41 protein-coding genes (1 of these 41 running past the window's edge) are annotated in these 57671 nt (G+C 40.5%); 28 read left to right on the plus strand and 13 right to left on the minus strand.

Going from position 1 to position 57671, the window contains the following annotated elements; translation table 11 throughout:
- From AB5542_RS02110 to AB5542_RS02120, 3 genes are all read right to left on the minus strand, one after another.
- Positions 1-354: adenylyltransferase/cytidyltransferase family protein (locus AB5542_RS02110; RefSeq protein WP_368242972.1), on the minus strand; the 354-nt coding region annotated here is incomplete at its 3' end.
- Between the two features lie 133 nt (positions 355-487).
- A complete protein-coding gene (locus tag AB5542_RS02115; RefSeq protein WP_279039900.1) occupies positions 488-1552 on the minus strand; it encodes a glycosyltransferase family 9 protein in 1065 nt (354 codons plus the stop codon).
- Positions 1549-2163, minus strand: a complete 615-nt coding sequence (locus AB5542_RS02120; protein WP_279039902.1) for a DUF4254 domain-containing protein — start codon at positions 2161-2163, stop codon at positions 1549-1551. Before AB5542_RS02120 ends, AB5542_RS02115 begins: the two co-directional genes overlap by 4 nt.
- A 188-nt stretch (positions 2164-2351) precedes the next feature.
- Between AB5542_RS02120 and AB5542_RS02125 the strand changes: the two genes are divergently transcribed.
- Positions 2352-3407: a CDP-glycerol glycerophosphotransferase family protein gene (locus AB5542_RS02125; protein ID WP_279039903.1), complete on the plus strand. Its 1056-nt coding sequence runs from the start codon at positions 2352-2354 to the stop codon at positions 3405-3407.
- A gap of 587 nt (positions 3408-3994) precedes the next feature.
- Here AB5542_RS02125 and ppdK read toward each other — a convergent pair.
- Positions 3995-6727, minus strand: coding sequence for a pyruvate, phosphate dikinase (gene ppdK, locus AB5542_RS02130; RefSeq protein ID WP_279039905.1), 2733 nt, complete (start codon positions 6725-6727; stop codon positions 3995-3997).
- 267 nt (positions 6728-6994) lie between these two features.
- Between ppdK and AB5542_RS02135 the strand changes: the two genes are divergently transcribed.
- From AB5542_RS02135 to AB5542_RS02160, 6 genes are all read left to right on the plus strand, one after another.
- Entirely contained in the window at positions 6995-7933 is a 939-nt protein-coding gene (locus AB5542_RS02135; RefSeq protein ID WP_279039907.1) for a TIGR01212 family radical SAM protein, read from the plus strand.
- A gap of 240 nt (positions 7934-8173) precedes the next feature.
- Positions 8174-8665, plus strand: a complete 492-nt coding sequence (locus tag AB5542_RS02140; RefSeq protein ID WP_087421068.1) for a prolyl-tRNA synthetase associated domain-containing protein — start codon at positions 8174-8176, stop codon at positions 8663-8665.
- A 48-nt stretch (positions 8666-8713) separates the two neighbouring features.
- Entirely contained in the window at positions 8714-9373 is a 660-nt protein-coding gene (locus AB5542_RS02145; RefSeq protein WP_087421069.1) for an aspartate kinase, read from the plus strand.
- Positions 9374-9535: 162 nt separating this feature from the next.
- Positions 9536-10861: a signal recognition particle protein gene (gene ffh / locus AB5542_RS02150; RefSeq protein WP_087421070.1), complete on the plus strand. Its 1326-nt coding sequence runs from the start codon at positions 9536-9538 to the stop codon at positions 10859-10861.
- 163 nt (positions 10862-11024) lie between these two features.
- On the plus strand, positions 11025-11900 hold the full coding sequence (gene folD, locus AB5542_RS02155) for a bifunctional methylenetetrahydrofolate dehydrogenase/methenyltetrahydrofolate cyclohydrolase FolD (RefSeq protein ID WP_279039910.1): 876 nt from the start codon (positions 11025-11027) through the stop codon (positions 11898-11900).
- Positions 11901-11990: 90 nt separating this feature from the next.
- Entirely contained in the window at positions 11991-13223 is a 1233-nt protein-coding gene (locus AB5542_RS02160) for a nucleoside recognition domain-containing protein (protein ID WP_279039912.1), read from the plus strand.
- On the opposite strand, the gene AB5542_RS02165 is transcribed toward AB5542_RS02160, so the two are convergent.
- A complete protein-coding gene (locus AB5542_RS02165; RefSeq protein WP_118304348.1) occupies positions 13183-13749 on the minus strand; it encodes a DUF4251 domain-containing protein in 567 nt (188 codons plus the stop codon). The two genes, AB5542_RS02160 and AB5542_RS02165, sit on opposite strands and share 41 nt — an antisense overlap.
- Positions 13750-13874: 125 nt before the next feature.
- On the opposite strand from AB5542_RS02165, the gene AB5542_RS02170 reads away from it, so the two are divergent.
- From AB5542_RS02170 to AB5542_RS02180, 3 genes are all read left to right on the plus strand, one after another.
- On the plus strand, positions 13875-14231 hold the full coding sequence (locus AB5542_RS02170; protein WP_087421074.1) for a BlaI/MecI/CopY family transcriptional regulator: 357 nt from the start codon (positions 13875-13877) through the stop codon (positions 14229-14231).
- A gap of 12 nt (positions 14232-14243) precedes the next feature.
- Positions 14244-15782, plus strand: coding sequence for a M56 family metallopeptidase (locus tag AB5542_RS02175; RefSeq protein ID WP_279039915.1), 1539 nt, complete (start codon positions 14244-14246; stop codon positions 15780-15782).
- A gap of 189 nt (positions 15783-15971) precedes the next feature.
- Positions 15972-16634 (plus strand): energy transducer TonB, encoded by a 663-nt coding sequence (locus tag AB5542_RS02180; RefSeq protein WP_279039916.1) that lies wholly within the window; start codon positions 15972-15974, stop codon positions 16632-16634.
- 51 nt (positions 16635-16685) lie between these two features.
- On the opposite strand, the gene AB5542_RS02185 is transcribed toward AB5542_RS02180, so the two are convergent.
- The 3 genes from AB5542_RS02185 to AB5542_RS02195 are packed head-to-tail and all read right to left on the minus strand — an operon-like array spanning position 16686 to position 20174.
- Positions 16686-17957, minus strand: a complete 1272-nt coding sequence (locus AB5542_RS02185) for a M16 family metallopeptidase (protein ID WP_279039918.1) — start codon at positions 17955-17957, stop codon at positions 16686-16688.
- An 11-nt stretch (positions 17958-17968) separates the two neighbouring features.
- Positions 17969-19210 (minus strand): M16 family metallopeptidase, encoded by a 1242-nt coding sequence (locus AB5542_RS02190; protein ID WP_279039920.1) that lies wholly within the window; start codon positions 19208-19210, stop codon positions 17969-17971.
- Positions 19211-19226: 16 nt separating this feature from the next.
- On the minus strand, positions 19227-20174 hold the full coding sequence (locus tag AB5542_RS02195; protein ID WP_279039922.1) for an NAD(P)H-dependent flavin oxidoreductase: 948 nt from the start codon (positions 20172-20174) through the stop codon (positions 19227-19229).
- 438 nt (positions 20175-20612) lie between these two features.
- Here AB5542_RS02195 and AB5542_RS02200 point away from each other — a divergent pair, with 438 nt between their 5' ends.
- Complete coding sequence (locus AB5542_RS02200) at positions 20613-22265, plus strand: MFS transporter (protein WP_087421080.1); 1653 nt, start codon at positions 20613-20615, stop codon at positions 22263-22265.
- An 81-nt stretch (positions 22266-22346) separates the two neighbouring features.
- On the opposite strand, the gene AB5542_RS02205 is transcribed toward AB5542_RS02200, so the two are convergent.
- Genes AB5542_RS02205 through AB5542_RS02215 form a run of 3 tightly spaced genes read right to left on the minus strand, consistent with a single transcriptional unit; the run spans position 22347 to position 24765 of the window.
- Positions 22347-23294, minus strand: a complete 948-nt coding sequence (locus AB5542_RS02205) for a glycosyltransferase family 2 protein (protein ID WP_087421081.1) — start codon at positions 23292-23294, stop codon at positions 22347-22349.
- A 2-nt stretch (positions 23295-23296) separates the two neighbouring features.
- Entirely contained in the window at positions 23297-23833 is a 537-nt protein-coding gene (locus AB5542_RS02210; protein ID WP_087421082.1) for a DUF4199 domain-containing protein, read from the minus strand.
- A gap of 14 nt (positions 23834-23847) precedes the next feature.
- On the minus strand, positions 23848-24765 hold the full coding sequence (locus AB5542_RS02215) for a glucosaminidase domain-containing protein (protein WP_270544620.1): 918 nt from the start codon (positions 24763-24765) through the stop codon (positions 23848-23850).
- Positions 24766-24815: 50 nt separating this feature from the next.
- Here AB5542_RS02215 and AB5542_RS02220 point away from each other — a divergent pair, with 50 nt between their 5' ends.
- The 12 genes from AB5542_RS02220 (at position 24816) to AB5542_RS02275 (ending at position 44683) form a co-directional block, all read left to right on the plus strand.
- Positions 24816-25280 (plus strand): cytidine deaminase, encoded by a 465-nt coding sequence (locus tag AB5542_RS02220; protein ID WP_279039924.1) that lies wholly within the window; start codon positions 24816-24818, stop codon positions 25278-25280.
- A 601-nt stretch (positions 25281-25881) separates the two neighbouring features.
- Positions 25882-26442: an RNA polymerase sigma factor gene (locus AB5542_RS02225; protein WP_279039925.1), complete on the plus strand. Its 561-nt coding sequence runs from the start codon at positions 25882-25884 to the stop codon at positions 26440-26442.
- Positions 26443-26489: 47 nt separating this feature from the next.
- A complete protein-coding gene (locus AB5542_RS02230; RefSeq protein ID WP_279039927.1) occupies positions 26490-27638 on the plus strand; it encodes a FecR family protein in 1149 nt (382 codons plus the stop codon).
- 105 nt (positions 27639-27743) lie between these two features.
- Positions 27744-31127 (plus strand): SusC/RagA family TonB-linked outer membrane protein, encoded by a 3384-nt coding sequence (locus AB5542_RS02235; protein WP_279039928.1) that lies wholly within the window; start codon positions 27744-27746, stop codon positions 31125-31127.
- A 10-nt stretch (positions 31128-31137) separates the two neighbouring features.
- Positions 31138-32595: a RagB/SusD family nutrient uptake outer membrane protein gene (locus AB5542_RS02240; protein ID WP_279039930.1), complete on the plus strand. Its 1458-nt coding sequence runs from the start codon at positions 31138-31140 to the stop codon at positions 32593-32595.
- Positions 32596-32626: 31 nt separating this feature from the next.
- Positions 32627-33334, plus strand: a complete 708-nt coding sequence (locus tag AB5542_RS02245; protein WP_270544624.1) for a DUF4843 domain-containing protein — start codon at positions 32627-32629, stop codon at positions 33332-33334.
- A gap of 11 nt (positions 33335-33345) precedes the next feature.
- A complete protein-coding gene (locus tag AB5542_RS02250) occupies positions 33346-34869 on the plus strand; it encodes a PKD-like family lipoprotein (protein ID WP_270544625.1) in 1524 nt (507 codons plus the stop codon).
- Between the two features lies 1 nt (position 34870).
- Positions 34871-36847, plus strand: a complete 1977-nt coding sequence (locus AB5542_RS02255) for an MGH1-like glycoside hydrolase domain-containing protein (RefSeq protein ID WP_279039932.1) — start codon at positions 34871-34873, stop codon at positions 36845-36847.
- 6 nt (positions 36848-36853) lie between these two features.
- A complete protein-coding gene (locus tag AB5542_RS02260; protein WP_279039934.1) occupies positions 36854-39946 on the plus strand; it encodes a glycoside hydrolase family 2 TIM barrel-domain containing protein in 3093 nt (1030 codons plus the stop codon).
- Between the two features lie 11 nt (positions 39947-39957).
- The gene (locus AB5542_RS02265) at positions 39958-41424 is read left to right on the plus strand and encodes a M20/M25/M40 family metallo-hydrolase (RefSeq protein WP_279039936.1); all 1467 of its coding nucleotides are present in this window, start codon (positions 39958-39960) and stop codon (positions 41422-41424) included.
- Between the two features lie 26 nt (positions 41425-41450).
- Positions 41451-42380: an ABC transporter ATP-binding protein gene (locus AB5542_RS02270; RefSeq protein ID WP_118304331.1), complete on the plus strand. Its 930-nt coding sequence runs from the start codon at positions 41451-41453 to the stop codon at positions 42378-42380.
- Positions 42381-42391: 11 nt separating this feature from the next.
- Positions 42392-44683 carry a Gldg family protein gene (locus AB5542_RS02275; protein ID WP_118304330.1) on the plus strand — a complete coding sequence of 764 codons (2292 nt, stop codon included), beginning with the start codon at positions 42392-42394 and terminating at the stop codon, positions 44681-44683.
- 40 nt (positions 44684-44723) lie between these two features.
- On the opposite strand, the gene AB5542_RS02280 is transcribed toward AB5542_RS02275, so the two are convergent.
- Entirely contained in the window at positions 44724-45773 is a 1050-nt protein-coding gene (locus AB5542_RS02280) for an alcohol dehydrogenase (RefSeq protein ID WP_279039940.1), read from the minus strand.
- Positions 45774-45912: 139 nt separating this feature from the next.
- On the minus strand, positions 45913-47403 hold the full coding sequence (locus AB5542_RS02285; RefSeq protein ID WP_279039941.1) for an RNA-binding domain-containing protein: 1491 nt from the start codon (positions 47401-47403) through the stop codon (positions 45913-45915).
- Positions 47404-47789: 386 nt separating this feature from the next.
- On the opposite strand from AB5542_RS02285, the gene AB5542_RS02290 reads away from it, so the two are divergent.
- From AB5542_RS02290 to AB5542_RS02310, 5 genes are all read left to right on the plus strand, one after another.
- A complete protein-coding gene (locus tag AB5542_RS02290; protein ID WP_279039943.1) occupies positions 47790-49535 on the plus strand; it encodes a DUF262 domain-containing protein in 1746 nt (581 codons plus the stop codon).
- A 215-nt stretch (positions 49536-49750) separates the two neighbouring features.
- Positions 49751-50587 carry a DNA adenine methylase gene (locus AB5542_RS02295; protein ID WP_279039945.1) on the plus strand — a complete coding sequence of 279 codons (837 nt, stop codon included), beginning with the start codon at positions 49751-49753 and terminating at the stop codon, positions 50585-50587.
- Positions 50584-52878, plus strand: a complete 2295-nt coding sequence (locus tag AB5542_RS02300; protein WP_279039947.1) for a DGQHR domain-containing protein — start codon at positions 50584-50586, stop codon at positions 52876-52878. The genes AB5542_RS02295 and AB5542_RS02300 overlap by 4 nt, the downstream gene beginning before the upstream one ends.
- Positions 52879-54178: 1300 nt before the next feature.
- Positions 54179-57289: a SusC/RagA family TonB-linked outer membrane protein gene (locus AB5542_RS02305; protein ID WP_340278773.1), complete on the plus strand. Its 3111-nt coding sequence runs from the start codon at positions 54179-54181 to the stop codon at positions 57287-57289.
- 12 nt (positions 57290-57301) lie between these two features.
- Positions 57302-57671 carry the start of a RagB/SusD family nutrient uptake outer membrane protein gene (locus AB5542_RS02310; protein ID WP_279039606.1) on the plus strand. The gene runs 1106 nt beyond the window's last position, so 370 of the gene's 1476 nt are visible here — the first part of the coding sequence; it begins with the start codon at positions 57302-57304; the stop codon falls past the right edge of the window.

Genomic DNA, 57671 nt, shown 5'->3' on the forward strand with positions numbered 1-57671 from the left:
CACTCCTTCCGTACGAGGCAAGTACACCACTTTACAAAATTCATTCAAATAATCGAACTTACCCACCCAGTCGGAACCGACAGTAAAAATATCTATATTATATTTTTGTATATCATCTATCTTTTGCCCCACGTAATCTTCAATAATAATCTCGTCGGCATAACCTGTTTTTCTGACGGCCTCCACGCGCTCCAAGACATTATTTTTGACATTGAGTTTACCCCGCTCCCGATCAAAACGATCAGACGTCACACCTACAATAAGATAATCACCTAGTTCTTTCGCCCGTTTCAATAAATTTATGTGACCTTGATGCAAAACATCATAAGTGCCGTATGTTATAACCTTACTCATAAAATCATCTTTAGTATTCTTTCCAATACCTGTTAAATTCTACCACTCCATCTATCGAAAACAAAATTAAAGAAATTTATCGTCTTACCGACATTTTTGCGATGAATTTATAGTATAGGTAAAAACACGTCACTCATTCAAAAGCACAATTAATGAAAGCCTCATCCATCATAGGTTGCAGACGTTCCCACACGTATTCCACGGAAAGTAGATCAAATAACTCTTTTTCCGTTCTCCCCTCAATTACCTGCCCGGGAAACATATCAAAAGGACTCACGCTCTGATAACGCGGATCATTGGACGGCAGCCATCTAGGTAGTTCAACCCAAGGCGGGTAAATAGCCAGTCCCGGCAAGTGACACGCCTGCGCAATATGCCGGGGGCCACCTTCATTTCCAAAAAAGAAATCGGCTGTTTCCAGCATGGATACCAATTTCCGTAACGAATCGGCCTCTATATTAATAAAAATATGCTCGTCTTTCCCCATATCCTCGTACAATGTCAAAGCCGCAGCCTTTTCTTCCCGAGAATAATTAAAAATCAACTGGGCATCATAACGCTGAATGATACGATATAATATCTCCTTCATTTTCGCCATATCCCAAGCCTTCCTCGCCACTCTGGTAAAAGGAGTACATACCACGATAAAGCGAGAAAAATTAATTCCCTTTTGTTCCATGTAGCTCTTGAATTCTACCGTTTCCAGTTCTGTCACGTACAACCGAAAATCAGTGGTCATTACCAACTTCCCTTCTCGCTCCAAGGGCTGTAACAATAACAGATTTCTCACGACTTCATCCAAGTCATCATTCACGTGATTACGTACCCTGTAATTATGAAAAAAATGATTATAAAATTTAGATGTTCCTATTCGGTATCTCGTTCTTAAAGAAAAGGCACTGAACCATAAGGTTTTTATCGTGGCACGAGTATCGATGATCACGTCATAACGTTCCGTTTTCATCAACTGCCGGACTTTTCGCAAGTATTTAAAGAAATGATTATTTTCTTCATCTGAAAAGGTGATAATCTTATCTATATCCGGATGATTTTCAAACAAAGGAGCAATATGATCATTCAACACGTAATGAATCTCCGCCTCCGGAAAACTTTTTCGAATAGAGCTACAGATCACGACTGACAGTACCGCATCTCCTATTCTCCTAAAGCGAATCACCAATACTTTTTTTACACTCATAATCCTTGCCCTTTTCTATATAATACGGGATTCAATTCCGGATCGTTATACATTTTCATCTGTTTGTAGACTTTCATGTATTTACGTCCCGTTTCTATATCTTCCAAAAGTTGATTGATCGCGAGTATTAAATCTCTTTTCTGTTCCAGCAACACGCTTAGCTTATCATCACACTCCTTTACATGTACTTGAGCAACCTCTCTACGCTGCACCTCCTGTTCCATGTGATAAATTTTCAAACACAAAATAGATAACCGGTCTATCGCCCATGCCGGACTCTCCGTGTTCACGGTAGCGCAAGATAAGATTCTCACGTTTTTATATTTATCCCAGAAATATCCATCCAGCAATTCGACCAAATCCGTCCGACGTTGATTCAACCGATCTATACGTCGTTTGATTTCCAACGCTTTCACGGGTTCTATATCCGGATCTCGAATGACATCCTCCAAATGCCACTGGACTGCATCTACCCAATTTTTGAGAAACAAATAATATTCTATTGATTTATACTCGTATGGATTTTCCATGTCAGCATCAACACAATCCTGCACGTGATAACATGACGTACTCTCCTCAAAAATCCGATAGCATAATTCTGCAAATAACATAATACCCTTTTTCAATCCAATTATTATTACAAAAATAGCAAAAAGTATTCCAATTATAACCTTTCCCTATGCAAATCCCCTTTAAGATCTTATAACAACTTTATTTCGGCCATAAAGCTTTATTTCGGGATATTCCTATTCGAAAAAATTATATTTTTTATCTTTGTTCCAAAATAAATCGGCAGTTTATGAAAAGGTATTTATTCTTTGTTTCGTTATCATACGCTTATCCTATTTTAAGACCCATCCAATCAGAGATTTGGCGACGAGGAGATGAGGTCGCATGGTTCTTCACCTCTCCTTGTGATCAATATTTACATGAAGGGGAAAAACAATTGAAAACAATCAAAGAAGTCATGGAATACAATCCGATTGCCGTCTTTGCCCCGGGGAATAAGGTATATGATTTCTTTCCCGGTGTTAAAGTCCAAGTTTTTCATGGGTTCTCGATAGACAAGCGTCCCGGAAGAGGTGATCATTTCCGCATCCGGGGATTATTCGATATATTCTGCACGCAAGGAAGTACTTCCACCCCTCATTTTCTGGAACTTGAAAAACAATATCGACATTTCAAGGTATATGAAACTGGTTGGAGTAAAACCGATCTGTTTTTTCCGCTCGTCCCGAAAGAAAAAAATCCGGTACCAACTATTCTATACGCCTCAACGTTTACTCCCGGCATAACTTCTACCCCCCATTTATACGATGAAATAACACGGCTGGCCAAAGAAAAAAACTGGCAATGGTTAATTACCTTCCATCCGAAAATGTCTCCGGAAATCGTGGAAAAATACAAGAATCTGGCCAATGCATTAGATAACGTCAGTTTCTACGAGGGAGATAATAACGTGGAACTTCTGCAAAAAGCGGATGTCCTCCTATGTGACAGTTCATCCATCATCATCGAATTCCTGTTCTTTGACAAACCTGTTGTAACTTACAAAAACACGTCTCCGGGGAATTATCTTATCGATGTAGATTCCCCCGAGTTGATTGAACCTGCTATCGAAAAAGCCCTAACACGTCCCAAAGAACTAATGGATAATATCCGAAAATACACCGATAATCATCAACCTTATAGAGATGGGCGCTGCTCAGCCCGTATTCTCGATGCCGTGGATGACTTTATAGCCAAGTACAAGGGGAAAATTAAAAGAAAACCGCTCAATCTTTTTCGAAAATTACAGACCCGTTGGCAGGTAAAGTATTTTCCTTTCGGACCCCGCTACACGGCCTCAAAGTGAACGATTTTAAATACCCAAATTATTATATAACAAATAGATACACTACCATTTCGTTCACAAATTCTCATCATAAATAGAGGAAAGTTTTTATCTTTGCGAAGATAATAACACCAATAATCACTATTATCTCCAAAAGATAGAAAACAGCAAATTGCTAAAATTAATAAATGATCGTTTTTTGATATTTTCAAAAATATTGCTATTATGCTGTTTTTATGTTGTTTAGCTAGCTTCTTTATGTCGATAATTTGCCTACTGTTCTCACCCGATATTATTTATTTTATATGTAAATAATATGTATAATGTTAATTTTGTTATTTAGAATGAATTTAACAAGTAGAATTGAAATGTAAATATATGTATCAATATATTTATTGTATTTTTAATCTAAAAAATGGCTCTATGCGTTAGTGGGTGATGAATTTGTGTCGTGAATGAATAACATATTTTTACCATTTACTGGAAAGAGAAATAGCTTTCGGGGGAGATCGCACGAAAAATTTAGGAGAAGAATGTGTAGAATCAAACATGAAAAAAGGAGCTGTCTCCTTAAAAAACAGCTCCTCGTTTATTTATTAAAAATTGTCTTATTTGTTGGTGTGCATGATAGCAGCCTGAGCGGCAGCCAAACGTGCGATGGGTACACGGAACGGTGAACATGAAACGTAGTCCATGCCCACTTTGTCACAGAAAATCACGGAAGAGGGTTCTCCACCATGTTCTCCACAGATTCCGAGTTTCAACTTGCTGTTGGCTGAACGTCCTTTTTGGGCTCCCATTTGAACTAATTGTCCCACGCCTTCTTGATCCAATACGGCGAACGGATCGGTTTTCAAGATACCTTTCTTGATATATTCCGGTAAGAATTTACCAGCGTCATCGCGAGAATATCCGAAAGTCATCTGGGTTAAGTCGTTCGTACCGAAAGAGAAGAATTCTGCAACTTCTGCAATCTGGTCTGCGGTTAATGCGGCACGAGGAATTTCAATCATGGTTCCTACCATGTAATCTACTTTCACGCCCTTTTCTGCAAATACCACGTCAGCAGTGCAACGGATGATGTTCGCTTGTTGTCTTAATTCTTTCACGGTACCTACTAACGGAACCATGATTTCCGGCTTCGGGTTAAAGCCTTTCAGCTTCAAGTTACAAGCAGCTTCAATGATTGCACGGGCTTGCATTTCGGTGATTTCCGGGTAAGTGATTCCTAAACGGCAACCGCGGTGACCTAACATCGGGTTGAATTCGTGTAACGCATCCACTTTTTCTTTGACAACTTCTACTGAAATACCCATTTTTTCAGCCATGTATTTTTGAGATTCCGGCTCGTTCGGGGTAAATTCATGTAATGGCGGGTCTAACAAACGGATGGTAACTCCGAATCCGTCCATAGCCTCAAGGATTCCCTCGAAGTCACTTCTTTGCATCGGGAGGATTTTTGACAAAGCGATACGGCGTTGTTCAACGGTATCAGACAGGATCATTTCACGCATGGCGTCAATACGGTCGCCTTCGAAGAACATGTGCTCCGTGCGGCAAAGACCAACACCCTTGGCTCCGAAATCACGTGCTACTTTGGCATCACGAGGTGTGTCTGCATTGGTTCTCACGTACATGCGAGTATGTTTCTCGGCCAAATCCATGATAGTTTTGAAGTCATGGTCCAGTGACGCCTCGGTGGTGGCTACTTTACCCAAGTAAACTTCTCCGGTAGAACCGTTCAAAGAAATCCAGTCGCCTTCATTGATGGTAACACCTTTCACGGTAAAGGTACGTTTGTGGTAATCAACAACGATTTCTCCGGCTCCGGAAACACAGCATTTACCCATACCGCGGGCAACAACAGCCGCGTGAGAGGTCATACCCCCGCGTGCGGTGAGGATACCTTCGGAAACGTTCATTCCGCGTAAATCTTCGGGAGAAGTTTCCAAACGAACTAATACTACTTGCTCGCCTCTGTTTTTCCATTCTTCCGCCTCGTCAGCAAAGAACACGACACGTCCGCAAGCGGCTCCCGGGGATGCCGGTAAACCTTTGGTTAATACTTTTGCTTTTGATTGTGATTCTTTGTCGAATACCGGGTGAAGTAATTCATCCAGTTTTGCTGCTTCAAGGCGAAGAATTGCTGTTTCTTCATTGATCATGCCTTGTTCGAGCATGTCAACCGCCATTTTTACCATAGCCGTACCGGTACGTTTTCCGTTACGGGTTTGCAACATCCATAATTTACCGTCTTGGATGGTAAATTCAAGGTCTTGCATGTCGTGGAAATAGTCTTCCAATTTTTGTTGAACGGCATTTAATTCTGCGTAGGCGGCTGGCATGGATTCTTCCAGTGAAGGATATTTAGCGGCACGCTCTTCTTCTGAAATATTCTGCATTTTAGCCCAGCGGCGAGATCCCTCGATGGTAATCTCCTGCGGGGTGCGGATTCCGGCAACAACATCTTCTCCTTGCGCATTGATCAGGTACTCTCCGTTGAAAATATCTTCACCGGTAGCGGCATCACGCGTGAAAGCAACTCCGGTTGCGGAATTGTTACCCATGTTTCCGTAAACCATAGCTTGAACATTCACCGCTGTTCCCCATTCTTCCGGGATTTGATTCAACTGGCGGTACAGAACGGCGCGCTCCGTCATCCATGAATCGAACACGGCGCAGATGGCTCCCCATAATTGCTCCCACGGGCAGGTCGGGAAATCTTTACCGGTTTTGGTTTTAACGACAATTTTGAAACGACGAACAAGTTCTTGCAGGTCTTCAGCCGAGAATTCTGTGTCGTTAGAAATATTTTTTTCTGCTTTTAATTTGTCGATTTCAACTTCGAACGGGTTGTGTTCGCCTTTTCCGGCTGCAACGCCCATCACGACATCTCCATACATTTGTACGAAACGACGATATGAATCCCATGCAAATCTAGCGTTACCTGATTTTTCGGCCACGATTTTAACGGCATCATCATTCATTCCCAAGTTTAACACTGTATCCATCATACCCGGCATGGACACCCTGGCTCCGGAACGCACGGAAACTAAAAGAGGGAAGGCCTCTCCTTTTGATCCGAATTTGGCATTCATTAACTTTTCTGTAGCTGCAATGCCAGCTTTAACGTCATTCTCAATTAGTTTTACGACAGCGTCTTTTCCTTCTTGATTATAAAGGGTACAAACTTCTGTTGTAATAGTAAAACCAGCAGGAACAGGAACTCCGATGAGATTCATTTCGGCAAGATTGGCGCCTTTACCGCCTAGCAGGTTTTTCATGTCTGCTTTTCCTTCTGCTTTTCCGTCACCAAAGGTGTAAACGTACTTCGTACTCATAATTCTGTTAGATTTTTGCGTTTACCTCCTGACATTCAGGAGTGATTGTTTATAGATCATTCTTTTCTCAAAATTTCATCTTAGGAATGCAAAGATAATTTTTTTTCTTGAATATATAAATAGGGAAAAATAGTTAAAATCTACGCAAACGTATGAAATAGGTAACTTTCCGGTAAAAATGAGGGTACTCATAAAAAATTAGTGATCTTTGTTAAATTCTAAACAGATAAATATTTATTTTTGCGACCTGTTAATATTTTGTTCCAGATGAAATTTAGACCCGGTAAAAAACGATATAATGACTATCCGACTTTTTTTAAAACTCTTTTCGAGGAAAGAGTACAAAAGTTGTCGATAGATGGAGGATTCACTTGTCCTAACCGGGATGGGAGTAAGGGGGTGGGGGGATGTTCGTTTTGTAATAACGAGAGTTTTAACCCCGATTATTGTCGAGCGGTGCGGGGAATTACGGAACAGATCGATGAAGGCATCCGTTTCTTTGCCCGGAAGTATAAGGGACAAAGATATTTGGCTTATTTTCAGGCGTATTCGAACACGTATGCGCCGTTAGACGTGTTGAAGTTACGTTATGAAGAGGCTTTGGCTCATCCGATGATTTCGGGATTGGTGGTCGGGACGCGACCGGATGTCGTGAGCAAGGAAATTCTGGATTATCTGGAAGAGTTGGCTCAACGATATTATGTTTGCGTGGAATACGGGGTGGAGTCCGTGAATGATACTGTTTTACGTCAGGTAAACCGGGGACATGATTTTGCCGTTGCAGAACAGGCTATCCGTGCAACAGCGGGACGTGGAATAACGATTGGTGCGCATTTGATTTTCGGGTTACCGGGGGAAAGTCATGAATCCATGTTGGAGGGGGCTATTCGTTTGTGTGAATTGCCGATTCAAGTATTGAAACTTCACCAGTTGCAAATTGTGAAAGGGACTCGATTGGCGGAACAATACTTGGAAAATCCGGCACTCTTTCGTCTTTACACGTTGGATGAATATTTGGATTTTGTCGTGGAAGTTATCGAACGTATCCGGCCCGATGTTTATTTGGAGCGTTTCGTGAATCAATCACCTCCCGAATATTTAATCGCTCCACAATGGGGAATTAAAAATTTCGAGTTCACGGCAAAATTGGATAAACGTTTGGAAGAATTGGATACGTGGCAGGGAAGGTTGAAAGATAAAAGTTAAAGGTTAAAAACTAAAAGTTTAAATGAAGTTTATGGTTTCGGGTAATGTAGAATTTAAAATTTAGAGTTTAGAATGAAAGGACTACCCCCACCGGCTCCCCCTTGCACAGGGGGAGAGACAGACGCAAGAAGGTGTTTCAATGTAGCAATGTAGCGAGTCCTCCCCCTGTGCAAGGGGGAGTTAGAGGGGGTAGTTGGAAAGGTAAAATCTAAAATCATAAAATCAAAAATTAATTAATACATGGTAGGACAGGAGAAAGTATATGAAACGTTGGCAGCTCTGGGGATAGAGTTTGAATATACGGAACATCCGGCTGCACCGACGATCGAGATCGCCAGACAATATTGGAAAAATCTGGATAGTACACATTGCAAGAACTTGTTTTTCAGAAATCACAAGGGGAATCGTCATTATTTGGTAATTCTTCAATGTGATCATGATATGGCTATCCATGATATGGAAAAAATGTTGAAGCAGGGTAAGTTAAGTTTTGCCTCTGAAGCTCGAATGGAAAAATACCTGGGATTGCATCCCGGATCTGTAAGTCCTTTCGGCTTGCTGAATGACGTGGAACACCACGTGTACGTGTTCTTGGATAAACATTTACAAGAAGCGAAAAGATTATCATTCCACCCGAATGACAATCACGCCTCGTTAGCCATAAAAACGGAAGATTTCATCCGTTATATGGATTACGTGGGAAATGCTTACGAGTGGATCGAACTATATTAATAAAGAGAGAAATAATTTTCAATTTTTAACTTTCAATTTTCAATTAACATGATCAGTGTAGCCCAGGCAGTGGAAGGAATCGTGAAGCACAAGCCTTATTTGTCGGAATCTTTGGCGGCAGGGATTATCAATATCTCGGCTTTGGCCCGACAGATACAGGAAGAAGTGGAGAAATTATTGGGAAAGCCGGTAAATGCAGGTGCAATCGTGATGGCGTTGAATCGGTTGGCTCCTTATTTACAAGTGCGGGAACAGGTACAATTAAACAAGTTGCTGAATAACATGGGGGATATTATCCTGAGGAGTAACTTGTGTGATTACACGTTTAAAAATTCGAATACTCTGATGGATTGCCATATCCGGGTACTGAAATCCATTGCACGAAGAGATGAGGTCTTCTACACGATGGTGCAGGGGGTTTTCGAGACCAACCTTGTCGTGAGTGAAATCATGGAAGGGATGGTGGATGAACATTTCAAGGAGGAACAGTGTATTTTCAAAAAGAATGGTTTGTCGTCCGTTACGTTGAAGCTCCCTAAAGGAAATATATTGCAACCCGGTTTCTATTATTGCATAATGAAGGAGTTATCTTGGGAGGGGATCAACTTGACGGAGGTTATTTCTTCCACCAACGAGTTTACCGTTGTGGTAGATAATTCGTTAATAGACAAAACGTTTGTGGTGTTGAAGAACATCAGTCGGAAATAGTAAAAAGAAGAGTGTCGCAAAATTGAAAAGTGAAAATGTATGTTTTCGGGTAAAATTATTAATTTTGCGGGGAATGAATTAATTAAGAGTTATAATAGCGAATTTTGAAGATTAGATGTGAGTGCATTGTAATTTCAATTTTCGAATTTCAATTGATAAATTATGTTTGAGAATCTATCGGAGAGGTTAGAAAAATCGTTTAAGATTTTAAAAGGACAGGGAAAGATCACCGAGATCAACGTGGCCGAAACGCTTAAAGAGGTGAGACGTTCATTGTTGGATGCCGACGTAAACTATAAGATCGCGAAAGAGTTTACCAACACGGTAAAAGAAAAGGCATTGGGAATGAACGTGCTGACGGCCGTGAAACCGGGTCAGATGATGGTGAAGATTGTTCACGATGAATTGATCCAGTTGATGGGAGGGACCCATGTCGATATTAATATAAAAGGTAATCCGGCTGTTATCTTGATGTCGGGTCTGCAAGGTTCCGGTAAAACAACATTTTCTGGTAAACTGGCTAATTTGCTGAAGACAAAGCGGGGAAAACATCCTTTGTTAGTAGCCTGTGACGTTTATCGTCCGGCAGCTATCGAGCAGTTAAAAGTGCTTGGTGAGCAGATCGGGGTACCCGTGTATAGCGAGGAAGGAAACAATGATCCTGTGAAAATTGCCTTGAATGCCGTGAAAGAGGCCCGGGCTACAGGTAAAGATGTCGTGATTGTCGATACTGCGGGACGTTTGGCTATTGACGAGCAGATGATGAATGAAATTGCTGCCATCAAGAAAGCAATCGATCCGGAAGAGACCCTTTTCGTGGTGGATGCCATGACCGGACAGGATGCCGTGAACACGGCGAAGGAATTTAACGATCGTCTGAACTTTGATGGTGTGATCCTGACCAAGCTGGATGGTGATACTCGTGGTGGAGCGGCATTGTCTATTCGTACCGTGGTGAGTAAGCCGATTAAATTTGTCGGTACGGGTGAAAAACTGGAGGCTCTTGATGTGTTCCATCCCGAACGTATGGCTGACCGTATCTTGGGTATGGGTGATATTGTTTCTTTGGTTGAAAAAGCTCAGGAGCAATTTGACGCGGAGGAGGCGAAGAAGTTACAGAAAAAGATCGCCAAGAATCAGTTTAATTTTAATGACTTCTTGAGCCAGATTCAGCAGATCAAGAAGATGGGTAACATAAAAGATCTGGCATCCATGATCCCGGGTGTGGGTAAAGCATTGAAAGATGTGGATATTGATGATGATGCGTTTAAAGGAGTTGAGGCTATCATTTACTCGATGACCCCGGAAGAGCGGGAGAATCCGGAACTAATCAACGGTTCTCGTCGTAAACGTATTGCATCCGGTAGCGGTACCACTATTCAAGATGTAAATCGCTTGTTGAAACAGTTCGATGAATCCAAAAAGATGATGCGAATGTTATCCAAGGGCGGTAAGATGATGGGGAATGCCCCGATGAAGAGACGCTAAAGATTTTAGATTTTAAATTTTAGATTTTAGATTTAATCCTTTTATCAGGTTTGAATTTGAGGTTTAAGATTTAAAATCAAATAGATAAAATTGTGATTTTAGATTTTACGTGAATGTTCATGTGAAATTTAAAATTTGAAATCTAAAATTTAAAATTGATTAGATGGAAATTATTGACGGTAAAAAAATTTCAGCACAGGTAAAGCAAGAACTTGCAGATGAAATCGCTGCTTTCGTGACAGAAGGGAAAAAGATTCCGCATTTGGTTGCTGTGCTTGTAGGAAATGACGGGGCTAGCGAAACGTACGTTGCTAGTAAAGTGAAAGCCTGTCAGGCGGTAGGGATGAAAAGTTCAGAATTGCGTTATGGTGATGACATCACTGAAGAGCAGTTGTTGGCAGTCATTGATAAGTTGAACGAGGACCCCGATGTAGATGGGTTTATTGTGCAGTTACCTCTCCCGAAACATATTTCCGAAGAGAAAGTTTTGAACCGTATTCATCCGGATAAGGATGTGGATGGTTTCCATCCTTGTAACGTGGGCCGCATGGTGTTAGGATTACCGACTTATTTACCGGCAACCCCGGCAGGTATCGTGGAACTGCTGACCCGTTATAATATTCCGACAGAAGGCAAACATTGTGTTGTTGTCGGAAGAAGTAATATCGTGGGAACACCTATGGCAGTGTTAATGTCCCGGAAAGCCAAAAATGCCAATTGTACCGTTACTTTATGTCATAGCAGAACGGCGAATTTGAAAGATATTACTCGGCAGGCGGATATTTTGATTGTGGCGATTGGTGTTCCGCACTTCCTGAAAGAAGATATGGTGAAAGAAGGTGCTGTTGTGGTGGATGTCGGGATTCATCGTATTCCTTCGGAAACAGCAAAGAATGGTTGGAAATTAGTAGGAGATGTGGATTATGACCACGTGGCTCCTAAATGTTCATATATTACTCCGGTTCCCGGTGGTGTGGGACCGATGACTATCGTGACTTTGTTGCAAAACACGATAAAAGCGTGTAAAGCAAAACATTAAATAATTGAAAGTTGAGAATTGAAAATTGAAAATGAAAGATGATTTCTTTTTTTAATTTTCAATTTTCAATTTTGCATTTTCAATTGATCTATGGTTCTCAATTATATCTGGATTTTCTTTTTTGGTGCGGCATTTATCGTGGCGCTTTGTAAATTGATCTTCATGGGTGATACAGAAGTTTTTTCTGCCATCGTGAAGGCCACCTTTGATATGTCAAAAACGGGGTTTGAAATCTCGCTAGGTTTAACGGGTGTATTAACTCTGTGGATGGGAATCATGAAAATTGGAGAGCGGGGAGGGGCTGTGAAAGTGATGTCATGGTTGATTAGTCCTTTTTTCCGGAAGTTGTTTCCGGAATTACCACCGGATAGTCCGGCATACGGTTCAATTATGATGAATATCGCGGCGAATATGCTTGGGCTGGATAATGCCGCAACTCCCGTGGGACTGAAAGCGATGCAACAAATGCAGGAGGTGAATCCTCATAAAGATCGGGCTTCCAATGCGCAGATTATGTTTCTGGTGCTGAATACTTCCGGTTTGACGATTATCCCGGTTTCCGTTATGGTGTATCGGGCTCAAATGGGGGCAGCGAATCCGGCGGATATATTTATTCCGATATTATTGGCTACTTACGTGTCCACGTTAGCCGGCCTGATTGCGGTGGCGGTGTACCAGCGCTTGAACCTGTTTAACCGGGTTGTTATGGCTTATTTGATTGGAGGAACCTTGGCCGTGGGTGGTTTAATCTGGTATTTTTCCGGGTTGGACAAGGAAACGATCACAACGATTTCCACGGTAGCTAGTAACGTTATTCTTTTCTCGATCATCACAGCTTTTATTGTCATGGGGGCTTGGCGTAAAATAAATGTGTACGATGCGTTTATTGATGGCGCAAAAGAGGGTTTTTCCATTGCAGTAAAAATCATTCCGTATTTAGTGGCGATTCTTGTGGCTGTCGGGGTGTTTCGGGCAGCGGGAGCGATGGATATGTTGATGAGTGGATTGGAACGTTTGTGTCTGGCTTGTGGATTAGATGCTGATTTTATACCGGCCTTGCCTACGGCCTTGATGAAACCGCTTAGTGGAAGTGGGGCGCGCGGGCTGATGATTGACACCATGAACACGTTCGGGGCAGACTCTTTCGCCGGGCGATTGGCGTCAACTTTCCAAGGGGCTACAGATACGACATTTTATATTATCGCCGTGTATTTTGGTGCAGTGGGGATTAAAAATACACGTTACGCAATACCTTGTGGATTGATTGCCGATTTTGCGGGTATCATTGCTGCTTTGGTGATGGCTTATATCTTTTTTGCATAGTAGAATCTAAGGGTGTTATTTGCCCGACATAACTGATCGGAGCTCGCTTACGGTCACTAAAATATAAATAGCAAGTTCCGTCATATTGAATATCCATGTTCAGATAACAAATATCTTGGTTGGAGCGAACGGTTATTTGATAGGCAATAGCTTTCTTTTTTCCGTCTTGATAAATTTTTACCGTGCGACTGAATAATACCGTGTTGAAAGAAACTGAATCTAAGTGTGAATTTGATGTCCATGTAGCTCTGCCGAAATAAGGAAGTTGTGTCGTTACCAGGGAGTCATTTATGCTTAGATAACAATTTTGTGGGTTAATGTCAATGTTGGCACCCGCCCCCGGTGGTGTGAAAAGTGTTTGTACGGTAGGGGTCGCAATGTAGAACTTAACAGTGAATTGATCACTATTCACCAGTGCCAGTGTTTTCTGAAACTCTTTTTCGAAACGAATTTCTTTTTTATTCTGAGCTTGACCTGTTGTAAAGAACAGTATTCCAATCAAAAAGATGAATGTAATTCTTTTCATATTTCCCTTTTTTGAGTACTATACGTGGGTAGATTGAAAATGTTATAAATATATTTTCTACGAAAAGTTTGTATTGTTACGAAATTTTCGTAGATTTGCGAAAGAATCGTAAATAAATAGTTCGTATGGAAAAATTGACACATCAGGAAGAAGAGGTAATGTTGATCATCTGGCAGGTGAAAAGTGGCGTGATAAAAGATTTTTTGAATCGGATGGAAGAACCGAGGCCGCCTTACACGACGGTCGCTTCTATCGTGAAGAACTTGGAGAAAAAAGGATTCCTGACCAGTAAGAAGCATGGAAATATTTACGAGTATATTCCCGTCATGGATGAAAGTGAATATAAAACGAAATTTATGTCCGGGGTGGTACGTAATTATTTTGAAAATTCTTACAAGGAGATGGTGACGTTCTTTGCTAAAGAACAAAAGATTTCGGCAAAAGATCTCGAAGAGATCATAAAGCTAATAGAGAAACAATAAAATGTACAAGCCATGATTACCAATGCGACATTGATCTATTTGATAAAGGTAAATATTGCGCTAGTCGTGTTTTATCTTTTTTATCGGCTATTATTCAGTCGGGATACATTTTTTACTTTCCGAAGAGTTTGTTTGTTAATGAGCCTTGCCTTGGCCTGTTTGTATCCAATGGTCTTGTTTTCTTTTGGAGAAGATCAAAAAGTAGTTATTCACCATGCGATTGCCCAATATGCGAGTAATCTTTTACCGGAAGTGACTGTTGGAATGGCTCCGGCACCCGTGGAAATAAATATGTTTGACATATTGTGCTTGGGATATTCAACTGTTGTGGTCTTTTTATTGGGACGGATCGTGATCCAGATATTTTCGATCCTTCGGTTCGTGAAAAAGCGGAATAGAGCAGTTTGTTTGTCAACACCGATTATTTTGTTAAAAGGTGAAGTTGCTCCTTTTTCTTTTTTCAAGTGGATATTCATCAATCCTTCATTGTATGAATCGGATGATTTACAAGAAATTATGATGCATGAAAAAACTCATGCAGATCAGTATCATTCTTTGGACGTGATGGTATCCGAATTATTATGTGCATTGTTTTGGATCAATCCGGCAATGTGGTTATTAAAAGGGGAGATTCGTCGTAATTTGGAATTTCTGGCTGATAAGCGGGTTGTATACTCCGGTGTTGATCGGAAAGCTTATCAATATCATCTCCTTCGTCTTTCTCATCCTTCGGCTGCAGCTCAAATAGTAAATAAATTTAATGTGACACCATTAAAAAAGCGTATTATGATGATGAATAAAAAAAGAACTTCGAAAATGGGATTGCTCAAGTATGCACTGCTATTTCCGGTTGTTGCGTTATTAGTATTGTCTAGTAACGTGCAGGCGATTGTGCATCAGGGAGATTATCGGGATACGGTGATTCTGGTCGATAAAGGCAAGTTGATTGTATCCGGAACTGTTGTTGACCAGTATAACAGAGCCTTGCGCGGGGTTACCGTGTTGATTAAGAATACTGCGGAAGGAACCCATACCGGATGGGATGGCAAGTTTATGTTGGCAGTTGATAAGGGGGCTGAACTTGTTTTTTCTCATGCTGGTAAAAAGAATATATTGGTTCCAGTGAAAGTTGGTGATCGGATGCGTGTAAGTATGTTGGATGACACCAGTCGGCCGGTGGTGAGAGAACCTGAATATGAGGGCTCGGATAACGATATATTTCAAGTGGTTGAAGATATGCCACAATTTCCTGGTGGAAGTGTTCAAAGATATGTAGCTCAACATATAAAGTATCCGAAGGAAGCGGCGGAGAAGAATATCCAGGGAAAAGTATTTGTTCAATTTGTTATTTCGAAGACAGGAAAAGTTACTGATGTGAAAGTTGCTCGTGCCGTACATCCTTTATTGGATGCGGAGGCTATAAGAGTTGTACAAGAAATGCCGAATTGGAAACCGGGAACGCAAAGAGGAAAAGCCGTGAGGGTTTCATATACAGTTCCCATTAATTTTCAATTACAAGAACCTGTATTGAAAGAAACCGAAAAGAAATAGACTTCGTGTTATAATGCATGGAAATGAATCCCCTCTTTCGCATAATATATGATGTGAAAGAGGGGATTTGTAAAATAATTTCAATATCTTTGAAAATATCATAGGTGTTAAAAATAACTACGGAGTGTCGTGTCATGCTTGTTTCCCAATCCGTGGTCAAGTAGGTAATAATTATTAAAAAGACTCGTTATGATTACAAAGAGGAAAAAAAAATTGAAAATGAAGTGGGATTGGTGTATCCCGTTTTTTTCTATGTTGGGAATATTGCTTTTTACTACTTGCCTGCAAGCTGCGGAATCTCGGGGTGGAGATAGGGATTCAGTAAAGTTTATGGTGAAAGGTACCGTGGTGGATAAAAGTGGTCAACCTTTGGAGGGTGTCAGTATTTTTGTAACAAAATCAGACAAACGTATATTTACCGGGAAGGACGGGAAATTCTCGTTGATGGTTAATAAAGGGGCAAGACTTGTAATTTATCTTCAGGGTAAGGTGACGAAAGAGGTGAGGGCGGATGTCAAAAAAGAGATGCGAGTGGTTATGCTTAACGAGATGTATATGGAAGAGAGGATGCCCTATTTGCTGGGCGAGGATGTGATGCAATATGTAGTCAGGAACATAAAATATCCGAAAGATGCGTTGGAAATGAAAATTCAGGGTAAGGTGTTTGTACAATTTATTGTTGAAAAAGATGGAAGTTTGTCGAATGTGAGAGTAATACGTCCTGTTTACCCTTCTTTGGATGAAGAAGCATGTCGGGTGATTAGGGGTATGTCACAATGGAGTCCCGGAATTCAAAAAAGTAAGCCAGTACGGGTTTCTTATACCCTTCCTATAAATTTTAGTTTGCGTTAAGAGAGAAGGGTTATCCGAAAAGTTTTAGCGGATAACCCCTTTCTTTATTTTTCAATTCTTTCCCGCTGTCACGATATACATATCATCCACGTTCAAATATTTTTGAGCCAGACGCATAATGTCTTCGGGGGTGCAAGAACGGATCTTGTCGATAGCCCGGAGATAGAACGTGTTATCTTGTCCGTAATTGAGTTTGTGTTTCAAGGCATCGGACTGGGAGAAAACACCGTCTAGTTCTCGTAACAACTCCCCGTTAAAATAACTCTTTACGAGACTTAATTCTTCTTCGGGAACGAGTTCTTCTTGCAGGCGGCGAATCTCTTTTATACATTCAGCTATTGTTGCCTCCGTTGCGTTGGCATTGACATCCGTTGCGATCATCCAGTGAGCGGCTTGCGGCATGGTAACGTTGTATGAGCCGATGCCATAGGTGTACCCTTTTTCTTCCCGGATGTTCGACATCAGGCGGGAGCCGAAATAGCCGCCGAGTACCATGTTCAAAAGCTGGAAATACGTGTAGTCTTCGTCCAGTAACATGACTCCGCTTTTCCCGATACGGATACTGGTTTGTACGGCATCGGGTTTGGATATATGGTATTTACCGGGGCCGCTCGGTTGTATTGAGTAGGTCTTGTCTGGTGGCAGGGGGGTACTGCTCATGGGCGAAAAGGCTTGGCTTACTTCTTGTAAAACCGTATCGCTGACATTCCCGCAAAGCATGATTCTGCATTGTGATGCCTGCACTCTTTCCCGGTAGAAATCGTGTAATAATTCCGGAGTCACTTGGTCGAAATTTTCCAGTGTGAAGTAATTTGCATAAGGGTGTTCCTTCCCGTACATACGGTATATGAATTCCATCCGAGCAAGGTAAGATGTCTTTTCTATATTTACCAGATGTTGCTGTTTCCGGTTACGGATATACGTTTCCAGTTCTTTTTGCGGGAATGTACTTTCAAGTGTCATTTCTGCCAGCATACGAATGGTTTGTGGGGCGTATTTATTAAGCGAAATTAGGCTTAATTCAGCTTTGTGCATACCGCAATTGAAATCCACGTATGCTCCATGATAATCAAACAACTCTGCAATTTCGGCAGAGGTATGTTGACGGGTTCCCTCGTTGAGCATGTTAATCATGCTTGATGCGATAACCGGACGGGATTGGTTGTAAATCCCGGCTGAGAGTACCACGTCCATCTTGAAAACCTCTTGATTGGGATCGTGAAGGTACACGATTTCGATTCCATTGGGAAGCGTGATTTGTTGATGCCCCCACAGCGATGGACGGGAGATTTCAGTGATGGACGGTTCTATATTTCTATTCATAAAAGTAGCAATTATTTGTCTTTAAGATACCACAAGGTAGAGCAATTCTGTGTGGAGAATAATTCTCGGGCGGTCTGTTTTATCGAATCAAGAGATACTTCCGCGTATCGGATAGACTCCGAATTAATCAGGTTAATATCTCCTAGATAGTCAAAAAATGCCAAGTTGGCTGATTTCCCTTGATAATTGATCTCGCTGTAAGAGATTCGGGCTTCAGTTTTGTTGATTACCTTTTGGAGTTCCCGTTCTGAAATCGGGTCTTCGATAAAACGATCAATCTCGTTTTGGATGGCGGCTTCCGCTTCTTCTATCGCTACTCCTTCCGAGAGTTTCCCGGAGAAAATGAATAATCCCGGATCCATGTCCCCGGTGATATAAGCGTCAATTTCCGAGAATAATTTCCCGTTTTTAATGAGGTTGATGTACAAGCGGGAGGATTGACCGTTGGATAATATGTCTGAGATCGTGTCGCACGTGTAGAAATTATCCGATCGGCGGTCGCCCATATGATATACTTTATATATTGCATCTGCCGGAACTTTGTTATGCTCGCATACGAGGCGACGCTCTTCGGTTTGTTGCGGTTCCATGGGTAATGCTTTTCTCTTATAACGAACGGGAGGAATGTCCCCGAACCATTTTTTCACGAGTTCAAGGGCTTTTTCGTCGGTAATATTACCGCTGATACTTAGTATGGCATTATCCGGGGCATAGAAACGATGAAAGAAGTCTTCCACCTCTTCCAGGGATGCCCCTGCGATATGGTCAATGTTTTTCCCGATAGTAGGCCACTGGTACGGATGTACCTTATAGGCTAAAGGACGTAATTTCAACCAAATGTCCCCGTAAGGATTATTGAAGTAGCGCTGTTTGAATTCTTCAATGACCACGTTGCGTTGAACGTCAAGTGATTTTTGGGAGAAATCGAGTGCCAGCATCCGGTCTGATTCCAGCCACAAGGCCGTTTCGATATTGGGGGCCGGGATCGTGATGTAATAATTCGTGTAGTCGTTATTCGTGAAAGCATTACTATCCCCGCCCGCTTTCTGAACGTGATAATCGTAATCCGCGATGTGTTTGGATCCCCCGAACATTAAATGTTCAAAAAGATGGGCAAAGCCCGTGCGATTGGGATCTTCGTCCCGGGCACCTACTTTATAAAGGATGTTCACGGATACAAATGGAGTACTGGTATCTGTGTTACAGATCATTGTTAAGCCATTGTCTAGTGTGTGGCGTGTAAATTTTATCATAAATGTAAATTCATTTTCATAGTTTCAGATCGCCCAATTTGCTTGTTGTTTTGTTGAAATCAGCGATAATATCTTCCATAATTTCAGCCACGGTTTCTTCTTTGTGCAACATGGATGCGATTTGTCCGATTTCTAACTCACCTTCCGTCATGTCACCTTCGAAGATTCCTTTCTTAGCCCGTCCTTTACCTAAAAGTTCAGTTAATTGGGCGGCCTCTGCTCCGGCGTCTTCCAGTGCTTTTACCTGATTGAAGAAGTCGTTTTTAATCAGACGGGTTGGGGCGAGTTTTTTCAATGCCAGCATGGTGCCACCTTCTTCCGTGTCAAATACCCGTTGTTTGAATGTCGGATGGGCGGAAGATTCTGCGGCAACGGCAAAACGGGTTCCGATTTGTACCCCTTCCGCTCCGAGAGTCATGGCGGCTGCCACGGATTTTCCAGAGGATATTCCCCCTGCGGCAATAACGGGTAGGGAGCAGGATTCCACTACATTGGGAATCAAGGTGAGTGTGGTCGTCTCTTCCCGTCCGTTATGTCCCCCGGCTTCAAAACCTTCTGCAACAACTGCATCTACTCCTGCCTCTTCGCATTTCTTTGCAAACAGGGCGCTACTGATTACGTGTACTACGATGATGCCATGTGATTTTAACAAGGGTGTCCATTTTTTGGGGCTCCCGGCAGAAGTGAAAACAATTTTAACGCCTTCTTGGATAATAATATCCATAAGCCGGTCAATTTCCGGATAAAGTAACGGGACATTGATCCCCCACGGTTTATCCGTGGCCTCTTTCATTTTCCGGATATGTTCCACCAGCATTTCCGGGTGCATGGAACCGGCGCCCAGTAATCCTAATCCCCCGTTGTTACTTACTGCGGAAGCTAGCCGCCATCCGCTACACCATACCATACCCCCTTGAATAATCGGGTATTTTATATTGAAAAGTTTTGTTATTCTATTTTTCATGATGTATAAATAAAATCGTTTGTAATCATCTCTTGTAAAAAATTAGCTATAAGGATGTCCTCTAGCTATAAAATCACTCTTCAGGAAAGACGTGACATTAAACAAAGATAGAGAAAAATGCTGCTGTTGAAAAGTATTTTTCTTTAAAATTGTTCACTGCGGATAGCAAAAGGCTTTCATTAGACCCTAAAGTTTCCGGACACTCGTTTTTTGAACGATAGATTATTTCTTGATATTCAGTAATTCCGGGCTGAAATCCGGCAATTTCCTTTTATTTTGGATTTCCCGTATTTTTAAAGAATAACAATGATTCTCTATTAAAAATAAATACTATTTTTGTTGCAAAATAAATTATTTACTTAGATGTGAAGAGGTAAAGGTGCGTGGTTATAGGAAAACATTGTTTATTTTCTTCATTTCTATAAAAAATAAATTCAAATGACAGAAAAGCTTACTCTAAGAGACAATGCAGCCGTTCGGTGGGCCGCTTTATTGTTGCTGGCATTAGCCATGTTTTGTTCATATATATTTATGGACATTTTATCACCGATTAAAGATTTGATGCAGTCAGAACGTGGTTGGGATTCATTGGCATTTGGAACAATGCAAGGTTCTGAAACATTCTTGAATGTATTTGTATTCTTTTTAATTTTTGCCGGTATCATTCTGGATAAAATGGGTGTTCGTTTCACTGCTCTTTTATCAGGTGGGGTAATGTTAATCGGTGCGGTTATTAAATGGTATGCTGTTGCAGAAGGTTTCAAGGGAAGCGGGTTGGAAGCATGGTTTACGAACAATTTGAATTACATCCCGGGTTTTGATGAGTTGGGAATCTCCCCGTTCTACCAGGGAATGCCGGCATCTGCTAAACTGGCTGCAGTTGGTTTCATGATCTTCGGCTGTGGTGTGGAAATGGCTGGTATCACGGTTTCTCGCGGTATTGTAAAATGGTTTAAGGGACGTGAAATCGCTTTGGCAATGGGGTCCGAAATGGCATTAGCGCGTTTAGGAGTTGCTACTTGTATGATTTTCTCTCCGTTCTTCGCCAAACTTGGTGGACAGGTTGACGTTTCTCGTTCAGTTGCCTTTGGTGTGGTGTTATTGATGATCGCGTTGATCATGTTCATTGTTTATTTCTTCATGGATAAGAAATTGGATGCACAGACCGGAGAGGCTGAAGAAAAAGATGAGCCCTTTAAAATTAAAGATATTGGGAAAATCCTGTCAAGTGGAGGTTTCTGGTTGGTTGCATTACTTTGTGTATTGTATTACTCGGCTATTTTCCCGTTCCAGAAATATGCGGTTAACATGCTACAATGTAATTTGACATTTACTCCTCCTGCCGAAGGTTCTTTCTGGGCTGGGAATACTGTGACAATTATTCAATATTGTATCATGCTGGTTGTTGCAGCTACTGCATTTGCATTTAACTTTACAAGCAAGAAGGCATTGAAAACTTTGTTGTTAGCTATCTCTGTAATAGGTTTGATTATATTCTGCTACATGGGTTATATGCGTCAGTCGGCAGAGACTATTTTTGCCGTATTCCCGTTGTTGGCAGTGGGTATCACGCCGATTCTTGGTAAAGTGGTTGACAATAAAGGTAAGGCTGCTACCATGTTGATGTTCGGTTCAATCTTGTTGATCGTGTGTCACTTGACATTTGCATTTATCTTACCTCTGTTTAAAGGTAGTGCAATCGGAGGTGTTTTGATTGCGTACGTGACCATTTTAATTCTGGGAGCATCGTTCTCGCTGGTTCCGGCTTCATTGTGGCCGAGTGTTCCGAAGTTGGTTGATCAGAGAGTGATTGGTTCTGCTTATGCATTGATATTCTGGATTCAAAATATCGGTTTGTGGCTTTTCCCGTTATTGATCGGTAAAGTGTTGGATAACACAAATCCTCAAGTTGTAAATGACTTGAAGAATCACGTGATCACCCCGGAACAAGCTGCTGTTTCCTATAATTATACGTGGCCTCTTGTCATGTTGGCTTGCTTGGGTGTTGCCGCTTTGATTATCGGTATAATCCTGAAACGTGTTGATAAGGTGAAAGGTCTCGGTTTGGAATTACCGAACGTTCAACAGTAAGAAGAAAATTGATTGTATTCATATTGAAAATGTCCACTTCAAACGAGGTGGACATTTTTAATTTAGAATATATCTTGTGGTTTATATTTTTTTCTCGATCCTGTACACGTTCCGATCGCTGGCACTTCGGGAAACTAATTCTGCCAGGAAACCGGCTAAGAAAAGTTGAGAACCGATGATCATGCAGGTCAGAGCGATATAAAAGTAAGGATTATTTGTCACTAGAGGGGCTCTTAGGTTATGGGCCACGGCGATCAGTTTTTCAATACCGATCCAAGCGGCGGCACAAAATCCGATAATAAATAACAGCGTTCCCAGCGCACCGAATAAGTGCATGGGTTTTTTAGCGAACCGGGTAATAAAAGTTACGGAAAGTAGGTCGAGAAAACCGTTAATAAACCGGTTAAGTCCGAATTTCGTTACCCCGTATTTTCGGGCTTGATGATGAACCACCTTTTCCCCGATCCGGGTGAATCCGGCCTGTTTGGCCAAAATCGGGATGTAGCGGTGCATCTCCCCGTATACTTCGATATTCTTCACTACCGTGTTTTTATAAGCCTTTAATCCGCAATTAAAGTCATGTAACTTTATGCCGGAGAACTTCCGGGCAGTAGCGTTGAAAAGCTTTGTCGGGAGTGTTTTGGTTATCGGGTCATATCTTTTCTTTTTCCAGCCGGAAATCAAGTCATAATCTTCTTCCGTGATCATGCGGTAGAGTTCCGGAATCTCGTCCGGGCTATCTTGTAAATCTGCATCCATGGTGATTACCACGTCTCCTTGTGCATCCTCGAAACCACAATGTAATGCGGCCGATTTCCCATAATTACGGCGGAATTTAATGCCACGTACATGATCGTCTTTAGCAGACAGTTGTTCGATCACTTTCCATGACTTGTCGTTACTCCCGTCATCTACCATAATAATTTCGTAGGTAAAATTGTTCGCAACCATGACTCTCTCGATCCATGCGGAAAGTTCTGGCAAGGATTCTTCTTCATTATATAACGGTACGACTACTGAAATATCCATGTTTAAAATTCTTGCGGGTTAAACGGTAATTTACTTCTTCTGACCAACCCGGCTATAAATAGCGAGAAGGCTGCTCCCACGATGATTCTATTGAATAGTTCCCCGAAAGCGATACTGGCGGGAACAAAATATACATCAACATTTTCTTCGAGCATTTTGAAGAGCGGGGAGTTCTGACCGGTAATTTTCAGTGTGTTTATTGTCACATTTTTGAATTCGGTCAGTAAGTCCGCGTTGAACGTGTATAAAAAGAACACGTACACGGCATAGCATAACGAGGCGATGCAAAGGATAAAAATGCCTGTTTTCAGTGCTTTCCCGTAAGAAATGACGCCTGCCAACTGTTCATCCCTGTATTTCCGGACACCGATGAATATCCCGAAAATGGTTAGCATCATGATGATGTTGTGGAATTGTGCGTTTACCACGATTCCTTTTCCTGCCAGGATAAATAACAAAGATGCGAAAATGAAGGTGCCCCCGATCAGGCACCCGAATATTGAATTCTGTTTTAAGAATAGCTCGTTATTTTTTTCCATTTAATTTTTCTCCTTTAGTATAATTGGGCGGGACCTCTTAACGAGATCATTTCACCGACCTGAGGTTGCTCGCCGTTTTCCATGTAATTATATTGCAACAATTTGGCGAGCTTGATTCCATATATCTGGGAGATCATGTACATGGTGTCTCCGGCTTTCGTTTTATGGAACGTGTAACCTTTGGGGGCTTTGTTCTTTTTCTTTGCCAAGAACACGTGCATTCCTGTACGGATCGAAAGTTCGTTTTTATCGTTGTATTTTAGTAATTTCTTCAACGGAATGTTGAAATACTGGGCGATACTTTCAAACGTGTCCCCTTCTTTCACTTTCACGGAAGGAATTCGATTGATATATACCACCCGGCTCTGGTAGTTTTTGCTTTCGCTGAGTTTGTAGTTTAATTCATTGGGTATCGGACGGACTTTTTTTGCCGGGCGATCGAATTGATATAACTCTTCTTCCTCGATAATTTTAATGAGTTTTTGTGCGTAATCGGAGGCGGTTGCATATCCTGCTTTTTTCAAGCCTTTGGCCCAGCCTTTATAATCTGTTTTTGGCAGGTCGAACAGGAAGGCGTAGCGGGGGCGGGTGAGTAAGAATTCACTGTGATCTACCCATGATTCTTCCGGATTCCTGTATTTTCGAAAACATTCGTTTCGTTTATCATCGTCCATGGTAAAACTGGCCCCGTTCCAGTTATGGCATTTGATACCGAAATGGTTGTTGGCGTTGACCGCCAGTTTGGATGTTCCGCATCCGGATTCCAACATCCCTTGTGCCAGCTTGATACTGGCGGGGATTCCCGTACGATCCATCTCTTCGATGGCAATACTTTTATATTTTTTGATGAACGCTTTGCGACTGTCAGTAGAGGCTCCACATATGTTAACACATATAAAACTCAAAAATAAAATAACGTAAATCTTGCTCATAGTTTCCGATAATGTTTTATATTGGCGGTAAAATTACGAAAAAAAATAGAATGGAGAAAGCGGAATTGAAGATTGATTACACGGTGTACCGGGAATCTTACCCGGAAGGGTACGAGGAATTGTGTCGTGCAGCCTTGGATGTCACGAAAAATGCGTATTGCGTGTATTCCGGTTTTGCCGTGGGGGCCGCCGTGTTGATGAATAACGGTGAGGTCGTTTGTGGTACCAATCAGGAGAATGTTGCTTATCCTTCCGGGCTGTGCGCCGAGCGGACCGCATTATTTTATGCTTGTTCTACGTATCCGGAGGCGGGGATCAAGGCAATTGCCATTGCAGCCCGGGATCATGGCGTGGAAGTGGAGGACAATGTTACCCCGTGCGGGGCTTGTCGTCAGGTGATGGCCGAGATTGTTCAACGCTATAAAGCGGATTTTGACGTTATCATGATAGGCAAAAAAAGAACCCTCTTGATCAAGGCCAGCCAGTTATTACCTTTTTCGTTTGTCATGCCTTAAAATGCTTTCCCGAAGAGAATGAAATATTGGTTTGATTAAACCAGAATTAGGTGTAATACAGTTGTAATCTAATAGAGAACAGTACCCTTTTTCGTTGATCATTCAGAGATCAACCGTTGATGCGCCTGTCGCTGTTATCTGAGTTCTGTTTAAGCTCTGGGGAGTCTTCGAAAGAGGGGTAGCTTTTCGGTTAAATCTCTTCTTGTTCTCGGATAGATTTGTTGAACTTTACTGGTTATTATCTGTTGTTCAATATATTGCTTTACATTTATTCGTTTTGTATTCGTTATATCATTGTTGAAGTGAAAACAATAACATAACGAAACAATGAAGGGACGGGTGTAAGCGTAAGGGTGGTGGAAAAAAGGAAGAAATATAGTCTATTTTTTATAAGTTTTGAATAATACTTTTTTGAAGTTGATGTGACTTATTCAAAGAAAGATGTAGAACGGACGAAATTGTTTACGGAAGGCATGGAATAATAAAATATTATTACTTTTGTGATTATTAAACGATCGTCTTTTGATATAGTATGTGGGGATTTAAAAAAGATGTGATTCTTTCGTAGGAAAGATTTTTTGGAATATATAATATGCCCATTATGATGGTGGAAGATAAGGATGTAGAAGGATTACGGCGGGGGGATAGAGTTTGTTTTGAGAATATATTTAATCGGTATTCTCCGGATTTGTATGTGGTTGCTTATCGTATCACGGGAAATAAGGCGGTAGCGGAAGATGTTGTCCAGGATTTTTTCGTGAAGTTGTGGATGAACCGGGAAAAAGTGCTGATATATAAATCCTTCCGTTATTATTGTTTTTCTGCAATACATTATGCCTCCTTAAATGCGACACGGACAAAATATAGGGATACGGAATTATCTGAAGAATTAGAGGATCCGTCTTGTGTGGAGTATGAAATGGAACGAGCGGAGTTGTGCGAAAAAATTCATCTGGCAATTGATTCTTTGCCGGAAAAATGTAAAGCTATTTTTGTGGATGCCTGTATCGAGGAATGTAGCTATGTTGAGGTGGCTCAAAAGTATGATCTATCGATAAATACAGTAAAAGTGCAAGTAAGTAAAGCGTACCGGATTTTACGGGAAAAATTGACGAAAGAGCAATTTTTTATTTTTTTGTTGATTTTTTTGAAATCCGAGTAATACTTTTTTCAAGTTGATGTGACTTGTTAATGAAAGGTTATTTGAATATGGAAGAGTACAGATCAAATATGAATATTCTAAAAGAGGTTTTACGAGGGAAACGTCCTCATGATGACGTGGAGTTCGTGGCTTGGCTGAAAGAATCCGAGGAGCATCAGAAATGTTACGAGGAGGTTCTGCAACAGGCTGCAAGCGATTTGAGGATTAAAAAATCGTTTAATCGACAACTTATATGGAACCGGGTGTTGGATGAGACTCGGAAAAAAGAACGAGTACGAGTTTTGCGACGTTCTTTCATGCGTTATGCCGCTGTGTTATTACCGTTCGTGGCTTTGTTTGCTTGGTGGCTACTGAAGACGGGAGATGTGGAGTCAAGCGTGGAGGTTACTGCTAATGAGGGTGGTATTATGTTGTTTCTTTCTAACGGGGAGCGGGTGAACATTAGTCAGTTCGATTCGACTGGAGTTCTGGAAAAGAACGGGATGAAAATTAGGATGACGGAGAAAAGGGATCAAATCGTGTACGAGAATCATGATGACATTTCCAAGGAATTAATTTATAATACATTGAGTGTTCCCGCCCGTGCAGAATATTGTCTGACCCTAGAAGATGGTACAAAGGTGTGGTTGGCGGCAACCTCCCGGTTAAAGTATCCGGTTAATTTTGTGGGAACTTCTCGGGAAGTGTATTTGGAAGGTGAAGCGTTTTTTGACGTGGCGAGGGATACGTCAAAACCTTTTATCGTGAATTGTGCCACTTTTTCGGTGAAAGCCTTGGGGACATCTTTTGATGTAAGTTGCTATAATGATGATGAATTTGGTTTGGCGACTCTTGCCTCGGGAAAGATTGAAGTAGCCCTTGGGGATCAGAAAAAAATATTGAGTCCCGGGGAGCAAGCCTTGATTAAAGAACAATCCTTATCAGTGAAAGAGGTGAATATTTTGCCTTATACGTCTTGGATGGAAGATCGGCTTTACTTTTTTAATGAAAAACTGGAGTCGATTATGAAACGGATGGCTCGTTGGTATGGAATTGAGGTGTGTTATGCGGACCTGGGCATTCGGGAATTACACTTTACAGGGAATGTGCCCAAGTATACCGATATTGAAAAAGTATTTGATATACTGGAGTTCGCTACCCATTTGGATTTTTCTTTAGAAAAAGGTAAAGTACTCATTTCCCGATCGAAGAAATAAGGAATTTTTGAGTAAATAATGTGTGATATTGAACGTGAAAATGTTCAATAATGGGAATACTATATACTAATGTTTTTTAATCATATAAATTAAAACCAATAACTTATGATGAAAAAAGTTGTGATTCAATCGCGGAAATTCTTGTTTATTTTCGTGACTCTGTTGCTGGCTTACGGGACCATGCTAAGGGAAGAGGTTTCAGCCCAAACGCAACAAATGAGTGTTAAGTTTGAAAATATGTCTCTTTTGGATGCCTTGGGACATTTAAGCAAACAAACGGGTGGAAAGATATTATACAATCATGAGCGGATTGATAAATCCGTGAGGATTAATGTCGTATTGACGAACAAAGCTCTTCCTGATATCCTGAATAAATGTTTGCAAGGGACAAAGTACATGTACAAGGAAGTAGATGGGGTATATGTTATTTCCGAGAAAGAAGAGGTGGTTGTTCAAGAAAAGAAGGAGATTGTGGTGAAAGGAAATGTAAAGGATGAGAGGGGTGAGCCCATGCCGGGTGCCACGATTATATTGAAAGGTACGACGATCGGTATAACCTCTAATGAGACGGGAGATTTTACATTACTTCTGCCTGCTAAAGACTCGTTGATATTACTTGTTTCCTTTATCGGTTATGAAACACAGGAGATAAAAGTACAAGGCGACAAGAAACTGAATATACGGATGAAGATCGAAACAAGTGCTTTGGAAGATGTGGTCGTTACAGGATATGCCAATATTGATAAAAAGAGCTTTACCGGAAATGCTGTTAGCGTGAGCAAAGAGGAATTACTGAAAGTTTCCAAGTCAAATGTGATTCAAGCATTACAGGTTTTTGACCCTTCCTTTAGAATTAGGGAGAATAATAAATGGGGATCAGATCCGAATGCATTGCCAGAGGTGAATATCCGGGGTACTTCCAGTACGGGAGTGAAGGCGTTGGATGCCGATCCGCTGGATAAATCGAATTTGAAGAATAACTCAAATCTGCCGACGTTTATTATGGACGGTTTCGAAATTACAGCGGAAAAGTTGTATGATTTTGATCCCAATAGAATTCAGAATATTACAATATTGAAGGATGCTGCTGCAACTGCGATTTACGGTTCTCGTGCTGCCAATGGGGTGGTGGTCATTACAACCGTGGCTCCGAAAGCCGGACAGTTGTCTGTAACGTATAGTTTGACCGGAAAAGTTTCTACTCCTGATTTGAGTGATTATAATTTAATGAATGCCAGAGAATTGTTGGATACAGAAATTGCGGCAGGTTTTTATGAGGCAGAGACTTTTCCCGAATTGTATTCTAAGCGGGAGGAATTGTTAGCTAAGGAGGCGAATATAGCGCGGGGAGTGAATACTTATTGGTTGTCGCAACCTTTACGTACAGAATTCAACACGCAGCATAGTTTGTACATGGAAGGAGGGGCTCAAGGTTTACGATATGGGATTGATTTTAGTTATCGGAATGATAAAGGGGTGATGAAAGAATCTTTCCGAAAGAGAATAGGGGGAGGATTTTCTATTAATTATCAAGTTAAAGGTTTGTCGGTGCGAAATTATATCTCTTATAGCGTGATGAATTCAGAGGATTCTCCATACGGTTCTTTTTCTAGTTATGCATCAGCATTGCCTTATGATCGTTATAAAGATGAAAATGGGGTAATTGCCCAAAATTTGCCTCAATGGCATAATAGATCCGGGATGACGACTGAGGATTTGGGACGGGTAAATCCATTGTACGAGTCAACTTTGAATAATTTCAGTGGATCAAAGTATGAGGAGTTAATTGATAACTTTGGTGTGAATTGGATGTTTGCCGAGCATTTTCAGTTAAAGGGTGATTTTAGTGTGACCCGCCGTTTTTCTACGACAGAACGTTTCGTTGATCCAAAGTCTTTACAAAATAAGAATGAATCATTGTCTGTAAATAATATGTCTTCTGGCTCGTATAATTTAAGTAAGAGTGAAGAACTTAGTTGGAATACCAATATTTTGTTTGCATATAATCAAATGGTGAATAGGCATAATATAAATTTGACTGCCGGGTTGAATATTATGGCAAATAAGAGTGAGGGGACTTCTAGTCAATATAAAGGTTTCCCGTCCGGCTCGTTGAACTCTATTAATTATGCAGAGGAAATATATGAAAAGCCGACTGCTAATGAGCGTTTGAGTAGAATGGTTGGTTTTTTGGCTGGATTGAATTACACGTATAATAATATTTATTTGTTGGATGCTTCTTGTCGTTTTGACGGTTCTTCAGATTTTGGTAAAGATAAAAAGTTTGCTCCTTTCTGGTCGGCCGGACTCGGTATTAATATTCATAATTATGAATTCATGAAACAACAAGGTGTGTTGTCAACTTTAAAATTGCGGGCATCATACGGGGCCACGGGTAAAGTGAATTTTCCCCCGTATGTAGCGAAAACAACCTATGAAGTCTTAACAGATCAATGGTATCGTACGGGATTTGGTGCATTACTGAAAGCATTGGGTAATCCGGCTTTATCTTGGGAGAAAACGAAAACTTTTGATGCTGGATTCCAATTAGGTTTTATGCATGACCGTTTGTTTATCACGGGAAGTTGGTATCACAAGAAAACGACAGGTTTGATTACCACGGTAGCTATTCCGACATCTTCAGGATTCAATGATTACTATGATAATATGGGTAATGTATTGAATAAAGGTATTGAGTTGGATGTGAAGTACGAGATTGTAAGACGTCAGGATTGGAATTTCTCTGTCTATGGAAATATGTCTCATAATAAAAACGAGATATTAGCGATTTCGGAGGCATTAAAACGGTATAATGACCGGGTAAATCAGTATTACCAACGGAGTTCGAATTTGAAATCGTCTTCGGAAATTTTAACAAAATATGAAGAAGGAGGTTCTAATACGGCCAAATATGGAATGAAATCTTTAGGAATTGATCCGGCAAACGGTAAAGAGATGTTTTTAAAGAAAGATGGGACGATTACTTATACTTGGTCTGGAGACGAGATGGTGATTATCGGTGATACAGAACCGGATGCTCAGGGGTCTTTCGGGTTTAATGTGCGTTATAAAAATTTGTCATTGTTCGCTTCGTTCATGTATAAGTTTGGTGGCGATGCCTATAATTCTACTTTGGTGACGAAGGTTGAGAATGCTAAGATTTACGAGGAAAATGTGGATAAACGTGTTTTGAAACAAAGATGGCAGAAACCAGGAGACAACGCTAAATATAAGGATATTAGAAATCAAGATGGGTACACAAAACCGACATCTCGTTTTATGCAGAAGGATAACGAGCTTAGTTTGAATTCTATTACATTAGGTTATGATTTGGATTCTAAATTCTTACGAAAATATAAATTTGGCTTGGTTCGTTTTGAATTAGGTGCAAATGAATTGTTCCGAATCTCAACGATCAAGCAAGAGCGGGGAACGGAGTTTCCTTATGCCCATTCATATAATTTCTCTATTAAAATTAATTTCAATTAATGCGATGAGTATGAAAAACAAAATATTGTTACTATTGTTTTTACCGCTATTGTTTGGATGCAATGGCTGGTTGAATGTCACTCCGCAATCGGAAGTTGATGAAGAAGACCTTTTTGCAGACGGGGAAGGGTATCGTAATTCGTTGAACGGCGTTTATTCCCGGATTTCGGAATCGGATATGTATGCTCAACAATTGACTTGGGGATTTATGGATGTGCTGGCTCAATATTATAATTTTGACAAAATGAATCAATATGGAGCTTATCCTAAAGCTTACAAAGGTGATTACGATAATAGTGAGGTCAAAGGGATTTTAGAGAGTATTTGGCAGGGGGCTTACAAGTCAATAGCAAATTGTAATAATTTGATTCAGAATATAGATAAGGAGGATGTTACAAAATTTTTGGGGCGTGAGGGAGAAAAGAATATGTTGAAGGGGGAAGCTTTGGCTTTACGGGCTTTTTTGCACTTTGATTTATTACGCTTATTTGCTCCCGTGGCTGTTGAATTAAATGGGGATAAAACGGGATACGTGCCTGTTAATGATAATAACGAGTATCTTCCTTATTGTGAAACTCATCCTGCAGTGTTCCAGAAACGGGAGAATGTGCAAGATTATTTGGACAAAGTTATTCGGGATTTAAAAGATGCCAAAACTTTATTGGCCACGTTTGATACAGTTTCTTCTGTGAGAAAAGATCAATTAAGAACAACTAATCGTTTATTGGGAACTGCAGGAGCGGTAGAGGATTTATTCTATTGTTTCCGGGGGTTCCGGATGAATTACTATGCGGCAACCGCAATGTTGGCTCGTGTATATAATTATAAAGGCGAGCTACAATTAGCAGCAGAACAAGCTCAGGAAGTGATAGATAACGGGTCTTTTCCGGTTAAGGGAGATTATGCTAAGCCCAAGCAATATGAGGATGTTATATTTGCATTGAGTAATCGGAAATTGACAGAACTTTTTGAGGCTTACTATACCGGAACCAATAAGGTGTTATGCGTGTCGAACACGGCGCTAAATAAGATATTGGGATCCGATACTTATGATTATCGTGGGTATTATCATATGCAAAATTTGGATGGAGCGAATAAAGTGAGTAAAAAGTATCTTCCTGTAAGTTCTGATCAAGGAACGATCCCTAATGAAATCATTCCGATTATTCGTACAAGTGAGATGCAGTATATTGCGGGAGAGTATTATGCCTCTATTAAAGATTATGCGACGGCAGCTTCTCGTATTACGGTGGTAAAGCAGGCATCGGGTGCCTATACCCCGGTAACGGTACAAAGTCTTGAGGATTACCATAAGACATGGATAAATGATGCTTACCGTACGTTTATCGGTGAAGGACAGTTATTTTTCTTGTATAAGAAGTTGGGGACAGAATTTTATTCGGGAATGAAGGATGGGGCGTTTGTTTTCGAAATTCCGGATAGTGAAGATGTAACTTTAAATCAATAGAAAAATAATGGTCACCAAAAATATAAAGATTATGAAAGGACAGTTTCTCTTTTTATTCCTTCTTTTGGCCGTTTTCGGATGTAAGGAAGATGAGTTCGATACATATAGTAGTGTTAATTATTTGAGTTTTTATAATAATCCGGCTACGGATAGCATCGTGGAAACCTTCTTCTTTCATCAGGGGAAGGATGCGATTGAAGTTTCCGTGAAATTTAATTTGGGAGGCCAGTTATTGACCGAGGATTGCCCGATCAAGTTGTGTGTGGTGGATTCTTTGTCGGGATTGTTGAAAGATGGGAAGGTGGTATCTCCGCTTTCAGATGCGGATTTTGCATTTCCGGATGAGATGGTTTTTCATAAAGGTGTGAATGTCGATTCGGTGTTTGTAGTATTGAAGAAAACGGCTCAATTGGAAGATGCTTATTGTCGGGTTGTATTACAAATTAAGCCGAATGAATTTTTTGAAGTAGGTGAAACTGTTTATAGCCAAGCAAAGATATACTTTACTTCAGCGATTTCAATTCCGGGATGGTGGGACGAGACGGTTGATAAATATTATTTAGGTGGATTTACACCCAAGAAATACGAGATTTTTTGTCGGGAAGTGGGTGTGACAGATCTGACGGGTGTTGAGGAAAAATATATACGGGAGTATGCCTTGAAGTTTAAGCGTTATTTGGAGGCTCATCCGGAATACGAGGATGATGGAACTAGAATAACAGTGACAGTAATCGGTTAATAATGAATGTTATGAAAAAGATATTGATATTGTGTCTTGTGATGGCTTGGAGCATAACAGGATGTTACGAAGATAAAGGTGATTATGATTATCGTAATTTGGCAGAAGGTACAATCGGAAATGTAAATGGATCATACCATGTGTCTGTTGGAGATACGTTGATTATTGAGCCGGAGATCGTGTTCGATTTGGAAACGAAAGTTGGGTTAAAGTACGAATGGTCCGTGGAGCTTGATTCTGTGTTTTCCCGGGAGAAAAATATAGAATATATTATTCCCCTGGATGCTCCGGAGCAGATGAAATGGGTGTTGCAGGTAACTGATACATTGAGTGGATTAACTTTTATGACCCAGACGATGGTAAGGGTTAGTTCACTTTATTCCGATGGTTTTTTGATTTTATCAGAAAAAAATGGTGTGTCATCATTAAGTTTTTTAAAAAGAGTGAAAGGGGAGTGGGCTCGGTGTATCTATGATATTTATGAAGGTATTGAAGGCGTTTCTTTGGATGGGAAGCCTGTACAGATTCATCTGCATGATTTAGGAAATCAGACAGACGAACATATTATGCTATTGCAGGATGATTTTTATAAATGTCTTGACTTGGATGGTGCGAATTTGGAAAAATCTTTGGAATTGTCGAAAGAATTTCAAGTGATCCCGGAGAACGTGAGACCTAAGCAAGTATTCTTTGATGATTGGTATAGTTTTTTGCTGGCCGAGGACGGACGGGTATTCGGGCGTAAGAATTTTAGTTCAGAAGCTTTCCATACGGGATATTTTTCGCAATATCCGATGGTGTATATGGAACCTGATGCTGTGGGTGAAGAGGTTGCTCATCAATTGAATGCAGATCGTTTCGTGTATGATATGAATACAGAAAATGGGTACGTGTTCGTGTATGAAAAAGAGAGAAAACGATTCTTGTATATCCGGGGGGCTTCCAGCTATGGAACTATTGGAGAGCCGAAATGTGCTGGTTATCCGAATGGATTTATTCCCATGGATAACTTGGGTAATAATGAGTTAATAGCAACAAGCGGGTATTGGTGGAATGACTATTATATTCCGGCTGGCGGGTTGTATAATATCATCAAACGTGCGGATGGAACTTACGTGGGACAAATGTTGTTAACGGATGACCCTGAAGATATTGTGGCAGAGTCTCAACGGGAATTTAAGGGGGATATGATGAATGACAATATTTTATTGTTGATTCCGGATAATGGTAGAGGCCGGGGATTTGGTTGTCCGTATGCTTTCATTGCTTCCGGTAATGTTTTGTATTATTTTGGAAAAGATGCGGAGGGTGAGATTGTGCCGGAACGGTATTATAGTTTTCCGGCAGAAATTAAGGCGATGGAGGATGAATTCTATGCTAATGAATATTTGTGTGTTGGATTGGCTAATGGTGAAGTTTACCTCTTGAAGATTAATTCAGAGGGATTTGCGTCGGACGAGGCGGGACGTTTGGTCATGAAGATGGATCAAAATGTTGGTATGGTAAAACAGATTATTCATAAAGCAGCGGAATAGTATGAAATATATATGGCTTTTTGTAATCCTTCTGTGCGGGTGTGCAGGACAATCGTTTTTAAATGTACAAGCTGACTATCGTAATGTACTGAATATATCTAACTGGCCTCAAGGCATCAGAGAAGGAGTTTCTCTTTTCTCTGATTTGGGGGCATGGCATGGATTTGCCTTTATTCCGGATAGTGTCGGAATGGCAGGAGGTTTTTCCGGTCCCATGTCTATGGCATCCAATTATGCCGTGGGCTCTTATACTGCGGTTGCATCAGTGGTTGTTGACGGAGTATTACAGGAAGTTACGAATGCTATTGTTGAAAAAAGTTATTTTCCGGGTCGGATGATTCAGTCCTTTACCTGGGAGACTCTAACCTTGACACAGGAGATTGTTTTTGTAAACAATCGGACTTCTTTGTTGCGGACTCGGGTCCGCAACACGGGAGGTCCCAAAGAGGTTAAGATTATTTATGAGGGGAGCTTTTTTACTCAATATTTCCAAGGTCAGGTTATTGACGGACGGACGGTGTATTTGGAGTTTCCCGCAACGAAATGTTGTTTTGAAATAGAGGCGGGTGAAGGCTGTCATGCGGTAGTTCGGGATGGAAAGTATCGTTTTGAAACGGAGGTGCGAAAATTCGGGCGAGGTGAGGAACGGGAGGATATGTTTGTTTATTCCGCTTATTTTAATGATGAACCAGAACACGTGAAGCATCCGGTATTGGAGGGAAATCCTTTCGAGGAGAGTGAACCATTTTTTGAAATGGCCGCTCAACGATGGGAGCGCTATATTGAAAAGTTGTTTGAAAATAAGTCGGAATTATTTACTAATTTGAAATACAGAAGAATAGCAGTCAAGTGCTTGATGACGTTGATGGCGAATTGGCGGAGTGCTGCACATGATTTATTGCATGATGGAGGTTATCCTTCTTATTGGGGATTCAGTACGGGATTCTGGTCATGGGATTCTTGGAAGATTGCTGCGGCGATCGGGCGTTGGGAACCGGAGTTGGCTAAAGATCATATTCGGGCTTTGTTTGATTACCAAACAGAAGAAGGTATGATTCCGGATTTTGTCAGCCGGATAAAGTATATTAATAATTTGCGGGATACGAAACCCCCTCTGGCTTCATGGGCCGTGGAGGAAATTTATGATGCGGACGGGGATTTGTCCTTTGTCGAGGAGATGTTTGATCGGTTGTTGAGGTATCATAATTGGTGGTATGCTTATCGGGATGTTGATCAGAACGGACTGTGTGAGTACGGGGCAACGGACGGGACTTTGCAGGCTGCGGCTTGGGAAAGCGGGATGGATAATGCTGTGCGTTTTGATAGTACAGAGATGTTGAAGGGTGAGTTACCGAAAGCTTGGTCTATGAGTCAGGAAAGTGTGGATTTGAATACTTACTTGTATGATGAAAAGATGACGCTTGCCCGCTTTGCCCGCTTGCTAAACCGGGAAGAGTTTGCTAATCAGTTGGAAAAAGATGCGGGTATTCTGGCCGACAGGATTCGACAAATCATGTTCGATGATGAGAATGGATATTTCTTTGATGTTCGGTTAAAATCACACGCTCTTATTCCGGTTTACGGACCGGAGGGTTGGTTACCTCTTTGGGCCGGAGTAGCAAACCAAAAACAAGCGGATCAGGTGAGAAATATTATGATGGATGTGAATCGGTTCAATTCCTTTGTGCCTTTGGGAACCTTGGATCTAAGTCATCCCCGCCTGGAACCGGAACGAGGTTATTGGAGGGGACCAGTTTGGTTGGATCAGGCGTATTTCGGTATTCGGGGGTTGAGAAATTACGGGTATGATAAAGAGGCAAATGAATTGACATTAAAAATATTAAATAATTGCCAGGGGCTGTTGGGGGATCAGCCTGTTCATGAAAATTATAACCCCTTGACCGGAGAGACCTTGAATGCTCCGCATTTTGGTTGGTCTTCAGCACATTTGTTATTAATGATGTTTGAATATAAATAAGTAATTATGAGATGTTTGCTGTTTGTTTTTATGCTGATGACATTGTCGGCAGGGGCGCAGAATGACTGGGAAAATCTGGATGTTCTCCAGAAAAACCGGATGCGTAGCCATGCTTTCTATATCCCGTTTGATAATCGGGAACAGGCATTGGTATGGGATGTGGAAAATTCCTCTCGTTATCTTTCTTTGAACGGGGTGTGGAAATTTAAGTGGGTGAGTAAGCCGGCAGACCGTCCGATGGATTTTTACAAGGTTGGGTATGATGTTCGTAAATGGGATAATATCGAGGTCCCTTCTAACTGGGAATTAAAAGGCTACGGGGTACCGATTTACGTGGAAACAGGATTCGGCTTTAAAGCCGAGTGGCCGAATGTAGACCCGGAGAACGATCCGGTTGGTTCTTACAAGAGGACATTCCGTGTACCCGATGATTGGATTGGGAACAAGATCGTGTTACATTTTGGGGCCGTGAGTTCGGCTTTTTACGTGTGGGTAAACGGTCAATTGGTTGGCTATTCTCAAGATTCGAAAACTCCGGCGGAATTTGATGTAACTTCTTGTGTACGGAAAGGAAAGAATGAAATTGCCGTGCAGGTTTTCCGTTGGTGTGATGGTACTTACGTGGAGGATCAGGATTTCTGGCGTTTTTCCGGTATCCAGCGGGATGTATTTCTTTATACCCGTCCCCGTTCAAATGTATATGATTTTCAGCTTGCAACGGATTTGGATGCTGATTACCGGGATGCTTTGTTGCGTCTGAATATGGAATTGGAAAACCGGGGAGAAAAGTATGATGTGGCCGTGACGTTGAATGACAGACAGGGCAATACGATATTTTCAGAAGTGATTACTTCCGAAAAGAAGGAGGGTATGGATACGGTTTGTATTGAAAAGAAGATTTTAAATCCGTTGAAATGGACGGCAGAGACGCCTAATCTATATGATTTGACCATCGAGACCCGTGTTGAGGAGCGGGGGCGTAACGTGGTTCGGGAGGTATTGACCCAAGCGGTAGGTTTCCGTAAATCAGAGATTAAGGGAGGGCAATTGCTGGTAAACGGACAACCTGTTTTGTTGAAAGGGGTGAATCGTCATGAACATGATCCTGAAAAGGGACATGTGGTGGATCGGGAATCGATGTTGACGGATATTCGCTTGATGAAAGAGATGAATGTAAATAGTGTGCGTACGGCTCACTATCCCAATGATCCTCTTTGGTATCGGTTGTGTGATGAATATGGTTTGTATGTCGTTGATGAGGCGAATGTTGAAAGCCATGGAATTGGTTATGATCCCCGGGAGTCTCTGGCGAACAGACCGGAATGGACGCATGTCTTTATTGATCGTACGGAACGGATGTTCCAGAGAGATAAAAACCATGCTTGTATTATAGCTTGGTCGCTGGGAAACGAATCTGGGTCCGGAATTAATTTCTTGGCAACCTATAAATGGTTGAAGGAGCATGATTTGTCACAGCGTCCGATTCATTCTGAGGATGCCGGAAAGAAAGAGTTTACGGATATTTACTGTCCGATGTATAAACAGATTGATGTTCTGATTAATCATGTGTTGTCTCGGCCAGATAAACCTTTGATTTTGTGTGAGTATGCTCACGCAATGGGAAATAGTGTCGGGGGGCTGAAGGAGTATTGGGATGTGATTCGGAAATATCCTTATTTGCAAGGGGGACATATATGGGATTGGGTTGACCAAGGTATCGAACAAGTGGATAGTAATGGAGTGAAATATTGGGCCTATGGGGGAGATTTCGGAGGTCCGGAAATTCCTTCCGGCAATAACTTTTGTTTGAATGGCATAGTTCGAGCAGACCGTTCATGGAGCCCTGCGGCTTGGGAGGTGAAAAAGGTATATCAAGATGTGGCATTTCGCTTGCTGGATTATAACCGGGGCATCGTGGAGATTTTTAATGAGTTGTTTTTTAAATCTTTGGAGCATTCGGATCTGAAATGGGAATTGTTGAAGGATGGAATTGTTGTGGACTCTGGTATGGTACCTAATTTAAAAGTGATGCCACAGGAAACGTGTTTGTTGGAATTGCCGTTCCCGAAACTTGAAGACCGTGGTGCAGAATATTACGTGAACGTGTATACTATTGCTAATAAAGATTATTCCTTGATCAAGAAAGGGCATGTGTTGGCCGCAGAACAGTTTGTATTACCTTGTTTGGATAAACTACCTGCTTTCGCAGAGAATGGAGAGGTTAAAGTGGTTGAGAACGGGAATCGGGTTTCTGTGCAAGGACGAGATGTCATGCTTGAGTTTGATCGAGAAACTGGTAAATTGATCTCGTATCAGGTAAACAACAAAGAGATTCTAGTGAATGGTCTGGAAGCTAATTTTTGGCGACCGGGAACGGATAATGATTTTGGTAGTGAGTATATTATCCCGGAATGTATCGGTTGGAAAGGGGCAGCTTCACAAGCGAAATTGGTGAATTTCGACGTGAAACAACAAGGAAAATTCGTGGAGATTCGAACTGATTTCGAATTGGAGAAAATGAATACGACATATCAGTTGTGTTACCGTTTGAATGGGGCGGGAGAGATGGAAGTCCGCTATCATGTGGACACCCGGAATTGTACTTCGGAATTGATTCCCCGGGTAGGGCTGACTTGGCAGCTTGTTCCTGATTTTACCCGTGTAGAGTGGTATGGCCGGGGACCACAGGAAAATTACATAGACCGTTGTTCTGGGGCTTTTGTCGGACGGTATGAATGTCCGGTGGAAGATTGGTATGTGCCTTATGCCCGTCCTCAAGAGAATGGAAACCGGACGGATATTCGCCGGATGAGGCTTGAGAGCGATGATTTGGGCTTGGAAGTGATCGGGGATGTTCCTTTCGGATCATCTGTTTACCGGTTCTCCAATAATGTATTGGATGAACCGGGTGCCGAAAAGACACAGCGTCATTTGAATGAAGTGAAAGAGGAAAATTTGATTACTTGGAATATTGATTGGCGACAAATGGGGGTTGGCGGGGATACGACTTGGAGTTTGCGGGCAGTGACTCATCCGCAGTACTTGATTTTGCCGGGGATATATGATTTCACTTTCCGGGTATTACCTGTTAAAATGTAAATAGTTCGAGTATGAGATATTGGATTTTGATTTTATTGATCGGTTGGTGTTGTTCGGTGAAAGCCCAACATGAAAAGATGTCCAAGGAGATAATGGATGTGTTTCACTCTATTTCAAGTGATGAAATTATGGAATATGTGCATGAATTATGCAAGGAAGAATATAACGGACGGCTTGCCGGAACGGGAGAATATATGAAATGTGCTTTTTGGTGCGCGGAACAATTGTGTGATTTCGGGTTAGAACCCGCGGGGGATGATGGTTCTTATTTACAACATTTTCGGATGCCTACGACGAGTTTGATCGATTGTAGATTGAAAAAAGTGGGAAATGAACAAGAGTATGTCTTCCCGCGGGATTTTTATCCGGGAATGAACTCTGATTCGGGGAAGGTGGAAAATGCAGAAGTGGTGTATGCCGGGTATGGGATCACGGCCCCGGAATACGGGTATGATGATTACGAGGGGATAGATGTAAAGGGAAAGATTGTGATCATTGAACGGGGTATACCATATCGGGATAAGGATGAGAAGAAACGTTTTGATCTTTATATGCGCTATGCTTCCGAGAGTTATAAATTACCTCAGGCTTTAAAGAAAGGTGCGGCAGCGGTGTTGTTGGTTGGAAAACTGGCACACACGGGAATTGCTTTTTCGAAAGGGATGATTTATACTCACGTGGATCCTTCCATGGTGGATGAATTGGTTGCAAAAGCCGGGTATACGCGGGACGGGTTAAAAAAACAGATCAGTGAGAAACAAAAGCCCTGTTCTTTTAATACCGGATGTCGTTTGAATATGGATGTTGTGACTCGTCACTATCCTTATGCGACCACCTGTAACGTGATCGGCGTGATCAAGGGCGTGGATACGACTTCTTCCATTGTATTGGGGGCACACCTCGATCATTTGGGTAACAATGGATTAATGTTTCCCGGTGCTTTGGATAATGCTTCGGGGGTTGCTTTACAGTTAGCCGTAGCGAAGGCTTTGGCTGCTAGTGGAATCAAACCGGAGAAGAATATCGTGTTCGCTTTTTTCGGGGCGGAGGAAAGAGGTATTAAAGGAGCAATTCATTATTTGAATCATCCTACGTTTCCGCTGGACAAAACCATGTGTATGCTGAACATTGATATGGTTGGAAATGGAAATGGTTTATCGGTTTGGGGGGCAGAAAGCTTTCCGGCGGTGGCAAAAATATTCGCTCAAGTGAACGATCGATGGTTGCACCGGGAATTTGAGGTAACTCCTTATGAGCGGGCCGTGAGTTATTCCCAGGCGGATGGTGATGAATTTTCCAAACGGGGGATTCCGGCCTTATATATAGCCACGACCGAGGAGTTGAAACCTATGTATTATCATGATCCGAGAGATCGGGCTGAAACATTGACTCCTGAAATTATGGAGGATGCAGCTAGAATGTTGTTTCTGGCATTACCGGAGATTGTAAAGATCAAAGGTGTTTTGAGAGAAAAATAGACGTGTAAATTATAAAATTTAAATGTATGGATGTCGCTATTGTAAAAGTAGAAAATCTTTCTCATCGCTATAGTTCCCAGTGGGCTATACAGGATATTAGTTTTGAGATTAACCAGACGGGAGTCCTTGGGTTATTGGGCTCGAATGGAGCCGGGAAATCAACCACGATGAATATCATGTGTGGCGTGTTGAAACAGACGAAGGGGGAAGTATATATTAACGGGGTGAGTTTGCGGGATAACCCGGTGGAGGCGAAGAAGCATATCGGCTTTTTGCCGCAGAAACCGCCTTTACATCTGGATTTGAATGTGGATGAATATTTAACACATTGCGCTTATTTGCGTTCCGTGGAACCCAAGCATATCAAAGCTGCCGTGGAGAAGGCGAAGGATAAATGTGGAATTATGCATTTCAGCAAGCGTTTGGTGCGTAATCTTTCCGGGGGATACCAGCAGCGTTTGGGAATAGCGCAGGCTATCGTGCATGATCCGAAATTCGTGGTGTTGGATGAACCGACAAACGGGTTGGACCCCAACCAGATTGTGGAAATCCGGAATTTGGTAAAGGAGATTGCGGTGGATCGAGCCGTGATGCTTTCCACGCATATTTTACCGGAAGTGCAAATGACTTGTGATCAGATCCGGATGATTGAGTCCGGGCATATGGTGTTTGCGGGGACGATGGATGAATTTAATAATTACATCAAACCGGATTCGTTAGTCGTGCTAATGGATGCTCCGCCAAGTGAAAATGAACTGCGAGCCATTCCGGGAATCGTAAGCGTGGAAAATTTGACAAACAAGCGTTTCCGTTTGCACTTTGACACAATGGATGCTATTTCGGAAAGAGTGATCGAAGCGAGCGTGGCTAACGGATGGCATTTGCAAGAGATCAATATGGAAAAGAGTTCATTGGATGTGATCTTTGCTAAATTATCGGGTAAAAAAATCAATTAATAAAGAATCTTATGAGAAAAATATATAGAATAGCAAGAACGGAATTGCAAACCTTGTTCTATTCCCCTATAGCCTGGTTAATTCTTATCGTGTTCACTTTTCAGACCTGTATGGTTTTCGTACAGGAAATGGAAGGATATGTAAGGTCTCAAGCCCTTGGTTATGGGGTGTATAGTGTTACTTCCCGTCTATATGCAAGCTGGACGGGTGTATTCTCGAATGTACAGAATTACCTGTATCTTTATATGCCATTGCTGACTATGGGGTTGATGAGCCGGGAGTTGAGCAGTGGTTCGATTAAATTGTTGTATTCTTCTCCAGTCACGAGTTGGCAGATTATTCTGGGAAAATATCTGGCTATGGTGATTTATGGTTTGGTATTGATCGGCATATTATGTGTGATGGTTATCTTTAACCTATTCACGATAGAGAATATGGATTGCGGACTGGTCTTTACCGGATTGCTGGGAATATACTTGTTGATCTGTGCTTATGCGGCCATCGGGTTATTCATGTCTTGTTTGACTTCCTATCAAGTGGTTGCTGCTATCGGTACTTTAGCCTTGTTGGCTGCTTTGAATTTCGTGGGAGGAATGTGGCAAGGTGTAGATTTGATTCGCGATATCACGTATTGGCTCTCTATTTCCGGACGTGCGGATGAGTTGATTGCCGGATTGATTTGTAGTGAAGATATTTTGTACTTTATTATCGTTATCGCTGTATTCTTAGGTTTCTGTATCATTAAGTTGCAATCAGGTAAGCAACGGACGACTTGGTATATGGTGTTTAGCAAGTATGTAGGAGTATTTATTGTTGCCATCTTCTTGGGTTATCTCAGTTCTCGGCCGATGCTGAAATTCTTCCATGATTCTACTGCTAATAAAATAAAAACGTTGACTAAAAGTAGTCAAGATATCATGAGCCAGATGACAGGTGATTTGACAATAACAACGTACGTGAATCTGTTTGAGGACAATTGCTGGTCAGGTTTACCAATCAGTAGAAATGGAGATATTGGTCGTTTTGCTCAATATATCCGTTTTAAACCGGATATTAAAATGAAGTACGTGTATTACTATGATAGAACTTATAATCACGCTGCATTACAACAACGTTATCCGGGATTAAGTGATGAAGAGATCGTGGAAAAATTGTGCGAAACGATGAGTCTGAATCCCAAGATGTTTATGAAACCGGAAGAATTTCATAAGATTATTGATTTATCAGATGAGTATAATCGTTTTATTCGAGTGTTAGAAAGAGAGAGTGGGGAAAAGACATTTTTGAGAGTGTACGAGGATAATCAAAAACATCCACATGAACGGGAAATCTCTGCAGCAATGAAACGTTTGGTGATGGATTTACCGAAAGTTGGTTTCGTGCAAGGACATGGTATGCGTGATATAGGGAAAACGGGTGATTTGGATTATTACAATTTTGCTCATAATAAGATATTCCGTTATTCTCTGTTGAATCAAGGTTTTGATGTGACTTCACTGACGTTAGATCAAGATGTACCGGAGGATATTAATGTATTGGTTATTGCCGAGATGAAAACTCCATTCTCAGCTGAAGAAATGGAACGTTTAAACAAGTATATAGAACGAGGTGGTAATTTGTTAGTTGCAGGAGATGCTGAAAGACAGGAAATTATGAATCCAGTGATCGCTCCGTTTGGCGTGAAATTCTTACCTGGTCGTTTGGTGCAATCAAGTGAACATGTTGCTAATTTAATTGTGGGGAATGTGACGAGGGAAAGTTGTAGCTTGAATTATATGTTTAGTGATATGTTCCGTCTCTATAGTGTGACAATGCCGGATGCGGTTGCTTTGGAATGTGATACAACGAAAGGATTTATTTTAACACCTCTTTTAGTAACCCCAAATAAGGGTAGCTGGATTGAATATAAAACAACTGATTTTATAGATGATAAAGTAGAATTGAATCCAGAAGATGGAGAAGTGGAACAGGCGAATTTAACTGCTGTAGCTTTGAATCGGAAAGTTGGGAATAAAGATCAGAAAATAATTATTTTGGGAGATGCTGATTGTATTAGTAATGGGGAAATTAGTCGCCAGAGATCAAATATTGTGGCTTCTAACTACTCTTTTATCAATGCTATGTTTTTTTGGTTCTCGGATAATGAGGTGCCTATTGATGTTCGTCGTCAACAAGCAGAAGATAATAGTGTGAGTTTGAGTATGGATGCGATGGCTGTTGCGAAAGTTGGATTCTTGGGTGTGTTGCCGATATTACTGTTAATTTGTAGTGTATTTATTTGGGTGAGAAGAAGAGGAAAATAGGGATAAATATTTAAATATATGTAAGGTTCATCCGGTAATATTAAATTACCGGATGAACTTTTGTTATCGCAACCTTGATCACTCCGTCAAGTTTGTTTTCGAATATGCGATAGGCTTCTTCAATTTCGTTTAATGGAAAACGGTGTGTGATGAGTGGGGTAGTATCAATTTTGCCCTCTTCTATCAGGTGAAGAATTTCGGCACAATCGCAACCATCTACACCGCCGGTTTTGAACGTGAGATTTTTGCCATACATATTGGGTAACGGCAAAAGTTGCGGTTTGTCGTAGAGGGCAACTACGGTTACAATGGCGTTGGGACGGGCACATTCCCATGCAAGATGGAAGGAATCATCGCTTCCGGCTACTTCTAGTACCACGTCGGCTCCGCCATGATCGCTGTGCTCAAGGACGAATTTTTTGCATTTTTCCGGTTCGGTTATCAATACATCGGGATAGTGTTCCCGAACAAACTGAATCCTTTCGGGGGATTTTTCACAGACAATAATTCGCTTCGGATTCTTCAACATCGCACAAAGTAGCGTGCATATTCCGGTTGGTCCGGCACCAATGATCAATACAGTATCGTCTTCCGTGATTTCAGAAATACGTGCAGCCCAAAAGCCGGTGGCAAGTACGTCACCCACGAAAAGAGCTTGTTCGTCACTAACCGTATCGGGAATACGGTTTAGTCCGCTATCGGCATAGGGGACACGTACATATTCGGCTTGTCCCCCGTCAATGCGGCATCCCAAAGCCCAGCCGCCATGGGGATCAGTACAATTGTTTACGAATCCTTTTTGGCAAAAGAAGCACTCTCCGCAAAAGGTTTCCACGTTAACGGTGACTCGGTCTCCGGGCTTTACGGTCGTCACGTCAGCTCCTGTTTGTTCTACAATACCCACCATTTCATGCCCGACGGTAATTCCTGGTACAGCACGGGGGACACTTCCGTGTTTGATATGTAAATCGCTGGTGCAGATGCTGCCTAATGTGACACGCACGATAGCATCTCGTGAATCTTCTATCTTGGGGAGCGGCTTCTCTTGAAGCTTGAAATTTTCCTTGCTGATGTAGGTGTATGCTAACATAGGGGCGTATATCTATACTTTACTATTACAATTAATAAAAACCACTTTTTATTAATTACAAATATAGGGTATAAATCTCAAAAGAACACTTCGGGAGGTTTGAATTAGGAGAGAAAGCTAAATTTTAATTGTAGCTTTTTTAGTCCAAATATTCAATTACGATCCATGTGCCGGTTCGATCAGAACCTTCTCTTTTAATTCTTCCTTTTTTGATTAGTTGAGATAAATGGTACTTTACACTTCCCTCGGTACTGTTTAATAGATAGATCAATTCCTTTCTTGTGATAGTTGGATTTGATTGTATCGCATCAATTATTTGTTGCTGAAGCGTTCTGTTTTTCTGGATGTTTTCTGGATGTTTTCTGGATGTTTTCTGGATGTTTTCTGGATGTTTTCTGGATGTTTCTTGGGAATCAGTCCCAAAACCTTCCTCAAAGTATTTTTTTGATACATTTTCAACAACTCTGAAAGCTGTATAGAAGGAAAAATCGAATATTGCTTTACCGTTACCGTTTTCCTGTAATTCTTTTTGAACTCTGTAGATTCCTCTGCTAAAACGATTTACGTATCCCAATACTTTCATAGCTTCTGCAATAAATGGGTTTCGGTAATCGCTTACGTTTGGAAAGTTTATCGGGCTAACTTTACCGTATAACCCTCCCGGATTTTGTATTTCAATATGATCGTCATATTCATAGAACTGAATAGGAGCATTTGAATCATAATCACGGTGCATAATTGCATTCATCAAAAGTTCACGAGTTGCCCAATAGGGATATTGAGAAACAATTTCTTCTCGTAAAACACTAACCGGGATAGGGCGTTTGGCAGATACGCTTGTTTCAATAAAGGTATCTATCTTGGGTAAAGATTTACATAAATTTCCATCAAATTTGAATTCATGGATGATGTCGCCAGATCTGTCTTTTCCCTTGAATCGTACATATTGTATATAAGAACCATGTACATATCTTTCTGGATTATTTCCAAAGAGAATAATGGCACCGATGGTAGGACAATTGTATCTTAAATCAAAAAATCCTAGAGAAGCAAGTTGTTCTTCGATGGAGCGTTTATCATCAGTTAATATATCTTCTGCTACTGCTTTAGATAGAAATTCTTTTTTGATAAGTGATATATCTAAATCTTGTAAAGAAGTTCCAAGACATGGTTTGGCATCAAAGGTACGGACATTCGAAAGTCTTCTTTCGGTCAATATTTTTTCTTCTGCTTCTGAAGCAATACTCTTTCGAGGGCCAACTCGAACCCAAACACGTCCCCTGTAACGAACCGGAGGAAATTCAGAAGGTTGTACTTCGGCAACAAGTAAATCACCTGTCTCAAAAGTGAATTTTTCAACAGTTATAAGTGGTTGAGGGAGTATGTTCCCGTCTGTACGAATATTGGCTATCTTCAATAATAATCCATCATCAACTTTTAATCCATTTAGTTTGCCATTGTCTTGTGCACCAATCATTAAATACCCTTTCTGTCCATTGCCGGAAAGGTCATTGGAAAAAGCGCATATCGCCTGACAGAACTTGTCCATATCGTTCTTGGATATTGTCCGCTCTACATTATGACATTCTGTGCCATTTAGGAGTTGAAGTATTTCTTGTTTGGTGATCATATCTTAATTTAATGAGTGTTCCTTGATATTTATTCGTTTTTTCTTTAAAATGTTTACTAGTTGCATGAAATTTCTCAATTAGAATGAAAAGGTTATTCAAAAATACTATAAATTTCAGACAAAGAGTAAGTTTTATGTGATAAATTGATGATGAATCAGAATCTGTATATTAAGAAATTTTATGGATACACCCCCAAGTTGAGGGACAAATTGAAAGGTGAACATGATTGCTTTGTAATTGAAATATTATTTTTTTTGTAAAAAGGCTAGCATATTTGTTTTATTTATTAAATTTGTATAATTAGTTCGAGCGTTTCGTATTTGTAGAGGGGATATTTGTTGTGTGTATAAAAAATGAGGATTGGTAAATTGTAATATTCGAAGGTATGGCAACTCTTTTTCGTGAGGTAAACTATAAGTTACAAGCTCTTGTGAACGATATTGATATGGGAGTTATTGGACTTCCTGACATACAACGTCCTTTTGTATGGAAAGATATTAAAGTGCGAGATCTTTTTGATTCGATGTATAAAGGGTATCCTGTCGGTTATTTATTGTTATGGGCAAATGCAAATGTTGATAATAGTAAATATATAGGTGTGGGAGGAAAACAGAAAATACCAAATTTATTAATCGTGGACGGACAGCAACGATTGACATCAATTTTTGCCGTGATGAAAGGAAAAGAGGTGATTCGAGAAAATTTTAATAAAGAACATATTATAATTTCATTTAAACCTTTAGAAGAAAAATTTGAGATTCCAGATGCAGCTTCTCGACGAAGTTCCGAGTATGTGCAAGATATTTCAAAATTATGGCAACCGGATTTTAAAGCGCATATTTTTATTGGGGATTTTATAAAAAATTTAGAGGCTTCTCGTGCTTTAACAGAAGATGAAAAAGCTAAAATATGGGAAACGATTCAAAATGTAAAAAATTTAGAACATTATTCTTTCTCGGCTTTGGAATTGTCTGCGAATATTTCGGAAGAAGAAGTTTCTGATATTTTCGTGCGGATCAATAGCCAGGGTAAAACTTTGAATCAAGCTGATTTTATATTGACTCTGATGTCTGTTTTTTGGGATGAAGGAAGAACCGATTTAGAACGATTCTGTCATGAAACTCGTACTCCCAACCTGCAGGCGGCTTCTGCGTTTAATTACATCATAACTCCTAGTCCGGATCAAATGTTGCGAGTGTCAGTCGGATTATGCTTTAAGAGGGCTGTATTGAAATATGTATATAGTATTCTTCGGGGAAAAGATTTAGAAACAGGTACTTTTAGTGAGGAACGAAGGGAGAAACAATTTGAATTACTGAAAGAAGCTAATAAAAAGGTTCTTGATGTTACCAATTGGCATGAATATTTGAAATGTATCAAACAAGCTGGATACATAAAAGGTGATATTATAAGTTCGAAAACGACGATTATCTATGTTTATACGATGTTCCTAATTGGTCGGGAAGAGTATAAGATGGATATGTTTGAATTGCGGAAACTCATTTCTCAATGGTTTTTTATGTGTATCATAACTGGACGATATACCGGATCTCCTGAATCCCAGATGGAGTTTGACTTGTCTCAATTGCGAGGTGTTTATTCTGTAGAACAATTTAAAAATATTCTTTTAAATATTATAAACACGAAGTTTACAGATGATTTTTGGAATATTACTTTGCCGAACAATTTAGCTACTTCATCTGCGATAAGTCCTTCTATGTATGCCTACTATGCTTCTTTAAATATATTGAATGCGGATGGGTTGTTTTCAAAAATGAAAGTTCATGATTTGTTGCAGGAAGGTTTAAGATCTAAAAAGTCACCTCTTGAAATACATCATTTATTTCCGAAAGCATATTTGATAAGTATTGGCATTACCGAACAACAGCAAACCAATCAGATAGCGAATTATGCGTTAGTTGAATGGAGTGATAACATAAAAATAGCAGATACAGCTCCGGCCGAGTATCTGCCTAAATATTTAAGTCGATTAACCCCGGAACAACAAAAGCAACAGTATTATTGGCATGCTTTACCCGATGGTTGGGAGCGTATGAATTACTTCGAGTTTTTGAGACAACGTAGGAGTTTAATGGCTCAAACGGTGAAAGATGCATTTAGCACATTGTGAGGGATAAGGATGTGTTGGTGATGTGTAAAATTACCATTGCAATTGGTTGAATTTGTTTGGAATTTTTATGTTATCAAATGTAGTATTGGATAAATTCTATTGTAGTTATTAATTCATAGATTTGATATAGAATATGTTTTTCAATGAAAATATTAATTGCTAATTTTAAACCATAAAAAATTACTGTGATACGTTATATGCAAAATGATAAAGACTTGGAAATAGAAACGACAATAGAAAAGCCCTTTTTAAGGTGGGCTGGTGGTAAGAGATGGTTAATTAAATATTTGTCTGAATTTTTACCGAAACATTTCAATGATTATCACGAGCCTTTTTTAGGGGGAGCATCAATATTCTTATATCTAAAGAGTAGTAATTTAATTCGACATCATTCATTCCTTTCAGATTTTAATTCTGATTTGATAAATGTATATAGGCAATTACAGAGTAATTCGCTGAAAATAATTGATTTAATAAAGGATTATAAAAATGAAAAGGATTTTTATTATTCTATACGAGCTGTGAGACCCAAAGATGATATAGAAAAAGCTGCTATTTTTATATATTTAAATCGTACATCTTATAATGGTATTTATAGAGTTAATAAAGATGGATTTTATAATGTGCCTTTTGGATATCGAGCAGGAAAAAATTTGTTAGATTGTAGTAATTTTTCTAGAATAAGTGATTTGTTATCTCAAGATGTTACATTTCAATCTGGTGATTTTGAGATTGTTAAAAAAAATTTAAAAGCTCATGATCTCGTGTTTTTAGATCCTCCTTATACTGTAGCTCATGAGAATAATGGTTTTATACAATATAATCAACAGATATTCTCATGGGATGATCAAAAAAGATTAACTGATTTGTTGAAATTTATATCTGATTCTAATGCTTATTTTATTTTGACGAATGCGGCCCATGCTAGTATTGCTGAATTGTTCAATGGCTTAGGCTGTTTGCATGTTGTTCAACGACCTAGTACTATTGGTGGTAAGGGGGCAAAAAGGACTCAAGTTAACGAATATGTCTTTACAAATATAATATTATGAATGGTAAGGAGAAACAAGAATTTATAGAAAGTTTAATTTCTGATATAGATAAGACAACTGATATAAGGTTAAGGAAAAATGTATATATATATACCACTATTCCAAACAAACAGATAGAAAATATTAAAAAGTATGTTGCTGAAGGTTGGGAAGTTGATAAAGAGTTTAAAACAAAGATAAGGTTAAAATTGAAAAAAGAGAAAAAACGTCTTTTAGTTGATAAAATATGGGTATTGTTTGCTTCATTGGGTTTTGATTTATTGAATCAAAATCAAACGATTAATATATCTTATGACAAAAAAGATAATTCTCGTTTTGAAACATTTGATCTTTTAGCTAAAGATCAAGAATCGATAGTTCTAGTTAGATGTGAATCGGTGGATAAAAATGCTAAAAGTAATTTTGCCGACAAATTAGAGACATTAAAGGAGCATATAGGAGAAATAAGAAAAACATTGTATAATATTTTTGATGGAGCAAAACTTAAGTTCAAGTTTATCTTGGCTACAGAAAATTATGCTTTAGTAGAGCAAGATAAACTTATACTTGAGAAAATAGGAGGAGTACACTTTGATGAGGATATTATAGAATATTATATTAAAATGCATGCTCAAATAGGAATTGCTGCTAGATATCAGCTTCTTGGATCATTATTTTTTGATCAAGAAATTCCAGAGATGGATAATAAAATTCCAGCGATAAGAGGGAAAATGGGAGGGCATGTGTATTACTCTTTTTCAATTGAACCTGAAAAATTATTGAAAATAGGTTATGTTTTGCATCGTAATAGAGCAAATACTAACATGATGCCAACATATCAGCGAATTATTCAGAAAGGTAGATTAGATGCAATAAATAAATTTCTGGAAGAAGATAAAGGATATTTTCCTAATTCAATTATTATTAGTCTGGATTCAGGAAAAAAGAAAAAGCTAGAATTTCAGGAGTCTAGTAATATTTGTTCAACAATAGCTGATGTGGGTTTTTTATATTTACCTAAAAGATATCGCTCTGCTTATATTATTGACGGGCAACATCGGCTTTATGGTTATGCAAATTCAAAATATAAGGCAACTAATACAATTCCTGTTGTTGCTTTTGAGAATTTGGATAGAAACGAACAGGTTAAACTGTTTATGCAAATAAATGAAAATCAAAAAGCTGTTTCAAAAAATTTAAGAAATACGTTAAATGCTGATTTGCTTTGGAATTCTGAAAATTATTTAGAACAAATGACAGCATTAAGATCCCGTATAGCTATTCTTTTAGGTGAAGATCGAGCATCTGCTTTATATGGAAAGATTTCTATAGGTGAAGATAAAAAAGTAATTACTACCCAGCAAATAGATAACGCAATAAAGAAAAGTGTATTTCTAGGTAAAGTATTAAAAGATAAAATCGAAAAACATAGTGTATTTTATAAGGGAAATCTAGATCTAGCATTTGAGAAATTATCTAAATTTATGCTGTTGTCATTTGATTTTTTAAAAGACAGATTAGAGGATGAATGGGAAAAGGCAGATGGAATAATTGTAATAAATAAAGGAATCTATTCTATAATCATGATATTGAGTGATATTATAGACCATTTAACGAAAATGAATGAGATATCGGAAAGAGATAATGTGAATATTATTTTTGAGAAAGTTGAAAAATATCTTGCCCCGTTGGTTACGTTTTATAAAAATGTAGACGAAGATACTATTACATCTTTGAAAACAGCTTATGGTACTGGTGGAGATGTTAAGTATTGGCGTACTCTCCAGAAATTTATTAGAGAACAGTGTCCAGATTTCAATCCTGAAGGATTAGATGATTATTTAAGAAAAGAAGAAAAAGTATATAATACTAAAGCTTTTGAATATATTAGGGAGATTGAAACATTTTTTAAAACGGATTTTAAGGAGAAACTTGAATTATATTATGGGAATAATTGGTTTAAGAAAGGGGTTCCATCAAAGATAGGTGAAGCGGCAACTTTGTTAATGTATCAGAAAAATAGAGAAATTGAAGAGGAGTGTGACGAATGTACCGAGTGGGATTGTATCAATATTATAGCATATAGAGAGATAGCTTTGAAGAATTGGCAAAATATTTTTGAACCATTTTATACTCGTCCACACGAAAAGAAAATAGCAGGAGGAAAAGATGCAAAAACAAGTTGGATGGTTAGATTAGAGAAATTAAGAAACCAAAATTTTCATTCTTATTATGTTACAGAAGATGATTATTTTTTTCTAGAACAACTATATGATTGGTTGATTTTGAAGAAAGATGATGTTTACGACTAAATTTATTCTTTTGTAAATTCCTTTGTTAATAGGAGAATTCATTAAATGCGAATGTCCTTTAAATAGAAAAATATTTTCCAATTAGGTTATTACTAATTAGATATATGTTTTGTCTTTAATTAGGTGTATTCGGTAAATTCATATAAATAGCAGAAGGTCTAGTGCTTCTTGCTATTTTATTTTTGATATTTGTATGTCCCTCTACGATGAAATGCAGTATATAGTCTATGTTTTATTTTTTAATGTGCTATAAGGACGAAAAGGAAAATTCTGGAGACAAAGTTTTGCATTGAATTTCCAATTGAATAGTTATTTTTTTACTTCTATGATTGGTAATATTATTTGTTTTAGCATATTCAAGAAAATCTTTAAAAGGTAGGATATTTGGAATGGGGACCTCATAGTTTAGTTAAGCTACACTGATGTCAAATAGTTGTTTAATATTTTCATTAATAGTTAAGGTGTTTATTTTATGAAATTAACTAGCACTTAGAAATAAAACAGGAAATATTAAAGCTTTTTTGCTGGTATTTTCTTTGATGAAAAGTTGGTGGTAAATCTAGAAGGATATGGAAATAAGTGTGTGTAGAGTATTTAGTAGATAAATTTGCTATCCAGCAATATTTACAACTATAAAATAATAAAGAAATATTTGCTTTCTGTAAAAATGTTTATATATTTGCAATGCATAACATACTCAGAGGTGGGGAATCCTGCCACAGTGTAGCAGGCATTTTTTTTGCCTGTTAACTCCATACGGCGGTTCCGTACCCCCGTGTGGAGTGTTAATGCACCCACAGCCTCTGAGTGGTGTTATGCAACGGGACAGACGGAACCGTTTTTTTTCGTCCTAATCTTTAAACAAAAAGGCTTATGGGAGGGAATCGTAATTGTATCTTTGCGTGTAAAAGGGGAAGTTCGGCTTCGATAATTCTTTTGATTTTTAGTCTTAAAGGGATGGTATAAAGGTATCATCATGTACTTGTAACGAGGTCGGCGTGACGAACATTCGTGTTGTGAGCTGGGAATGTTCAGATCTTTGTATTTCTTCATCAGTTTTTATAGAATCTTTGTTTTGAATGACAAGGAGGTAGTTTGTTATGCCATAATTGTCATGACACGATAGAGTAGAGGGATTGTAGTTTTAGTTAAAAGAAAAGAATAAAATGGAATAATGGACATGAAACACAGTGCGCAAAGTAACTGAAAAATAAAAGAGGGGCGTATTCTATGCCTGAGAAACGTTGAATATCACCCCCTTGTGTAAATCAATTTTATAAATTAATTAACAATCAAAGTTATGAAAAAAACTTATGACAGGAAAGTTTTTAAGCGAAAGTTACTGTCGGACCGAAGTACGGTAACCGTGACAATCCGGTTATTTATGATTTTATTGTTGGGCTTCCCGCTATTGACGAGGGCCGGGACGGTGGATTCCACCCGTGTGGCGAGCCGGGAAGTGAGGGGAAAAGTGGTGGACGAGAAAAAGCTACCGATACCGGGAGTCTCGGTACGTTTGGGGGGAACGTCGATGGGAACGGCCACGGACGTGGACGGGAAATTCAAGTTATTGATCCCGGCTGACACGGCCACGTTAGTAGTTTCCTTTATCGGGATGAAGACCGAGATCGTGAAGATTCCCCGGTTGAAGGTGGGGGCGGAACAAAAGGAGTTGACGATCGTGTTGCGGGAAGAGGACGTGAAACTGGAAGACGTGGTGGTGACGGGTATCTTCACTCGTAAGAAGGAAAGTTTCACGGGATCGGCTTCCACTTACTCGGCTGCCGAGTTGAAAACGATGGGTACGCAGAATGTCCTGCAAAGCTTGAAGACTTTGGACCCGGCTTTCGCCATTCTCGAGGATAACCAGTTCGGTTCGGACCCGAACCGCTTGCCGAACATGGAAATCCGGGGGAAGTCGAGCATGTTGGGATTACGAGACGAGCTGGATGCTGACCCGAACCAGCCGTTGTTTATCCTTGATGGTTTCGAGTCAACGTTGGCAGCGATTAATGATCTGGATATTAACCGGGTGGCCTCGATCACGATTTTGAAAGACGCCGCGTCGACGGCAATTTACGGTTCAAAAGCGGCAAACGGGGTGATCGTGGTGGAAACGGTGAAACCGGAGGCCGGGAAGTTACAGGTGAGCTACAACGGGAACATGAATATCTCGATACCCGATTTATCGAGTTATAACTTGATGAATTCAAGGGAAAAGTTGGAATTCGAATTATTAGCGGGTAGATATGATCCGGCCTCTTGGTCAACGGCTAGCGAGGTGAAATTGAACGAACTGTATAACGAGAAATTGAAGGTGATCGAGAGCGGTGTGAACACGTACTGGCTGGCAGAACCTTTACGGGTAGGTGTAAACCAGAAACATTCACTCTACGTGCAGGGAGGTGAAGGGAATTTCCTGTTTGGATTGGGAGCGGGGTATAACGGGATTTCCGGGGTGATGGAGAAGTCTGACAGGAGCGTGCTTAGTGGTAATATAGATTTGATTTACCGGATGTCGAAATTCCAGTTCTCTAACAAATTCTCGTTGACCTCGACGGATTACAAGAACCCGATCGTGGCTTTCTACGAGTATGCGGAGGCAAACCCGTACTACAAGAAGTATAATGATGACGGTACGGTGGATAAGTGGTTGGAAAATAATGACTATTTCAAGGCCTCGAACCCGCTGTGGAACGCGAAACAAAATAGCCGGGACGAGGGAAAGAATCTTGCCTTGAGTAATTATTTCATGGCAGAATATTTCCCGACAACGGAATGGCGGGTACGTGCCCGGTTGGGATTGACTTACGGGAATGATGACACGGAGAAGTTTTATTCCCGGAATGATACCCGCTATGAAGATGTGGAAACCATCAAAAAAGGGGAATACCGGTCAACGAATACCCGAAAGAATCAAGTGGAGGCGGAATTGAGTGTCACGTATGCGAAAGTACTGGGAAAACATAGAATTAACCTGGTTGCCGGGGGAAATCTTTCCAGCGATAAATCACTGACCCAGGGATATTCGGCTTTGGGATTTCCGGAAGGAGATTTTTCTTATCCCTCTTTCTCGAACGGTTACCCGGAAAACGGTACGCCTACCTACTATGAATCCGTGTCCCGCTCGGTGAACGGTTATTTTAACACGGGGTATTCTTTTGATGATCGCTACTTGATGGACTTTAGTTTGCGGACAAGCGGTTCATCGGTTTTCGGAACCTCCCGGAAGTATAACACGACGTGGTCGGTCGGGTTGGGTTGGAACTTGCACAAGGAGAAGTTTATCATGGATCACGTGGCATGGATTGACTTGTTGAAATTGCGGGCTTCAATAGGAAACCCGGGAAACCAGAGTTTTGACTCTGCGCAATCTTTGCTGACCTATTCTTTCCAGTACGGTTCGATGAACTATTTCGGGCTGGGAGCCGTGTTATCACAAATCGGTAATCCAGATCTGGAATGGCAGATCACGGTGGACAAGAATATCGGTTTGGACGTGACGCTGTTTAATAAACGCTTTTCGTTGACGGCGGATTACTATTACAAGGTGACCGACCCGTTGTTGATCAAGGTGAGTACACCACTTTCTTCCGGAACATCCACTTACATGACGAACGCGGGAGAACAGGTATCACAAGGTTTGACGGCATCGGTGTCTTATTATATTTTCCAGAATTTCGAGGAGCGTTTCTCGTGGATGGTAAGGGCGAACGTGCGGACACAGAAAACCCGAATAAACAAGATCGGGAACAAGCTTTCCACGTTGAACGCTAGCGGAAAGGGTGAAAATACCGTGAGGTATTATGACGGGGCAGACCCGGATGATATTTGGGCGGTGAAGTCCGCGGGGATTGATCCCTCGAACGGGAAGGAGTTGTTTTATGCCAAGGATGGCGGTTACACGTATGATTTTACCTATGATGACGAGGTGATTTGCGGGAATACTCGTCCGGACGTGGAGGGGGTAATCGGTTCATCGTTGAACTGGAAAGGATTTTCCGTGAGCTTGAATTTCCGTTACCAGATGGGGGCTGACGTGTTCAACGAGGCTCTTTACAACAAGGTGGAAAATATTTCAAGGAGTGATTTGAACAAGAATCAGGATAAGCGGGCGTTGTACGAGCGTTGGCAGGAAGTGGGGGACATCGTGCATTTCAAGGATATTGCCAGCGCAGCAAGTACTCCGATGTCTTCCCGTTTCGTGCAGACGGAGAACGTGTTGACCTTGGAGTCTCTCTATCTGGGGTACGAGTTTTACAACGGGTGGATCGAGAAACTCGGCTTGAGTAGCCTGAAACTACAATTCTCCATGCGTGACGTGTTCCGGGCATCGACAATCCGGTCGGAGAGAGGTATATCTTATCCTTTTGCGCGGAGCATGGAGGCAGGACTTTCGTTTAATTTTTAAAGATGAATGGTTATGAAATTATGGAATATCATTTGGACCGGGGTCATACTCGTGTGTGGTGTAGGGTGTTCGAGTTTTCTGGACGTGCAGCCGAAAGACAAGCAATCGGAGAAACAATTATTCGCCACGAGAGGCGGTTTTTATACCGCGGTGAACGGGATATATAACAAGATGGCATCCTCGGCTCTTTACGGGAAGAATCTTTCCTACGAGTTGGTGGACGTGATCTCGAAACGTTACCAGCCTCTTCCGGTGAACACGTACTTGACAGCGTTGAGTACCTTTGCTTACACGGACGAAAGTGTGAAAAAAGCGTTGGAAAGTACATGGACCACGGCTTACAACACGATATTGAATTGTAACGTGGTGTTGGAGAATATTG

Source organism: Butyricimonas sp. RTP31003st1_G1_RTP31003_210430, from assembly GCF_040920905.1.
Classification (GTDB): domain Bacteria; phylum Bacteroidota; class Bacteroidia; order Bacteroidales; family Marinifilaceae; genus Butyricimonas; species Butyricimonas paravirosa.

Coding starts and splice junctions, on each gene's coding strand:
- AB5542_RS02115 (WP_279039900.1), bottom strand. CDS start 1,552: ATGAGTGTAAAAAAAGTATTGGTGATTCGCTTTAGGAGAATAGGAGAT.
- AB5542_RS02120 (WP_279039902.1), bottom strand. CDS start 2,163: ATGTTATTTGCAGAATTATGCTATCGGATTTTTGAGGAGAGTACGTCA.
- AB5542_RS02125 (WP_279039903.1), top strand. CDS start 2,352: ATGAAAAGGTATTTATTCTTTGTTTCGTTATCATACGCTTATCCTATT.
- ppdK (WP_279039905.1), bottom strand. CDS start 6,727: ATGAGTACGAAGTACGTTTACACCTTTGGTGACGGAAAAGCAGAAGGA.
- AB5542_RS02135 (WP_279039907.1), top strand. CDS start 6,995: ATGAAATTTAGACCCGGTAAAAAACGATATAATGACTATCCGACTTTT.
- AB5542_RS02140 (WP_087421068.1), top strand. CDS start 8,174: ATGGTAGGACAGGAGAAAGTATATGAAACGTTGGCAGCTCTGGGGATA.
- AB5542_RS02145 (WP_087421069.1), top strand. CDS start 8,714: ATGATCAGTGTAGCCCAGGCAGTGGAAGGAATCGTGAAGCACAAGCCT.
- ffh (WP_087421070.1), top strand. CDS start 9,536: ATGTTTGAGAATCTATCGGAGAGGTTAGAAAAATCGTTTAAGATTTTA.
- folD (WP_279039910.1), top strand. CDS start 11,025: ATGGAAATTATTGACGGTAAAAAAATTTCAGCACAGGTAAAGCAAGAA.
- AB5542_RS02160 (WP_279039912.1), top strand. CDS start 11,991: ATGGTTCTCAATTATATCTGGATTTTCTTTTTTGGTGCGGCATTTATC.
- AB5542_RS02165 (WP_118304348.1), bottom strand. CDS start 13,749: ATGAAAAGAATTACATTCATCTTTTTGATTGGAATACTGTTCTTTACA.
- AB5542_RS02170 (WP_087421074.1), top strand. CDS start 13,875: ATGGAAAAATTGACACATCAGGAAGAAGAGGTAATGTTGATCATCTGG.
- AB5542_RS02175 (WP_279039915.1), top strand. CDS start 14,244: ATGATTACCAATGCGACATTGATCTATTTGATAAAGGTAAATATTGCG.
- AB5542_RS02180 (WP_279039916.1), top strand. CDS start 15,972: ATGATTACAAAGAGGAAAAAAAAATTGAAAATGAAGTGGGATTGGTGT.
- AB5542_RS02185 (WP_279039918.1), bottom strand. CDS start 17,957: ATGAATAGAAATATAGAACCGTCCATCACTGAAATCTCCCGTCCATCG.
- AB5542_RS02190 (WP_279039920.1), bottom strand. CDS start 19,210: ATGATAAAATTTACACGCCACACACTAGACAATGGCTTAACAATGATC.
- AB5542_RS02195 (WP_279039922.1), bottom strand. CDS start 20,174: ATGAAAAATAGAATAACAAAACTTTTCAATATAAAATACCCGATTATT.
- AB5542_RS02200 (WP_087421080.1), top strand. CDS start 20,613: ATGACAGAAAAGCTTACTCTAAGAGACAATGCAGCCGTTCGGTGGGCC.
- AB5542_RS02205 (WP_087421081.1), bottom strand. CDS start 23,294: ATGGATATTTCAGTAGTCGTACCGTTATATAATGAAGAAGAATCCTTG.
- AB5542_RS02210 (WP_087421082.1), bottom strand. CDS start 23,833: ATGGAAAAAAATAACGAGCTATTCTTAAAACAGAATTCAATATTCGGG.
- AB5542_RS02215 (WP_270544620.1), bottom strand. CDS start 24,765: ATGAGCAAGATTTACGTTATTTTATTTTTGAGTTTTATATGTGTTAAC.
- AB5542_RS02220 (WP_279039924.1), top strand. CDS start 24,816: ATGGAGAAAGCGGAATTGAAGATTGATTACACGGTGTACCGGGAATCT.
- AB5542_RS02225 (WP_279039925.1), top strand. CDS start 25,882: ATGATGGTGGAAGATAAGGATGTAGAAGGATTACGGCGGGGGGATAGA.
- AB5542_RS02230 (WP_279039927.1), top strand. CDS start 26,490: ATGGAAGAGTACAGATCAAATATGAATATTCTAAAAGAGGTTTTACGA.
- AB5542_RS02235 (WP_279039928.1), top strand. CDS start 27,744: ATGATGAAAAAAGTTGTGATTCAATCGCGGAAATTCTTGTTTATTTTC.
- AB5542_RS02240 (WP_279039930.1), top strand. CDS start 31,138: ATGAAAAACAAAATATTGTTACTATTGTTTTTACCGCTATTGTTTGGA.
- AB5542_RS02245 (WP_270544624.1), top strand. CDS start 32,627: ATGAAAGGACAGTTTCTCTTTTTATTCCTTCTTTTGGCCGTTTTCGGA.
- AB5542_RS02250 (WP_270544625.1), top strand. CDS start 33,346: ATGAAAAAGATATTGATATTGTGTCTTGTGATGGCTTGGAGCATAACA.
- AB5542_RS02255 (WP_279039932.1), top strand. CDS start 34,871: ATGAAATATATATGGCTTTTTGTAATCCTTCTGTGCGGGTGTGCAGGA.
- AB5542_RS02260 (WP_279039934.1), top strand. CDS start 36,854: ATGAGATGTTTGCTGTTTGTTTTTATGCTGATGACATTGTCGGCAGGG.
- AB5542_RS02265 (WP_279039936.1), top strand. CDS start 39,958: ATGAGATATTGGATTTTGATTTTATTGATCGGTTGGTGTTGTTCGGTG.
- AB5542_RS02270 (WP_118304331.1), top strand. CDS start 41,451: ATGGATGTCGCTATTGTAAAAGTAGAAAATCTTTCTCATCGCTATAGT.
- AB5542_RS02275 (WP_118304330.1), top strand. CDS start 42,392: ATGAGAAAAATATATAGAATAGCAAGAACGGAATTGCAAACCTTGTTC.
- AB5542_RS02280 (WP_279039940.1), bottom strand. CDS start 45,773: ATGTTAGCATACACCTACATCAGCAAGGAAAATTTCAAGCTTCAAGAG.
- AB5542_RS02285 (WP_279039941.1), bottom strand. CDS start 47,403: ATGATCACCAAACAAGAAATACTTCAACTCCTAAATGGCACAGAATGT.
- AB5542_RS02290 (WP_279039943.1), top strand. CDS start 47,790: ATGGCAACTCTTTTTCGTGAGGTAAACTATAAGTTACAAGCTCTTGTG.
- AB5542_RS02300 (WP_279039947.1), top strand. CDS start 50,584: ATGAATGGTAAGGAGAAACAAGAATTTATAGAAAGTTTAATTTCTGAT.
- AB5542_RS02305 (WP_340278773.1), top strand. CDS start 54,179: ATGAAAAAAACTTATGACAGGAAAGTTTTTAAGCGAAAGTTACTGTCG.